Origin of the sequence: Mammaliicoccus sp. N-M50 (assembly GCF_022386995.1) — a bacterium.
GTDB lineage: Bacteria > Bacillota > Bacilli > Staphylococcales > Staphylococcaceae > Mammaliicoccus > Mammaliicoccus sciuri_A.
Genome location: NZ_JAJNJA010000001.1, coordinates 1 through 57,671 on the forward strand (window position 1 = coordinate 1; position 57,671 = coordinate 57,671).

A 57,671-nucleotide genomic window follows, 5' to 3' on the forward strand; every position below is an offset into this window, starting at 1 on the left:
AAGATTCTAACTCTGATACTGACAGTAACTCAGCTACTGATAGTAGTTCTGACTCTAACAATGACTCAGGTTCTAACACTGATAGTAGTTCTGATAGTCAATCCGATAAAGATTCTAACTCTGATACTGACAGTAACTCAGCTACTGATAGTAGTTCTGACTCTAACAATGACTCAGGTTCTAACACTGATAGTAGTTCTGATAGTCAATCTGACAAAGATTCTAATTCAGCTAATGACAGCAGCTCTGACTCAGACTCTAACTCAAATAGTGGTTCTGATTCTGCTACTGATAATTCTTCTGATTCAGACAGTAATAATTCAGGTTCTAACACTGATAGCCAATCTGATATAGATTCTAACTCTGCTAATGACAGTAGCTCTGACTCAGACTCTAACTCAAACAGTGGCTCTGACATGAACTCTGATTCTAACAATAACTCAGGTACTAATACAGACAGCGGCTCAGACTCTAATTCAAATAGCGGTTCTGATTCAGACGCTAATAATTCAGGTTCTAACACAGACAGCAGCTCAGACTCTAATTCAAATAGCGGTTCTGATTCAGCTACAGACAGCAGCTCTGATAGTAACTCAACTTCAGGTGACAATAGTACATCTAACTCAGACTCTAACTCTAATAGTGGATCTGACATGAACTCTGATTCAAACAACAACTCAGGTTCTAACACTGATAGTAGTTCTGATTCAGACGCTAATAATTCAGGTTCTAACACAGACAGCAGCTCTGACAGTCAATCTGATAAAGATTCTAATTCAGCTAATGACAGTAGCTCTGACTCAGACTCTAACTCAAACAGTGGCTCTGACATGAACTCTGATTCTAATAACGATTCTGGTTCTAACACTGATAGTAGTTCTGACAGTCAATCTGATAAAGATTCTAACTCTGCTAATGACAGTGGCTCTGACTCTAACTCAAATAGCGGATCTGATTCTGCTACTGATAGTTCTTCTGATTCAGACGCTAATAATTCAGGTTCTAATACAGACAGTAGCTTTGATAGTCAATCTGATAAAGATTCTAATTCAGCAAATGACAGTAGTTCTAACTCTAACTCAAATAGTGGATCTGATTCTGCTACTGATAATTCTTCTGATTCAGACACTAATAATTCAGGTTCTAATACAGACAGCAGTTCTGATTCTAACAATGATTCTGGTTCTAACACTGATAGCAGCTCTGATAGTAACTCAACTTCAGATGACAACAGTTCTTCTGATAGTGACAGTAATTCAGGCTCAACTTCAGATAGCAACACTGATAGCAGCTCTGACTCTAACAGTACTTCAAATTCTAGCTCTGATTCTGATTCAGACAAAGATACTGATGGAGATGGAATTGCTGACAAAGATGACACTGACATCGATGGTGATGGTGTAAGTAACGAAGATGAAAAACTTATTGGTACTGATCCAAACAACCCTGATACTGACGGTAACGGTGTAAGTGATGGTGACGAAGACCACGATAGTGATGGTGTTCCGAACAAAGATGAATCTGATCCTAAATCTGATACACCTACTGATAAAGACGGTGACGGTAAACCTGATATCTCAACTCCGAAGGATACTGATGGCGATGGCATCACAGATAAAGATGACAATGACACCGATGGTGACGGCGTAAGTAACGAAGACGAAAAACTTATTGGTACTGATCCAAACAACCCTGATACTGACGGTAATGGTGTAAGTGACGGTGACGAAGACCACGATAGCGACGGTATTCCAAATAAAGATGAGTCTGATCCATCTTCAGATCAACCAACTGACAAAGATGGTGATGGTAAACCTGATATTGAAACTCCGAAGGATACTGATGGCGATGGTACACCTGATAAAGATGACAAAGACATCGACGGCGATGGTGTAAGTAATGAAGATGAAAAACTGATTGGTACGGATCCAAACAACCCTGATACTGACGGTAATGGTGTGAGCGATGGTGACGAAGATCACGATAGCGATGGTATTCCTAATAAAGATGAGTCTGATCCATCTTCAGATCAACAAACTGACAAAGATGGTGACGGTAAACCTGATATCACAACTCCGAAGGATAATGGTTCTGAAATGAACTCAGGTTCTAACAATGATTCTGCTTCTAATACAGATAGCAGCTCTGATAGCCAATCTGATAAAGATTCTAACTCTGCTAATGATAGCAACTCTGACTCAGACTCTAACTCTAATAGTGGTTCTGATAGTAACTCAACTTCAGATGCTAACAACACATCTGATTCAGACTCTAACTCTAATAGTGGTTCTGACATGAACTCTGACTTAAACAACAACTCAGGTTCTAACACTGATAGCAGCTCTGACTCTAACTTAAATAGCGGATCTGATTCTGCTACTAATAGTTCTTCTGATTCAGACGCTAATAATTCTGGCTCTAACACTGATAGTAGCTCTGACTCTAACTCAAATAGCGGATCTGATTCTGCTACTGATAGTTCTTCCGATTCAGACGCTAATAACTCAGGTTCTAACACAGACAGCAGTTCTGATAGTCAATCTGACAAAGATTCTAATTCAGCTAATGACAGCAGTTCTGGCTCTAACTCAAATAGTGGTTCTGATTCTACTACTGATAGTTCTTCTGATTCAGACGCTAATAATTCAGGTTCTAATACAGACAGCAGCTCTGATAGTCAATCTGATAAAGATTCTAATTCAGCTAATGACAGCAGTTCTGACTCTAACTCAAATAGTGGATCTGATTCTGCTACTGATAATTCTTCTGATTCAGACACTAATAATTCAGGTTCTAATACAGACAGCAGTTCTGATTCTAACAATGATTCTGGTTCTAACACTGATAGTAGTTCTGATAGTCAATCTGATAAAGATTCTAATTCAGCTAATGACAGCAACTCAGACACTAACTCAAACAGTGGATCTGACAATAGCTCTGACTCTAACAATAACTCAGTTTCTAATACAGATAGCAGCTCTGATAGCCAATCTGATAAAGATTCTAACTCTGCTAATGACAGTAGCTCTGACTCTAATGCGAACAGTGGTTCTGATTCTGCTACAGATAGCAATTCAGCTACTGACAGTTCTTCTGATTCAGATTTGAACTCTAATAGCGGTTCTAATACAGATAGCAGTTCTGATAGTGACAGTAATTCGAACTCAACATCAGATAGCAACACTGATAGTAGTTCTGACTCTAACAGTACTTCAAATTCTGGCTCTGATTCTGATTCAGACAAAGATACTGACGGAGATGGTACACCTGACAAAGATGACAAAGACATCGATGGTGACGGCGTAAGTAACGAAGATGAAAAACTTATCGGTACTGATCCAAACAACCCTGATACTGATGGTAATGGTGTAAGTGATGGTGACGAAGACCACGATAGCGATGGTATTCCAAATAAAGATGAGTCTGATCCATCTTCAGATCAACCAACGGACAAAGATGGTGATGGTAAACCTGATATTGAAACTCCGAAGGATACTGACGGAGATGGCATCACAGATAAAGATGACACTGACATCGATGGTGATGGTGTAAGTAACGAAGATGAAAAACTTATCGGTACTGATCCAACTAATCCTGATACTGATCACGATGGTATTTCTGATGGTGATGAAGATCATGATGGTGATGGTATTCCGAACAAAGATGAATCTGATCCATATTCTGCTACACCAACGGATAAAGATGGCGATGGTAAACCTGATATTGAGACTCCAAAAGACACTGATGGGGATGGCATCCCAGATAAAGATGACACTGACATTGATGGCGATGGTGTAAACAATGAGGATGAAAAACTTATCGGCACTGATCCTACAAATCCTGACACTGACGGTAATGGTAAGAATGATGGAGAGGAAGACTTTGATAATGATGGCGTAACAAACCAAAATGAATCTGATCCTGAATCTAATAAACCAACAGATGAAAATGGTGACGGTAAACCTGATATTACTACACCAGATGATACTGATGGTGACGGCATACTGGATAAAGACGAAACTGATAAGGATGGCGATGGTATTAACGATGAAGATGAAATCCTTATTGGAACTGATCCGTTAGATCCAGATACTAATGGTGATGGCGTAAATGATGGAGACGAAGATCATGATGGTGACGGTATACCTAATAAAGATGAATCTGATCCGAATTCTGCTACACCAACTGATAAAGATGGTGATGGTAAACCGGATATCACTACTCCTCATGATACTGATAGTGATGGAATCCCTGATATTGATGATGAAGACATCGATGGTGACGGTGTTAACAATGAAGATGAAAAACTTATCGGTACTGACCCAACTAACCCAGACACTGACGGTAATGGTGTAAGTGATGGAGATGAGGATTATGATAGTGATGGTATACCAAACAAAGACGAATCTAATCCAAATAAAGATAAAGTAACTGATAAAGATGGTAATGGTAAACCTGATATCACGACTCCACAAGATACTGATGGTGACGGTATTCCTGATAAAGAAGATACTGACATCGATGGTGATGGTATCAATAATGAAGATGAAAAATTAATTGGTACTAATCCTAATAATCCAGACACTGATCATGATGGTATCCCTGATGGTGATGAAGACCATGATGGCGATGGTATTCCAAATAAAGATGAATCTAATCCAAATTCAGATAAAGCAACTGATAAAGATTATGATGGAAACCCAGATGTATCTACGCCAACTGATCCTAATAAAGATACTGACGGCGACGGTAAACCTGATAGAAATGATAATGACATCGATGGTGACGGCGTTAACAACGAAGATGAAAAACTTATCGGTACTGATCCATTAAATCCTGATACTGACGGTAATGGTGTGAATGATGGTGATGAGGATTACGATAATGATGGTTACTCAAACAAACACGAATCTAATCCTAAATCTGACAAACCAACTGATAAAGATGGTGATGGTAAACCTGACATCTCAACACCTACTGATACAGATGGAGATGGTATTATTGACTTAGATGATCCTGATATCGATGGTGATGGTATCAATGATTACGATGAGATAGAAATTGGTACTGATCCATTAAATCCAGATACTAATGGTAATGGTATCCCTGATGGTGACGAGGATTACGACGGTGATGGTATTCCTAATAAAGACGAATCTGATCCAAACTCATTTGATGTAACTGATAAAGATGGCGACGGTAAACCTGACATCTCAACTCCGAAGGATACTGATGGTGATGGCATCCCTGATAAAGATGACAATGATATTGATGGCGATGGCGTTAACAACGAAGATGAAAAACTTATTGGTACTGATCCAACTAAGCCTGACACTGACGGAAATGGTATCGATGATGGTGATGAGGATTACGATGGAGATGGTTACTCGAACAAAACTGAATCTAATCGTAAATCTGATAAACCAACGGATAGAGATGGTGACGGCAAACCTGATATCACGACTCCAGCTGATACTGATGGCGATGGTATTATCGACAAAGATGATACTGATGTTGATGGTGATGGTATCAACGACTACGATGAGATTGTAATTGGCACTGATCCATTAAATCCAGACACTAATGGTAATGGTATCAATGACGGTGACGAGGATTACGACGGTGATGGTATTCCAAATAAAGACGAATCTAATCCAAATTCATTTGATGTAACAGATAAAGACGGTGACGGTAAACCTGACATCTCAACTCCGAAGGATACTGACGGCGATGGTACACCTGATAAAGATGACAACGACATCGATGGTGATGGTGTAAGCAATAAAGATGAAGAATTGATTGGTACTGACCCAACTAAAGCCGATACTGATGGTAATAGTATTCCTGATGGTGACGAAGACCACGACAAAGATGGTATTCCAAACAAAGATGAATCTGATCCTAAATCTGATTCACCAACAGATAAAGACGGTGACGGTAAACCTGATATTACTACACCTAGTCAATCTGCATCGAATACACCTGGATATGATTCTAAAGACCAAAGTCCAACTCCAGTTAAACCTAGTTCTGAAACTAAAGTGCCACAAACTGCTGATAAAGAGTTACCACCTGGTACGAAGTTTGATGTTCCAGCTGACAAAGTTCCAAGTGGTTGGACTGTAGAAGTTGATCCTAATACTGGTGATTTAACAATCGTTCCACCGAAGGATGTAACGCCTGGTACTGAAGTTGATATTCCAGTTACAGTGACTTACCCTGATGGTTCTACTGAAGAACTTCCGGTTAAAGTTGTTGTTGAAAAATCAACTGACAAACCAGCTGATAAGTCTAACGCTGACGATAATTCACCTGGATATGATTCTAAAGATCAAGGTTCTACACCGGTTAAACCTGGTTCTGAAACTAAAGTGCCACAAACTGGTGATAAAGAATTACCACCTGGTACTGAAGTTGATATCCCAGTTACGGTGACTTACCCAGATGGTTCTACTGAAGAACTTCCTGTTAAAGTTGTCGTTGAAAAAGCTACTGATAAATCACATGCTGACGACAATACACCTGGATATGGTTCTAAAGATCAAGGTCCTACACCGGTTAAACCTGGTTCTGAAACTCATATTCCACAAACTGGTGATAAAGAGTTACCACCTGGTACGAAGTTCGACGTTCCAGCTGACAAAGTTCCAAGTGGATGGACTGTAGAAGTTGATCCTAACACTGGTGATTTAACAGTTGTTCCACCTAAGGATGTAACACATGGTACTGAAGTTGATATTCCAGTTACAGTGACTTACCCAGACGGTTCTACTGAAGAACTTCCGGTTAAAGTTATCGTTGAAAAATCAACTGACAAACCAGCTGATAAGTCTAACGCTGACGATAATTCACCTGGATATGATTCTAAAGATCAAGGTTCTACACCGGTTAAACCTGGTTCTGAAACTCATATTCCACAAACTGGTGATAAAGAGTTACCACCTGGTACGAAGTTCGACGTTCCAGCTGACAAAGTTCCAAGTGGTTGGACTGTAGAAGTTGACCCTAACACTGGTGACTTAACAATCGTTCCTCCGAAGGATGTTACACCTGGTACTGAAGTTGATATTCCAGTTACAGTGACTTACCCAGACGGTTCTACTAAAGAACTTCCGGTTAAAGTTGTTGTTGAAAAATCTACTGACAAACCAGCTGATAAGTCTAACGCTGACGATAATTCACCTGGATATGATTCTAAAGATCAAGGTCCTACTCCAGTTAAACCTGGTTCTGAAACTAAAGTTCCACAAACTGGTGATAAAGAGTTACCACCTGGTACGAAGTTTGATGTTCCAGCTGACAAAGTTCCAAGCGGTTGGACTGTAGAAGTTGATCCTAATACTGGTGATTTAACAATCGTTCCACCGAAAGATGTTACACCTGGTACTGAAGTTGATATTCTTGTTACAGTGACTTACCCAGACGGTTCTACTGAAGAACTTCCGGTTAAAGTTGTAGTTGAAAAAGCTACTGAAAATTCTCAAGCTGACGACAATTCACCTGGTTATGGTTCTAAAGACCAAGGTCCAACTCCAGTTAAACCTGGTACTGAAGTTAAGATACCTCAAACTGGTGATAAAGAGTTACCACCTGGTACGAAGTTCGACGTTCCAGCTGACAAAGTTCCAAGTGGTTGGACAGTGACTGTAGATCCTAACACTGGTGACTTAACAATCGTTCCACCGAAAGATGTTACACCTGGTACTGAAGTTGAAATTCCAGTAACTGTTACTTACCCAGATGGTTCTACTAAAGAACTTCCGGTTAAAGTTGTAGTTGAAAAAGCTACTGAAAATTCTCAAGCTGACGACAATTCACCTGGTTATGGTTCTAAAGACCAAGGTCCAACTCCAGTTAAACCTGGTACTGAAGTTAAGATACCTCAAACTGGTGATAAAGAATTACCACCTGGTACGAAGTTTGATGTTCCAGCTGACAAAGTTCCAAGTGGTTGGACAGTAACTGTTGATCCTAATACAGGTGACGTTACAGTTGTTCCACCTAAGGATGTAACACCTGGTACTATGGTTGATATACCAGTTACGGTTACTTACCCAGACGGTTCTACTGAAATCGTTCCTGTTAAAGTTGTAGTCGAAAAACCTGCTGACAAACCTGCTGGTAAGACTCAAGCTGATGACAATACACCTGGATATGGTTCTAAAGATCAAGGTCCAACTCCAGTTAAACCTGGTACATCTACTCATATCCCACAAACTGGCGATAAAGAGTTACCACCTGGTACGAAGTTTGAAGTACCTTCAGACAAAGTTCCAAGTGGATGGACTGTAACTGTAGATCCTAACACTGGTGACATTACAGTTGTTCCACCTAAGGATGTAACACCTGGTACAAAAGTTGATATTCCAGTAACTGTTACTTACCCTGATGGTTCTAAACAAACTGTAACTGTTGGTGTAGTAGTTGAAAAAGCTTCTGATAACACAGACGCTGGTTCTAACAATATGAATGGTATGGAAAGTGCTAAAGATAACATGATGAATAAAGATAACAAAGAACAAGCAAAAGTATTACCAGACACTGGTGAAACACCTGCTGAAAATGCTACTTTATTCGGAAGCTTATTCGCAGGACTTGGCTCATTATTCTTATTCGGTCGTCGTAAAAAAGAAGAAGAAGAACAATAAAATATAATGAGTAATGAGAGTCTGGAACATTAATGTTCCAGACTCTTCATTTTTAATTTTATTTTAAATAAAATGATTATTTTTATTTTTTTCTATACATATTTGAATTCAGATTAAAAAAGTTTTATATACATATATTGAAATTGAAAGGAATGAAAGAGCGTGAATGCTAAACAGCAAATTAAAAGTATTATAAATGAACATTCTGATTGTGAAAGATTGTTTATAAGTATTGGCCATCCTAAAGTTAAAGCCGTTGTTAAAAGCTTTAAATTATCGAACAGTAATCAAATGATTAAATTTGTCGAAACATATCGTAAGAAGAGTGGTAAAGCACCTAAATGGATTAAAATTGATATTGTGACATCTGTTGAAGACATTCCATTTGATGAATTAAAAGAAGACTTAGTTCATACAACTAGAAATCATATTGAGTATGGTTTTGCATTAGATTCCAATTGGCATCTAGCATTTTTACCAGAAGAAATAAATAGCAATGCTTTTATTAGACCTACAAATGAGAAAGGGATATTCATACTTTCTGAGAAAAATATCAATCATTATTTAAGAAAGTATAAGAAGAATTACAATTTATATTTACATAAAGATTATGAAGGCAAAGTAGTTAAGAGATTCTATACAAAGAGTTTCTTTATTGAAGGTGAACAGGTTATAAATTTAGAACAAGAAGGTTACAAGAAAGGGTTAAGGCCAGTAGATAATCTTCCAGTTGAAATTGATCGTATGATTCAAACGAATACAGATTATTTGATGAATCTTATACAAGATAATGGTAAGTATCATTATGGATTTTTCCCACACTTTAATATCAATATCAATGCTTATAACAATTTATGTCATAGTTCAACAACTTATGCATTTATCAAGTCATTATCATATTTGAAGAAGAATATAAGCATTTCTAAGAAACCGATAGATTACATTATCAATCATTATTTATATAAACACGACGGTGCAACATATGTATTTGATGATACAAACTATATTAATGAGATTAAATTAGGTCAGAACGCCGCATTTATACTAGCTGTATGTGGTTAAATACAATACGGTCGTTCGAATAAGAAGTATTTAAAAGCAGCTCAAAGTGTTGCGAAAGGCTTATTAAACATGATTGATGAGAACGGAGAAACAACACATGTGTTGAATTATCCAGATTTAACTGTTAAAGATTCATTTAGAGTCATTTATTATGAAGGTCAAGCAGCATTAGCGTTATTAAAATTATATCAACTTGATCAAAATGAAGAATGGTTAAATGCTGCCAAATTACTTTATGAAAAATTTATTCAAAAATCATATTGGAAACATCATGACTACTGGTTAAGTTATAGTGCAGAAGTATTGATTCAAATAGAACCAGCAGAAAAATATAATCAATTTGCTTTTCAAAATTTAGGAGAACATTTGAATAACGTACAAAACCGTCAATCTACAGATCCATTATTACTAGGCATGTTAATGGCTACATATAATATAGTAGAAAGTGCGAAACAACATGACCAATCTGAGTTGATTAAACAATATTTTGACGTTGATTTATTAGTTGATACGATTCATAGAAGAGCAGATTATATGAGAACAGGTTATTTTTATCCTGAAGTTGCAATGTATTTCCAAAATCCAGAGCGCATATTAGAGGCATTCTATATTAAACATGAAGGTTATCGTGTAGAGATAGATGATATCGAACATTACTTAACGAGTTATGTAGAGTATTTGAAAGTATTCAATCAATAAGAAAATCCTACCTTTTCCATCGAAATGGAGTAGGTAGGATTTTTATTGGATTTGTATGAAATTATTCGCTAATCTTACCATTTCTGTACATTGATTTAGCAATGTAACCAAACGGTACGTTAGATAATGTTGTGATGAGTTTTAAGAAGTATGTCGTAAAGAATATTTCAAATACAACATTGTTCGGTAAGTTACCATAGAACGCAATCAATACAAAGATTGCAGTATCGACTATTGAACTGACAACTGTACTTCCGTAAGCTCTTATATAGAAAGTTCTATCTGAAGAGAATTTCTTCTTAATTAATGTGAATAATAATACATCTAAATGTTGACCAATGATATACGCAATGATGGATCCAAGTGCAATTCTTGGTACAATATTAAAGATTGTTTCTAGCGCTTCTTGAGAGATATCTTCCTGTGCAGGAATAAATGTTAAAGAGCACTGTAATAATATAACCATGACGATTACTGAAGAAAATCCAAGCCAAACTGCTTTTCGTGCTTGTTTTCTACCATAGATATCGTTTAATATATCTGTTGCAAGATATATTGATGCGAACATAACATTTCCAAGTGTTGCACTAACTGAAAACAGTTCTACTGTTTTAATAACCTGTATATTTGCTATAATAGTACCTATAGCAACCCAAACGAACAGGCCAGTTTTTCCAAAAAATCGGTATAGAACGAGCATCAATATAAATGTAACGAAGAAAGTTCCAATACCTATTAATTCATTATACATAACTTTGTTCCTCCTAAATTTTGATATAGCGGGTGTTTAGAAACCGCGATAATCGAACTTATCTATTATACGGCTCAAAGTTATAAAAATCAATAAGCTTTATCGTAAACAATTTGTATGATGAATGTTATAATAACGGTCTAGTAAGGGAGTGACACTCATTTTAGCTCAAGAAGAGAAACAAGCAATTAAACAAATAGATCAATTGATGGAAACATACTGTAAAGGGTGTTTATTAAAGACACATTATAGGGAAACTAAAGGTAAACACCAAGCACATCAGTATTGTATATCGGAATGTTCTATCGGTATACGCATTAAACAATTAGGTAACAAGTTGCAATAAGGAGGATATTATGGAAATTGTTAGAGTTGAACCGACACCAAGCCCAAATACGATGAAAATCGTTTTATCATTTAAGAAAGAAGATAGGTCTTCAAATACTTATACTGAAGTGAATGATCATAATCCAGAATTCATTAACCGTATTCTTCAATTAGATGGTATTAAATCTGTATTCCATGTTATGGACTTTATCGCTGTAGATAAACGTCCAAAAGAAAACTGGGATACTTTACTTAAAGACGTTACAGCAGCCATCTCAGGTTCAGATCAAGAAGGGGACTTTGCTGAAAATCAAGTAAATGAACATTTCGGTGAAGTAAAAGCTGAAGTCTTAAAGTTTAAAGGTATACCTTATCAAATTAAATTAACAACACAAGAAGAAGAGAAACGTAAACAACTTCCTGAAATTTATATTGATAGTATGCTAAAAGCAACGAAAGACTCAGATAACGTTGTCTTTTTAAGAAAATGGGAAGATTTAGGTGTACGTTACGGCGAAGTAGAGGAAGTATTAGCAACCGTTCAAGAAGAAATATTAGCTTTGTACCCTAAAGAGAAATTAGAGGCTTTAGTTGAAGAAGCTTTAACAAGTGACATTACCATTCCTGAAAAGCAATTTGTACATGTTGATAAAGAAACGTTTGAACAAGAAGAGGATTGGAAAGTAAAATTAAGAATGTTAAATGACTTTCCAACACCAACAGAAGACGATTATCCATTGTTAGATGTAGCGTTAAATGATGAAAAGCCACAAGTACGCAGAATGGCAATCGTACTATTAGGTATGATCGAATCAAAAGAAACATTACCTTATTTATATAAAGGTATGAAAGATAAAGTTGTTTCTGTTAGAAGAACAGCTGGTGACTGTTTAAGTGATTTAGGTTTTAAAGAAGCATTACCAGTAATGATAGAAGCATTAGAAGACCCTCAGAAAATTGTAAGATGGCGTGCAGCTATGTTTATATTTGATGAAGGTGATGAAACTGCTTTAGAAGCATTGAAGAAAAGACAAGACGACCCAGCATTCGATGTTAAGTTGCAAGTACAAATGGCAATTGAAAGAATCGAAAATGGTGAAGAAGCATTAGGTTCTGTTTGGAAACAAATGGCTAATAGAAAGAAAGAGGGATAAAATATGAATGCATATGAACAATACATGAAAGAACTTGCTCAACCAATGAGAAGTGAATTAACAGGACAAGGCTTTGAAAGTTTAGAATCAGCAGAATCTGTTAAAGAATATATGGAAAACGCACAACCGAACGAAACAACATTTATCGTCGTAAACTCTGTATGTGGATGTGCAGCTGGTTTAGCACGTCCTGCAGCTGTTACAGTAGCTCAACAAAATGATAAAAAACCTTCTAGAATTGCTACAGTATTTGCTGGACAAGATAAAGAAGCAACTGAAACAATGAGAGAATATATCGCACAAGTACCATCAAGTCCATCAATGGCATTATTTAAAGGTAATGAGCTTAAATACTTTATGCCACGTGAACATATTGAAGGAAGAGATATCCAAGAAATCTGTTTGGATATTAAAGACGCTTTTGATGAATACTGTGACTAATATTCGTATCACAACTGCCGTTAAGACAAATGCATCTCTCTACAAACAAGTAGAAGATGCATTTTCTGTGTTATCTAAATTAGCATCCATTCAGAATGTTCAAATTATTAAGCGAAGAAAATTAACGATTAATCAATTGTTTCAACGAGATACGACACCATTAATTGTATTTGAAAGCAGTGGACCTAAACTTTATTTCACACCAGATACACCGATATATTTTCATTTAGATACAGTTAAAGTTAAATTACATATGATGAAACAACGTAAGATGCCTGTACTAATTGAAATGTTAGATGAAATAACAACAGATTTTACAAAATTTAATTTTATAGATGGCACGATGGGCTTTGGGCGAGATACGTATTTAATATTAAAGCATTATCAACAAGCACATGTATATGCAATAGAACAAAATCCACTTATCCATTATGTTATTTCTGAAGGCATGAAACGCTATTTAACAGAAGATGAATTAAGACGCATCCATTATATAAATGATGATTATCACAATTGGGTCGAACAACATCCAGAATTGGTCGACATCTTATATTTAGATCATATGTTTGAAGAGACACTTGATGAAGACGATAGAATGGGGGAACTTTCACGTAATATTGAAATACCTTCAGAAATCAAAAGTGTATCTCATTTCGAATATTTAATCGTAAAAGCACATTATAAAAGCGAGATTTTCAAAAAGTTTAATACAATACAATGTATAAGGAAAAGCACTAAAACACATTATGGATTGAGAATAAATCAAAATTATAAATTTGAGTGATGGTGTAACACTTAATCATTTGATAATACAAAAACTGGGACAAAAGATTGTCCCAGTTTTTGTATATTACCCCTTATTGATACTATTCTGTAATGCACATACTAATCATATAGCATAATAATAAGAAGAACCCTAAAGTAGCAAAAATTTCATTCATTGAAATAGCCTCCTTCGTTTTGTTAGCACTTTGTTAATTTATATCCATTATACCTAATAATCTGGAAATTTTCTATATTATATCAGTAGTAAATTACCGATAATTTCGTTAATATAGTAACAGGAGAATATGAAAAAGAGGTGCTCAAATGAATAACTTTGATAAAGCGTATCACGATTTATGCAAAAGGGTATTAGAAGAAGGCGAAAATAAGGACGATAGAACGGGTACGGGTACGATTTCTATATTTGGTCACCAAATGAGATTTGATTTATCTGAAGGTTTTCCGTTATTAACAACTAAAAAGGTTTCTTTTAAATTAATTGCAACTGAGCTTTTATGGTTTATTAAAGGCGATACAAATATAAGATATTTATTACAATATAAGAATAACATTTGGAACGAGTGGGCTTTCAAGAAATGGATTGAAAGCAATGACTATGATGGTCCTGATATGACAGACTTTGGTCGTCGTTCTTTAGTAGATGATGAATTTAATGAACAATATAAAGCACAACTTGCGATATTCAAAGATAAGATTCTGAATGATGATGATTTTATGATAAAATACGGTGACTTAGGCAATGTTTACGGTAAACAATGGAGAGATTGGAAAGATCAAGATGGTAAACGATTTGACCAACTTAAGACTTTAATTGAAAATATTAAACAAAATCCTAATTCAAGACGCCATATTATTTCTGCTTGGAACCCAACTGAAATAGATACGATGGCATTACCACCATGTCATACATTATTCCAATTTTATGTGAAAGACGGAAAATTAAGCTGTCAATTATATCAACGAAGTGCAGATATTTTCTTAGGTGTACCGTTTAATATTGCGAGTTATAGTTTATTAACACATTTAATTGCGAAAGAATGTGGATTAGAAGTAGGCGAGTTTGTCCATACGTTTGGTGATGCGCATATTTATAAGAATCATATAGATGCAATAAATGAACAACTTTCAAGAGATTCTTACGAAGCACCTAAACTTAATATCAACACAGATAAATCATTGTTTGATATTGAATACGAAGATTTAGAAATTGACGGTTATGAATCACATCCAAGTATTAAAGCACCTATTGCAGTTTAAAAAGGAGTAATTTAAATGAAATCAATTATAGTTTGTCATGATCAAAATCGCGTAATTGGCTTAGACAACAAGATGCCATGGCATTTACCAAATGACTTAAAAAGAGTTAAAGCATTGACGACTGGAAATACGATCGTGATGGGAAGAAAAACATTTGATTCTTTAGGTAAGCCATTACCGAATAGACGTAATGTTGTATTAACGACAAATCCATCTTTTGAACATGAAGGTGTCGATGTGATTCATTCTTTAGATGAAATCGATCAACTTGATGGACATATCTTTATCTTTGGCGGACAAGGTCTATACGAACAAATGATGGACCGCGTTGACGATATGTATGTAACAGTAATAGAAGATAAGTTTCAAGGTGATGCCTTTTTCCCTCCATACGACTTCAAAGATTGGACGGTTCTTTCATCTGAATCTGGCGAACTCGATGAAAAAAACACTTTACCACACACTTATATGCATTTGGAAAGGAAAAAATAGTATGTTAAGAACGACGAAAACAATCGGTTATATTATAGGTTATGCAGCACTTGTGTCTTCACAATTAAACAAAGTTAAGCATAAGAAGACATTGATTAATGATGTCCGTAAACAAGATGAAATGATCTTTTTATATGCAAAAAGATGGGCTTCACGCATTCTAGATTCAGCTGGTGTTACAACACACTTGTCTGGCAATACAGAATCATTTGATGAGCCTGTATTATACATTTCAAATCATGAAGGTAATTTTGATATTCCAGTATTAATTAATCATTTACCACAACCATTTGGATTTATTTCAAAGACTGAAGTTCAAAAAATTCCGTTTTTAAGTCCATGGATGGAAGAAATGAATTGTATATATTTAGATCGTTCAAATAGACGCGCAAGTTTACAAATGATAAAAGATGGTATTAACAAATTAAAAGAACAACATTCTTTATTAATTTTTCCTGAAGGTAGTAGAAGTAAAGGCGGAGAAATGCAAGAATTTAAAGCAGGTTCTTTTAAATTAGCTAAATCAGCTAAAGTTAAAATTGTACCTATTGCGATTTATGGGACATCTAAAATCATGGAAGCTCAAGATTCTAAAAAAATGGTCCCTGGTGATGTTTATGTACACATTCTAGATCCAATTGAGCCTTCTATTTTTGAAGATAAGACCATGCAAGAAGTAAGTCAATTTGTACAAGGAAAAATTAGTAATACTGTTCAATCATTAAAGGAGAATCATTATGTCAAAAATTAAAATAGTTGTTGATTCGACGACAGATTTATCAGCAGACTTTTTAGGAGAAAATAACATTACTGTCGTACCTCTAAATATACTAATCGATGGTGTAACGTACGTAGACCAAGAGGATATTAGCTCAACAGAATTTCTAGAAAAAATGAAAGACGCTAAAGAACTACCTAAAACAAGTCAGCCACCAATTGGTAAAATTGTTGAAACATATGACGCATTAGGAGCAGATGGTTCTGAAATTATTAGTATTCATATGACTTCTGAGTTATCAGGTACATTTAGCGCAGCTCAACAAGCAGCACAAATGACAGAAAGTAAAGTTACAGTTGTGGATAGTCAATTCATTTCATTAGCTTACGGGTTCCAAATTGAAGAAGTCGTGAAGATGATCAACGCAGGTAAAACTGTTGAAGAAATCGTCGAAGAAATTGAAGTGATTAAAAATAATTTAAGACTATTTGTGGTCATTGGTAATATCGACAACTTAATTAAAGGTGGTAGAATCGGTAAAGCGAAAGGCTTACTCGGTTCATTGATGAATATTAAACCAATTGGCGAATTGATTAACGGAAAAATCGAAATGATGCATAACGCAAGAACGCAAAATGCTATCGTTAAATATTTAATGAAAGAATTAGATGTCTTCTTAGAGAAGAAAGAACTTATTAAAATTGGTATTGCAGATGCGAATGCAGAACAATTGATGACGAAATTGATGAATACAATTAAAGAGAAGAAAAATTTCCACTTGTTTGATACTGCAGTAACGACACCAGTCGTTTCAACACATACTGGTGAAGGTGCTATTGGCGTGTTCTTCTATGGAAAATAAACATTGGATGAATCATAGAGCTTGGTTTTATGCTTTTATTATATTAATTATTCTAATACTTGGTGCTCTAGCTTATGTATGGTCTCAAATTTCAGACGGTACAAACCATCCAACCATAAATACAGAACAAACTAAGAAAGATTTCACCATTTCTTTTGATAATGCACAATTAGAATCGTTAATGAATGCTTCTATGAAAGATTATGATATTCAATCACGCATCACTAAGAAATCATTGTCATTTGATACTCGTACTAAAATTTTAGGCAAAAATATTGATATAACACTTCAAACGAAACCTAAAAAGTTAAATAACGATACAATCTATTTCAAAATTCAATCGATAGATATTGGTAAATTAAATATTTCAAATCCATTTATTCTATCTCAAATCAAAAAATATAGTGAACTTCCACCATATATTCATGTAAATCCTAAAGATGAATCCTTCAATTTATCTTTAAATCAGTTGGAGATTGATAATGTTGAGTCTATACAAATTCAAACATTAGATATTTCAGACAAAAAATGGTACTTTGATATTAAGTTAAAGTAACTTAACATCATTAAAGGAGGTACAACTATGGCATATGCAACGTTAGCTGGGGGATGTTTTTGGTGTTTAGTTAAACCTTTCAATGAATTCCCTGGTATTATTGAAGTGACTTCCGGATATAGTGGTGGTCATGTTGAAAATCCAACTTATGAAGAAGTTTGTACAAATCAAACTGGTCATGTTGAAGCTGTTCAAATTGAATACAATGAAGATGAAACAGACTTTGAAGCTATTTTAGATATATACTTTAAGACTTTTGATCCAACAGATAACAAAGGTCAGTTCTTTGATAGAGGCGAAAGTTACGAACCAGTTATTTTCTACCACGACAAAGAACAAGAAGAAATAGCGCATAACAAAATCAATCAATTAAATGAACAAAATATTTTTGATAAACCAGTCATTACGCCAGTTAAACCGTACAAGAACTTTTACCCTGCGGAAGAATATCATCAAGATTATTACTTGAAGAATCCCGCACATTATCAAGGGTATCAACAAGGTTCTGGACGTAAAGCATTTATAGAAAAGTATTGGGGGCGTTAAGATGCTTAAAAAAAGTAAAGATGAATTAAATGAAATGGAATATCTCGTAACACAACAAAATGGTACAGAACCACCTTTTCAAAATGAATATTGGAATCACTTTGAAAAAGGTATTTATGTAGATAAATTATCTGGTAAACCATTATTCACTTCAGAAGAAAAATTTGAATCTGATTGTGGTTGGCCAAGTTTTTCAAAAGCGTTAGATGATGAAGAAATTATCGAACTTGTTGATAAAACACATGGTATGATCAGAACTGAAGTACGCTCTGAAGATTCAGATAGTCATTTAGGTCATGTCTTTAATGACGGTCCTAAAGAATCTGGTGGCTTAAGATATTGTATTAATTCAGCTGCTGTACAATTTATTCCATATGATAAATTAGAAGATTTAGGGTATGGAGAATTAGTAAATCATTTTAAAAATTAGAGGAGTCGATTGTAATGTTTAAAAAATTATTTGGCGGTAACAAATCAAAAGATACAAATGTTGAAGTATTTGCACCAATTTCAGGTGAATATGTAGCAATTGAAGATATTCCAGATCCAGTATTTGCTCAAAAAATGATGGGTGAAGGATTCGGTATTAAACCAACAGAAGGTGTTGTAGTGGCGCCATTTGATGGAGAAGTTGTGAATGTATTCAAACCTTCAAATCACGCTGTAGGTATTAAAGCAGCTAACGGATTAGAAGTATTGGTACACGTAGGTTTAGAAACTGTTCAATTAGGTGGAGAAGGATTTGAAGCACTTGTTAATACTGGAGATACAGTAAAACAAGGCGATGAGTTATTAAAATTCGACATCGAAACAATCGAATCAAAAGTAAAATCAGTAATCAGCCCTGTTATTATTACAAACACAGATGACGCTGAAGAAATTAATATCGAAAAATTAGAAAGTCTAGTTAAAGGTGAAACTAAGGCTATTGATGTGAAAATGAAATAAATGAAACAATATTCTTTCTATCAATACGCACTAACAAAACGAAGTGAAAAAAGCGAAGTAGGTAAGTTGGCAGATTTAATCTTCCAAGACTTATCATTCCCTAAATTCACAAACGATTACCACACACTTTCAGATTACTTAGAAACAGAAGCCATGTTCACACAACCAATGAGCGTCTTCGATGACTTATTCGAATCATATGAAGAATGGTTGAAATTCTAAGATAAAACAAAACACCTCATTTTCAAGCGGAAATGAGGTGTTTTTTCATTTGTGGATTTGGTAATGATGAGGTGCTAATTACCACAATTTCGAATTGTGGTAATTAGAGACCGCTAACTTCCATTATTCTGAATTGTGGTTGTTAGAACGCGCTAACTTCCATTATTCTGAATTCTGGTAGTTAGAATGCTGTAACTTCCATTATTCTGAATTCTGGTAATTAGAACGCTGTAACTTCCATTATTCTGAATTCTGGTAATTAGAACGTTGTAACTATCATTATTCTGAATTGTGGTAGTTAGAATGCTGTAACTTCCATTATTTCGAATTCTGGTAATTAGAACGCTGTAACTTCCATTATTCTGAATTCTGGTAATTAGACGGGCCATTCTTACGGACATTTCTCGGAATTCTGTCCCTAACGACACCCGTTACACTCACGATATGAACATTTTTCCTTATTAATTCGTTCACTTTGCTGTTTCCCACACCAAAGTGTTTTTATTTATATGATTTAACTGTTAAAATAAATTATATTTGACAAGAAAGTTGTGAGTAAATGAAACCTTTTAAAAAGAAACAAAGTCGGCAAATAACGCTTCCTTTATATAAGTTATTCATTATATTATTTGTTACGGTCTTATTGACGGCTGTTGTATCGTTTGCTTCGTATAAATTCGGTTTATATTTTGGCAATGATCAACAAAAAGAGCTTAACAAGATTGAAGAGGCTTATAAACAAATTAATAACGACTATTACAAAGATGTTGATGACGACAAATTAACGCAAGGCGCTATTGATGGTATGATCAAATCTTTAGATGACCCTTATAGTGAATACATATCCGCTAAAGATACAACAAGCTATAACGAAGAAATTTCTGGTGATTTTGTTGGAATTGGTGCAGAAATGGAAATGCACGATGGCTACGTTAGAATTACGAGTCCTATGAAAGATTCTCCTGCTGAAAAAGCTGGCGTGAAATCTTTAGACGTTATTACGAAAGTTGACGATGAATCGATTAAAAATAAATCTTTAAATGAAATCGTCAAAAAAGTAAGAGGTAAAAAAGGTACTACTGTTACGTTAACAATTAAACGAGAAGGTAAAGAACCTTTCGATGTGAAAATTAAACGTGACAAAATCCATCTTACAAGTGTCGATTATACGAAGAAAAATGACACTGGCGTCATTGCAATTTCTAAGTTCCAAAATAAAACAACAAAAGAATTACAATCTGCATTGAAACAAGCTAAAAAAGACAAAGTGAAACATGTCGTTTTAGATTTAAGAAACAATCCAGGTGGTCTATTAGATGAAGTTGTGACAAGCGTTAACTTGTTTGTTGATAAAAATAAACCTGTTATATATCTAGAAACGAAAGGTGATAAACCACAAGCAGTTGAAACTGAAAACGACAAAATGTCTGGTATCGATGATATGGATTACACAGTTCTCGTTAATAAAGGATCTGCAAGTGCTGCAGAAATATTCGCTGGCGCATTACAAGATTATAAAATTGCAGACGTACTAGGAACAACGACTTTTGGTAAAGGCATCGGACAAGTTCATAAAGAATTTAGCGATTCTAGTATTTTAAAATATACAAACATGAGATGGTTAACACCTAATAAATCTTATATTCATAAAAAAGGTATTCAACCAGATAAAACCATTAAAGCACCTAAATATGAGGAAATTGAAATAATCGATCCAAGTAAGACATATCAAGAAGGCGATCAATCTAAAGAAATTAAGTCAATTAAGATTGGTTTGAACGCTTTAGGGTATAATATTAACAATGAAAATGACCAATTTGATGCCCAACTGACATCACAAGTTAAATCATTCCAAAGTGATCATGATTTAACTGCAAATGGTATTTTCACAGATGATACAACTAAGAAATTTATTGAACTTTTACGCAAGAAAATCCGCAGTGAAGATAAACAACTTGATGAAGCAATTCAATATATGCATAAGTAAATGGGGGAAACTAGTTTGAGAAAAGCAACAAGATCAGATATTCAACATATTAATCAATTAACAGAAATGGCTAAATCGATTATGGAGAACGATCAGAATCCTCAATGGGATCATCGTTATCCTTTAGAGAAGCATTTCTACGAAGATATAGATAACGGAGACTTATATCTATATGAAGAAAACAATGACATTGCAGGTTATATATGTGTCAATCAAGTACAAGCTGAATGGTATAAACAATTCGACTGGCCAGCTAATACTAACGGCGCATATGTCATTCATAGAATGGCTACAAATCCTGAATATAAAGGTATCGCAATGAAGATGATGCAATTTGCTATTGATATTGCTACTGAAGCAGGCACGCCTATTATCATAACGGATACATTTTCACTCAATAAACGTGCACAAAGACTTTTTGAAAAATTTGATTTTATTAAAATAGGTGAATATGAAACAGATGAGTTTCCATTTGATAAGAACGCACCATTTTATGCATATTATAAATTGATAGAGAACGAGGAGAAATAAACATGAAGAAGATAGCATTTACCGGTGGCGGTACGATAGGACATGTTGCAGTAAATTTAGCACTGATTCCTGAAGCACAAAAACGTGATATCGAAACAATATATATTGGTTCTAAAAACGGTATAGAAAAAGAAATGATTACTGACTCTGCCAAAGATACGAAATATATTGCGATTTCAAGCGGGAAGTTACGTCGATATTTATCTTTTGAGAATTTAAAAGACGTCTTTAAAGTATTAAAAGGTGTATTAGACGCTAGAAAAGTATTAAAGAAAGAAAAACCAGATTTAGTCTTTTCTAAAGGTGGATTTGTCAGTGTTCCAGTTATTATCGCTGCCAAATCATTAAAAATTCCATCAATTGTGCATGAATCAGATGTTACACCTGGTTTAGCAAATAAAATTTCAATGAAATTCGCTAATAAAATGTATACAACTTTTGAAGAAACTTTAAAATATGTACCTAAAGAAAAATCAGATTATATTGGTGCGATTATTAGAGAAGATTTAAGAGATGGATCTAAAGAAGAAGGTTATCAATTAACGGGCTTTAATGATCAATTACCTGTATTACTCGTAATGGGTGGTAGCTTAGGTTCTAAAGCTTTAAATAAAGCGATTCGAGATAACTTAGACTATTTAACAAAGAAATATCAAATTATTCATTTAACTGGTAAAGGTCATGTAGATCATAGTATTAAAAACGACAACTATGTCCAATATGAGTTTGTTTCAAATGAATTAATGCACTTCTATGCGATTACGGACACTGTTATCAGTAGAGCAGGCGCTAACGCTATATATGAATTTGCGACATTGAAGTTACCTATGTTATTAATTCCACTTGGTTTAGATCAATCTAGAGGAGACCAAATTGATAACGCTAAAATTTTCGAGAAAAATGGATATGCTAAAGTATTACAAGAAAAAGATGTCGACCAATCTAATCTGATCAGTCAACTTGATAAATTAGAAAACGAACGTGAAGCTATTATTGACAAAATGTCACATTTCAAAGAAAGTTATACTAAAGAAACACTATTTAACAAAATTGAATCAGACATAAAGTAAAGGGGGCAATCGAATGAGCCAAGCAAACCGTACTTTACTCATACTAATATTTAGTTTGATATTTGGAGTCATTGCATTTTTCCATGAATCAAGACTCGGTAAATGGATTGATAATGAAGTTTATAACTTTATATATTCAACTGAAAGCTTTATAACAACTTCTATAATGCTTGGTTTCACAAAACTAGGAGAAGTTTGGGCAATGATTGCCTTATCACTCATTGTGATTTGTTACTTAAAACTTAAAAAATATAACATTGAAACATTATTTTTTGCAGTTACGATGATTTTATCAGGTACATTAAATCCACTTCTTAAAAATATATTCGACAGAGAACGACCAACTTTACTTAGACTGATAGATATTTCTGGATTTAGTTTTCCGAGTGGACATGCAATGGGATCCACCGCATTTTTCGGATCACTAATATTCATTATATTTAGAGTGGCGAACAAATCTATTCGACCTTATTTGATGGGGTTATGTGTCATTTGTATCGCAATGATATCATCATCACGCGTATATTTAGGCGTACATTATCCAACTGATATCATTGCTGGTATAATTGGTGGCGTTATTTGCATAATGCTAACTCAAAGTATGTTACGAAAGAAATTATAGATAAGTATGGAACAGGATGAGCTGTTCCATACTTTTTTTGGAATTAGCTGCCGTTACGAACAAGTTTGGTCAGAAGTGTTCATAAGGCACCCGTTATGAACAAGTTTAGCCGAAAGTGTTCATAAGGATACCAGTAATTACAGTTCTTGCGAGTTTTGTAAATAGGGACTGCAAATAACGCTTCTATTCCTCTATTAAATCCAAACAAAAAAACAGCCACAGTGATTTGGACAGAATCACTGCGGCTGTTTTACTTTTATGGGCATAAAAGGGGGTTATAGAAAATGTTCAATCCATACTTAGAGGGGGAACTCTTTTATTTGATTGATAATCATTTTCAATTACTATTATAACCAATTGAGAATGAATGTCAATTAGTTATTTAAATTTTTTACTATTTTAAATGATAAAATAGTAATGCTCATATATAATGAACATGTTAAACTCGAAAATGTTATCTTTTACTAGAGGGGGAACTCTTTCATTGATAATCATTTTCAATTACTATTATAACTAACTGAGAATCATTGTCAATTAAAAATTGAAAACTTTTATAATTTTATTACGAGGTGGCAATATGAAAAAGATACTCATCATAGAAGATGAACAAAATTTAGCAAGATTTATAGAATTAGAACTTAAGCATGAGGACTATGAAGTTGAAATATGTAATGATGGTGAGAGTGGATTAAACCAAGCTCTAGCTGAAGATTACAATTGTATATTATTAGATCTCATGTTACCAAAAATGAATGGTCTTGAAGTATGTAGACGTGTTCGTCGTGAGAAAGATACGCCGATTATTATGATAACGGCTAAGGGCGATACATATGATAAAGTTATTGGTCTTGATTATGGCGCAGATGATTATATTGTTAAACCATTTGATATTGAAGAATTATTAGCGAGAATTCGCGTTATTATTAGAAGAAATGTCACAGTTGAACCAGTAAGTCATACAATTACTGTTAATGATTTAACAATTGATAAAAATGCTTTTTCTGTATCTATCCATGGTGAATCTGTTGATTTGACAAAAACTGAATACGAATTGTTATTATTATTGGCTGAAAATCAAAATTTCGTCTTACAAAGAGAACAGATTTTAAATCATGTATGGGGTTATGAGTCAGAAGTTGAAACAAATGTTGTGGATGTATATATTCGTTATTTACGTAACAAACTTAAACCATTCAAGAAAGAGAATATTATCGAAACTGTTAGAGGAGTGGGATACGTGATTAGATCATGAAACAACAATCATTAAAGACGAAATGGATGATGCTCACTACGACGATTACGTTTATTATATTTGCTTTATTCAGTATGTTTATCATTTATTTCATTAGTTTATATTTGAAAGACCAAGAAACAAGCACAGCAACAAGAAGTACGTACGACACCATTAATTTATTGAAGACGAAGACACTTGGTCAAATTACTTCAACTGATATTAATGCGACGATAACGGATAATCAAAAGCTTGTGCTATATGATAGATTTGGTAAACCAATTTTTGAAGAAACACATAATAACGATTTAGATTATACGCCTAAATTTGAACGTGTGAATCAACTTAAAGTTTATGAAACGAAACAAAATAATAAATCATATATTGTCGTTTATACACCTGTAAACACAAGTTATTTCAGTGGTTATGAAGCTGTTGTCCATCCACTAGCAAATTATGATGCCATTATTAAATTTATGATTATATTAGCAACTGTATTTGGATTAACGGCATTGTTCTTAATTGCATTAATCAGTTATGTATTCTCGTCACAAATCACGAAACCTATTACGATATTATCCGATAAAATGAAACAAATTCGTAGAGACGGTTTCCAAGAAAAGCTTGAAGTACCCACAAACTATGAAGAAACAGACGATATGATCCAAACCTTTAATAGAATGATGGAACAATTGGAAAGTTCTTTTGACCAACAGAAACAATTCGTCGAAGATGCTTCACATGAATTGAGAACACCGCTGCAAATTATACAGGGGCACTTAAACCTTATTCAAAGATGGGGTAAAAACAATCCAGAAGTATTAGAAGAATCTCTAGATATTTCTATAGAAGAAATGACACGCATTACGAAACTCGTCGAAGAACTTCTTTTATTATCAAAAGATGCTCGATCTAGTACAGGTGATGAGATTGATATAGTCGATATCAACTACGAAATAAATTCTAGAATTAAATCATTAAAGAAATTACATCCAGATTATACATTTAATTTCGAATCAAATTACAACGCTATTAGAATGAATATCAATCGATTTCATTTCGAACAAATGTTATTGATCTTTATTGATAACGCTATGAAATATGATAAGAAAAATAAAAATATTGAAATTGTGACGAATTTAAAAAACAGAAATATTACAATTGATATTATTGACCATGGTGTGGGCATACCTCAAAAAGATTTAGAATTCATATTTGACCGATTTTATAGAGTTGATAAATCGCGTTCTAGAAAAGAAGGCGGCAATGGACTCGGCCTTTCAATTGCTAAGAAATTAGTTAATTCTTATGATGGAATTGTGAAAGTTGAAAGTGTTGTGAATGAGTACACAAAAATATCAGTTGTATTCAAAGAATCTTTTATAAACAAATAAGTTCAATATTGTCAAATTAGCCTTTAACTCAATACTGTTAAGTGCTAAAATGGAAATGTAAACGGTTTATAATTTTCTTGGAGGGTGGAACATGAAGAATGATAATCATGTCGAAGCACCTGTAAGATTTGGAACTAACTTAGGGTTAATGTTAGAAATGTATGATAATTACGTTAATGATCCAGAGTCAGTACCGGAAGACTTGCAAGTGTTATTCGATGAATTAACAAGTAACAACACAGGCGCTGGCCTACAATCAAGTACTGGGGTGGACAACTCAAGTGTAAAACGTGTAATGCGTTTAATTGATAATATCAGACAGTATGGACATTTAACTGCAGATATTTATCCAGTGTACCGTCCAGAAAGAAAAAACGTACCAAAATTAACACATCAAGACTTTGGACTTTCAAAAGAAACTTTGGAAAAACTTCCAGCAGTTATCGTATCAGATCACTTTGATGGAGAATTTAACAATGCATATGAAGCAATAGAATATATGACTTCTTGTTACCAAGGTCCTATCGCTTTTGAGTACACGCATATTAATAATAATGAAGAACGCGTATGGTTGAAGAGATATATCGAATCAACACATACAATTGAAATTTCTAAAGAAGAAAAAATCGAACTATTAAAAAGTTTAGCTGAAGTAGAAGGCTTTGAAAAATATATCCATAAGAATTTCGTAGGTGCTAAACGCTTCTCAATCGAGGGTGTAGATAGTTTAGTACCAATGTTACAAAGAGTCTTAAAACGTACGAATGCTGCTAATATACCAAACATCCAAATTGGTATGGCGCATAGGGGTAGATTAAACGTTTTAACTCACGTATTAGAAAAGCCATATGAAATGATGATTTCAGAATTTATGCATAAGAACCCACTTATTTTCTTACCGAAAGATGGTTCTTTAGAAATCACAGCTGGTTGGACAGGCGATGTTAAATATCACTTAGGTGGTACGAAGACAACAAGTAAATACGGTATCGAACAATCGATTACTTTAGCAAACAACCCAAGTCACCTAGAAATCGTTTCTCCAGTCGTTCTTGGTAAAGCGAGAGCTAATCAAGATACAACAATTGATACTGGAAGACCAAGTCAAGATGTTAATAAATCACTTGCAGTCTTAATTCATGGTGATGCTGCATTCCCTGGACAAGGTATTAACTTTGAATCTATGAACTTAAGTAACTTAGATGGTTATACAACTGGTGGTTCATTACACATCATTACGAATAACAGAATTGGTTTCACTACTGAAGCAGAAGATGGACGCTCTACAACATACTCAACTGATGTTGCAAAAGGTTATGACTTACCAATTATCCATGTAAATGCAGATGATGTTGAAGCTACTGTTAAAGCAATTGAAATGGCAATGGACTTCAGAGAGAAATTCAATAAAGATTTCGTCATCGATTTAGTTGGTTATAGACGTTATGGACATAACGAAATGGACGAACCATCTATTACAAATCCAATGATGTATAAAGCGATTAAAGAACATCCATCTATTGAACATATTTATGGTAAAAAGCTTGTCGAAGAAGGCATTATTACAGAAGCTGAAATGAATGAAATTTTTGAAGATGTAACGAAACGCCTAAGAGCTGCTCATGACAAGATTGATAAAGATGCTGAAATGGATAATCCAGAAATGACTTTACCTGATAACATCAGTGAAGGACAAGATTATGAGTTAGCAAACGCTACTTATGAAGAATTAAAAGCGATCAATGATGCAATGTTTGATTATCCAGAAGATTTCACAGTCTTCAAGAAGTTAAACAAAGTATTAGATAGACGTCGTGAACCATTTGAAAAAGACGGTCTTGTAGACTGGGCACATGCTGAACAACTTGCATTTGCGACAATTTTACAAAATGGTACACCAATTCGATTAACTGGACAAGATTCAGAACGTGGAACATTCGCGCATAGACATGCTGTGTTACATGATGAGAAAGATGGTAAGTTATTTATTCCATTACATCACGTACCGAATGGTAAAGCATCATTCGATATTCATAACTCACCATTATCTGAAGCTGCAGTAGTTGGTTTTGAATATGGTTATAATGTTGATCATCCACAATCATTTAATATTTGGGAAGCGCAATACGGTGACTTTGCAAATATGGCACAAATGATATTCGATAACTTCTTATCTAACAGCAATGCTAAATGGGGAGAAAAGAGTGGTTTAGCTTTATTCTTACCACATAGTAATGAAGGACAAGGTCCTGAACATTCATCAGCAAGATTGGAAAGATTTTTACAATTAGCTGGCGAAAACAACATGACAATCGCTAACTTAACAAGTGCTTCTAACTATTATCACTTATTAAGAAGACATGCAAAATATCTTAACACAGATAAAATGAGACCATTAGTCTTAATGTCACCAAAAAGCTTATTAAGAAATAAAATTGTTTCTCGTCCAATTGAAGAATTCACTAAAGGACAATTTGAACCAATTTTAGTTGAACCATATAAGAAGACTAAAGTTAAGAAAGTTATTATTTCATCAGGAAAAATGTTTATTGACTTAAAAACTGAATTACAAAAAAATCCTAACGATGAACTTTGTCTAATTGCACTTGAACAACTTTATCCATTCCCTAAAGAAGAGATAAAGAACGTTCTTTCTGAATTCAGAAATCTAGAAACAGTTCGCTGGGTTCAAGAAGAAGCGAAAAACCAAGGTGCTTGGTCATTCGTTAGCTTAAAACTTCAAGACATTCTAGAAGATCGCAAAGTAGAGCTTGAATATCACGGTCGTAAAGTACGTTCTTCAACTGCAGAAGGCGACGGCGAAATATACAAACTTATACAAAGTAAAGTAATCCAAGAAGCTTTAAAACATAATTAGGGGGAAAAGAATCATGTCAGAGGTAAAAGTACCAGAATTAGCAGAATCAATTACAGAAGGAACAATTTCAGAATGGCTCAAATCAGTTGGTGACCAAGTTGAAAAGGGCGAAAATATCGTCGAATTTGAAACTGACAAAGTAAATGTTGAAGTCATTTCAGAAGTTGCAGGTGTTCTAACTGAAATCAAAGCTGAAGAAGGCGATACTGTTGAAGTAGGTTCAGTCATTGCTGTCGTTTCAGACGGAGAAGCACAACCAGCTTCAAACGATGCTAAACCTGAAAAGCAAGAAGAACCATCTAAAGAAGATGCAGGTAAACCAGAAGCTACAGAAGCTAAAGAAGAAACAGCATCTTCAAATGAAAGAATTCAAGCAACACCATCAGCACGTCGTTTAGCACGTGAAAAAGGTATCGACTTAAGCAAGGTTAAGACTCAAGCAGGAGACGTTATTCGTCCAGAAGACGTTGAAAGTGCAGCTAAACCTCAACCACAAGCTAAACCAGCTGAGAAAAGCCAACCAGCACAAGCTAAATCTAATGACAATCCTTCTAAACCTGTTGTTCGTGAGAAATTATCACGTAGACGTCAAACAATAGCTAAGAAATTATTAGAAGTATCTAATAATACAGCTATGTTAACAACATTTAATGAAGTTGATATGACTAACGTAATGGAATTACGTAAACGTAAGAAAGAAAAATTCCAAGAAGACCATAACGGTACACGTTTAGGATTCATGTCATTCTTCACTAAAGCAGCAGTAGCAGCATTGAAGAAATATCCTGATGTAAATGCTGAAATTGATGGTACTGATTTAGTACTTAAACAATTCTATGATATCGGTATTGCCGTTTCTACAGAAGAAGGTTTAGTAGTACCAATCGTTAAAGATTGTGACAAGAAAAACTTCGCTGAAATCGAACAAGATATCGTAGACTTAGCTGTTAAAGCTAAAGACAAAAAATTAGGCTTAGATGACATGATGGGTGGATCATTCACGATTACTAATGGTGGTGTATTTGGTTCATTAATGTCTACACCAATTATCAATGGTACACAAGCTGCTATTTTAGGTATGCACTCAATTGTTACAAGACCAATTGCAATTGATAAAGATCGTATGGAAAATAGACCGATGATGTACATCGCGTTAAGCTATGACCACAGAATTATTGATGGAAAACAAGCAGTAGGATTCTTAAAAACAATTAAAGACTTAATTGAAAATCCAGAAGATTTATTATTAGAATCTTAATATAGCATTATGGAAAAATACAACGACAGTAATTGTCGTTGTATTTTTTTCGTATTATGAATCATCTCAATTCTGAGATGTGGTTTTATTTTTATATGAAAATGGCTTACTATAAAGAAAGTATTGAATTGAAACAATAATTTTAAATGAGGGATAATATAGGTAAATCGATACATGAACGTTGGAAAGAAGACGCGTATTACTATGAAAAACGTGCTGCAGAAGATGAGAACTACGAAGAAACGAAAGCAAGAGTCGAAAAGAAAAAAGCTCAAATTATAGAATCATTGAAACACAATAAGGATAAAATTAAACAAATGGAAGAACAATTGAGTAAGAAAAACAGGTAAGAGGTTAGGAAATAAGGAATTAAGCAAAGTAGAAATTCAAATTAAGTACACCTCTATTAAAGTTCATATAAAGCCCTAGTGTTATTAACAAATTTAAGTGGTAAAATAATTATGAAATACTATCACATAAAATATAAATAGAGGTGGGCTTAATGTCAGTTGATTGGTCAATATTGTCAAATCCTATTGTTGTATCAGTAGTAGGGGGCTTCGTAGGTTGGTTGCTATCCCAATTTACAAATAAGAAAAGAATGGAACACGAGAAAGAAATAAATGACATGAAGTTAAAAGCAGATGTCGTCGTAAAGTCAAGAATGGAATGGATTAAAGAAGTTAGGGAATTAAGTTCAAGATTAATTAAAAATTATACTGAAATGTATAAAACTAACGGGGATGCAGAGTTCGTTTTTAAATCAGTTAAACAACTTGATGAAAGTAATCACGCTTTAATAGAGAAACATAAAACTGAAACTGATGAAAATAAAAGTGATTATCTATTAAAAAAAATTACTTCTAATACAGAGAAATTAGGTAATTTAGAGAATAAATACGCAACATTATCAAATGATTTACTTACATATGTTGGTCGATTTAGTGAAATAAAATTTCTTTTCAAATCTTATTTTTCAGAGGAAAATATAGACGGAAGTGCCAATGAACAAAATAGCGAATTAATAGATGCAATGGAAAATTGTATAGCATTGTTAACTAAATATTGCACAAAACCAGAAGAAGTAAATAAAAATGAACTGCAACAATCATTAGATAACTTTACATATAAACTCAGTAAATATTTAAAAGAAGAATGGGAAAAAGTTAAACGGATTGAATAATCCCCCAAATTTCCCCCGAGAACTTAAATAATTATAGATATTTATACATACTAAACTAAAACCAGGTTACTTATAAACCGCTTCACTACAACGTTTTAGCATGTATAAAGATAGTATATATATATTACCTAAACCCAGAAGATTTATTATTAGAATCTTAATATAAATAGGAGTCACCAATATCTCATGATATTGGTGGCTTTTATTGTATATAAAAGATAATATGGATTGAGGTTATTTGCACTTTGGGCCAGAACTGCTAATAACGGTACCAGTATTTACAAAACTCGTAAGAAGTGTAAATACTAGGGCTCTTATGAACACTTTCGACCAAACTTGTTCGTAACGACACCCATACAACACAAAAATATATTTTTCATTATTCTCAATTTGATTGATTTGTCATACTTTGAATTTATTTGATATAATTTATAGGAATTCATATATAGGAGAGATATTCATGAATGGACTACGAAGTGTTACATTATGGACTTTTGATATTAAAGAAACAGAGTCATTTTATAAAGATATTTTAGGGCTTAATACCTTGATGAACCATGAAAAGAATATCTTACATATCGGTGATGCAAATCTTGCACCTGGTACGAGACTGATTTTCAAGCAATATTCTGGTGACTCAGATCAATTAGATACGCATTTTCACGGGATAGCTTTACGTGTACCGACTGATTACGCATTATATGAATATAAACAACAATTTGATGATCATCAAGTTAAATATGAGTCTGTACAACAATTAAATGGTAAGCATCTATTTAAATTTTATGATAATAATGGACATGCGTTACATCTTATTTCTGATGAACAAAATTCTGGTGTACCTCTTGGAACTGCTTATGATGGTGGTCCAATTAGTCCCATTCATCAAATTCAAGGAATAGGGCCGGTCATGGTTAAATCACCCGAGACTCAAGCAACTGGCTCATTATTAAATAATATTTTTGAGTTGCAATTGTTTGCTGAATACAAGACAATAGATGATGAGTCAGCTATCGTATTTAAAGTCGGTGCTGGTGGAAATGGCGGAGAGTTACATTTGATTGATTATCCAGATGCGATTGAGTCATTGAATCCACCTATCGAAAGAGTAGCAATCTCCATTGATGATATCGATCATTTTGAAAAAATTGTTAATCACGTTAAAGGAATTGAAATGGAACATCATATTATTCAACATGAAGCCGGCTTAATTTCGTTATATGTGCGTGACTTAACTGGCATCATCATTACAATTACATATGACACAGTGAATTAAAGGAGCGGTTTATTTATGTTACATGAAACTTGGAAAGAAAATCACGTTATTAAACAAGTAGAAGTTACACATACAGATGCACAAAAATTTAAAGTATCTGATATGTTAACAGTAGGTAAAACATATGATGTCGTTAATGAAACAGAAGAATATTATCAAATCATTGATAATTCTGGTCATGTTGGCGGCTACTACAAAACATACTTTAAAGAAGTATAAATATACGATAAGAGTCTGATACATCTATATGTTCCGGACTCTTTTTTAAGTTTATAAAATGTACTAAAGGAGAACACAATGGCTAATTTTAATAAATATTTAAACAACGATGAAACAATATATGATGACGCTTTGTCTATGATAAAGCTTAATAAGAATATACTTTTAAAAGGACCGACTGGTTCAGGAAAAACGAAACTTGCTGAAACACTTGCGAGAGATTTAAACAAACCGATGCATTCTGTAAACTGTTCTGTAGATTTAGATGCCGAAAGTTTATTAGGTTTCAAAACAATTGAAACAAACGAACAAGGTCATCAACAAATCGTATTTATCGATGGACCTGTTATTAAAGCGATGAAGAATGGCGACATTTTATATATCGATGAAATCAATATGGCGAAACCAGAAACGTTACCTATTTTAAATGGTGTATTAGACTTTAGAAGAGCATTAACGAATCCATTTACTGGTGAAGTCGTACAAGCTAAAGAAGGATTTTCAGTTATTGCCGCAATCAATGTAGGCTATATCGGAACATTACCAATGAACGAAGCATTAAAAAACAGATTCGTTGTCTTGGATATTGATTATATAGATGGCGAAACATTAAAAATGATTATTAAAGAACAAAGTGCATTACAAGATGATGAAATCATCGATTCAATCGTTCAATTTAATAAGGATTTACGCATTATGTCGAGCCAAGGTCAAATTTCAGAAGAGTCAGCGAGTATAAGAGCATTGATTGACTTAGCTGATTTAGCAACTGTCATTCCAGTAAGACGTGCAATTAAACGCGCTATTATAGACAAAATAGACGACGAAAGAGAACAACAAGCTATACAAAATGCAATTGAATTAATTTTCGAGTAAGGAGAATATCATGAGTGATCGTTTTATATTATTTAATGACGAACAAATCGATGCACAACAAATAATGATGTTAACTGATTTAGCTAAATTATTACTTGAAGATCCAAACGTTAAAGTTTCTTTCCAAAAATTCCAACACTATGATCCTATCAACAATACATGTAATGTTAGTTTCACTTGGTTACATCGACCTGAACACATTATAAATGCAGGGTTAAAATCCGACATCATGTTAGATACTTTAGGATTTAAACATACAGATCCAGCTATATATAAAGAAGTATTAGATGAGTCATTTGATCATATGAGCTTTTTTAAACAATTATTTATGCTTATTGAAGAATACCGTCTTTCAAATTTGATTATGTCTAAACGTCCAGTCACTAAAAAGTTGTTTAAGCATAGATTGAACGTCAAAATCAAACAAAATAATAGTCAAATTCATGTTTATCAAACGAAGACAACTTATACAGACTTATTATTTTTAGCAATAGAACATGCTATTTTAAATGAAAATTTCATCAACAATATTTCAATAAATGATGATTTTGATGATGCACTCGTACAAGTGTTTAATCGATTAACGCAAATATTCAACTTGCAATCATCAGAAGACAGTTATGATTTAGCTGTAAGTATTATGATTTTAGTAGATTATTTATTAAAAGAAGATATGCTTAACCAGTATTATCATATTCCAGAGCGTATTTATCGTTCTTATGAAGAAGAGTGGACTTTAGAAGATTTAAAACGTCAAGATGCGGCTAACACTGATCAAAGTCATGAACAAGATCATGATCCAGACGACATTGAATCTGCAGATGCTGAAACAAAGACGAACGATAGTCAAACTGACAGCAAATCTTATTTAGAAATGGAACTTCACGAAGGTGAAAATAGCGACATTTTGACAGATAATGATAGAGAAGGTGACGCTGGCGATGATATGACGGATATGATGGAGAAAAAAGGTAAGGGCTCTAACAATACTTTAGATGATGAAGAGGGCGGCGCACAAGGTCTTAATCAGCAATATCAACTTAAAGGTATTAACCAAAATGTTTCTCTTACTTTCAATCGACCAGATATTTTACCAACACATATGGAAGCATATAAAGAAGCTGTCGATAGTGTTCAGTTTGAAATAAAAGATTTAACAAGCATAATCCAAAAATCTATGAATCATCAATATAGTGATATAAGAGAAAACTTAACTAAAGGTCGCTTACAAAAAAATCTTCTAAATTGGTTTATCGATGATCAATATAAACTATTCTTCAAAAAAGACGCATTTAGCAGAAAATTAGATGCAACATTCACATTATTAGTTGATGCGTCAGCAAGTATGCACGACAAAATGGAAGAAACTAAAAAAGGTGTCGTCCTATTCCATGAAACACTTAAAAATTTAGATATAAAACATGAAATTCTTGGTTTTAGTGAAGATGCTTTTGAAGCTGATAAATTGAATCAACCTAATACTATTGAAGAACTTATCTTATATAATGAATCAACACTTAAACAGAATGATGCAAGAATTATGACGTTAGAACCTCAAGATGATAATAGAGATGGTGTCGCTTTAAGAGTTGCAACTCAACATTTACTTCAAAGATCTGAGTCTCAAAAATTCTTAATTGTATTTTCTGATGGTGAACCTTCAGCATTTGATTATGCAGAAGATGGCATTATAGATACACATGAAGCTGTAATAGAAGCCGATAAACAAGGGATTTATGTCTTTAATGTATTCCTTAATCAAGACGTGATTGATGAAGCAACGAAAAAGACTGTTCATAACATCTATGGTAAACAAAGTTTATTTGTAGAAGGTGTTGAAAATTTACCATACCAGTTGGCACCGTTATTGAAAAAATTACTGTTGCAATCTATATAATTAACAAACTTAAATAATAACATTCTTTTTTAAATTTTCAGAAATTTCATATAGACGAAAACTAACTCCAATGATAGAATATTAATTATTGTAAGACGTAAAAGGAGTAAAATATATGAACAAGAATATTTTTGTAGTAGGGTTTATGTTATTTGCGATATTCTTTGGTGCCGGGAACTTAATTTTTCCTCCAGCATTAGGATTATCGAGCGGTCATTTCTTCTGGCCAGCAATATTTGGTTTTGTCATTACGGGAATCGGTTTGCCACTTATTGGTGTAATCGCAGGTTCAATTGAGGAAAAAGGATACAGAGTTTCATTAAGTAAAATTCATCCAGTCTTTGCAATTGTATTATTAGTTGCAATTTCTTTAACAATAGGACCATTATTCGCAATACCACGTACAGCAGCAACATCTTTCGAAATGGGTATTACACCAATTTTTGATACAAATAGTTCAATGGCTTTATTTATTTTCTCACTGATTTACTTTATCATTGTCTTTTACTTAAGTTTCAACTCAAGTAAAATGGTCGATAAAGTCGGTGCGATTTTAACACCATTACTATTAATTTCAATTACAGCATTAATTATTAAAGCATTCTTCTCATTAGGTGGAGAAGCACCTGTTGCAGGTGATACTGCAGTATATAGTAGTGCTGGAACAAGCTTTGGTAAAGGTTTCGTTGAAGGTTACTTAACAATGGATGCTATCGCAGCTATTGCTTTCTCACTAATTGTTATTACAGCAATTAAGAGTAAAGGTGTAACGAGAGAAACAGGATTATTCAAACAAACAATTTATGCAGGTGTTATTGCAGCACTTGCACTTGGATTTATTTACATCTCATTAGGTTGGATCGGAAATCACATGAACGTTTCAGCTGAGACACTTAAAGAATTAAACGATAACGGTCAAAATATCGGTACTTATCTCTTAACAACAGCCGCTCAATTAGCATTCGGTGAGTTTGGTAAATATTTAATCGGTATTATCGTTGCATTAGCTTGTTTAACAACAGCTACAGGTTTAATCGTATCAGTGAGTGAATTCTTCCACGAGATTATACCTAAAATTTCTTACAAATGGTTTGTAACAATCTTTACATTAGTTAGTTTCATCCTTTCAAACCAAGGTTTAACTACAGTAATTAAAGGTTCACTACCAGTATTATTAGTGTTATATCCAATCGCAATTACAGCTGTATTATTAATTGTTCTTGCTAAGTATGTTGGTACACCACCAATCGCACAGCAATTATCAGTAGCACTTGTAACAATTATTTCATTAATATCAGTTGTAAACCAAATGGGTTGGGCTAAAATTGGATTTATTCAACAATTACCATTATCAACTTACCAAATGGAATGGATTCCATTTGCAATCGTTGGATTCATTATTGGATTTATAATTGGTAAAGTTAAGAATCAAGCACCAATCACATATTCGTAAGTTGTATAAGAATCTTCAAAATTATTTTGAAGATTCTTATTTTTTATGTCATCATATTGATAACAAGATAAAAAGGGGTTGGTTTTCATGATTTTAAATGCATTTATAAACAAAGATGAAACATGGTTATTATGGGCAATTCTAGTAGGTATTGCAGCGCTAAGTATCTTTTTAGAACAAAGGTATCAATTTGCAGCAAAACTAACAGGCGCTATCATTGCATTAATTGGTGCGATGATATTATCCAATCTCAATATCATTCCGATTGAATCGCCAGTTTATGATCAAGTATGGGAATATGTTATTCCGTTAGCAATTCCTTTACTTTTATTTAGATCAAACATATTTAAAATCTGGAAAGAAAGTAGAAGACTTTTATTTATATTCCTAATCAGTTCAGTAGGTACTGTAGTAGGTGTTGCAGTAGGATTTTTATTACTTCACCAATTTATACCTGAACTAGATAAAATAGGTGCTATGATGACTGGTAGTTACATAGGTGGTGGTGTAAATTTTGCAGCACTTAGCACGAAATTCCAAACACCAGGAGAATTAGTTTCCGCAACAGTTGTAGCCGATAATAGTGTAATGGCTTTCTATTTTATTGTATTGATTACACTTCCAAATATGAAATTTGTTAAAAAATATTTTAAAAGACTTTATACGTCAAATGATGATACGAACAGTAATCAAGCAGAAGCATATTGGAAACGAAACGAAATAAGTTTAAAAGATATTGCTTATTCGATTTCAATAGCATTTGCGTTAGTTGCGATAAGTTTTAAAATTTCAGAACTCGTTAATGAATACATTCCTAAAAACAATCACTTTATGGAAATATTAGTGAGTATTATAGGTGACCAATTTTTATTGTTAACAACATTAACACTTGTTACAGTAGCTATGTTTAGTAAATTCTTTGAGAATTTAAACGCTTCTGATGAACTCGGTACATTTTTAATATATATTTTCTTTGTCGTAATAGGTGTACCAGCATCTATACCAATCATTATCAAAACAGCACCATTATTATTTATTTTCGTTGCCGTTATTTTGATTTTCAATTTATCTATAACACTGTTCTTCGGAAAATTGTTCAAATTCAATATTGAGGAAATGATACTCGCTAGTAATGCAAATGCCGGAGGACCAACAACAGCAGCTGCTTTAGCAATATCTAAAGGTTGGCAAGGATTAGTCGGACCTATTTTAATCATAGGTACTTTAGGTTATGTAATCGGAAATTACGTCGGAACATTAATGGGGTATTTCTTAGGCCAATTTATGTAAGTGGGTTGTTGGATGAGTAGGCGGTGTAGGAGGTGTGAGTTTGTTGGGTATAACTCAGATTTATAACCAAGTCATGGCTTTATTCAGTACTTAAGCCATGACTTGAGCCATCTCTTGGCTTTATTCAGTACTTAAGCCATGACTTGAGCCATCTCTTGGCTTTATTCGGTACTTAAGCCATGACTTGGACCATCTCTTGGCTTTATTCAGTACTTAAGCCATGACTTCGCTCATCTCTTGGCTTTATTCGGTACTTAAGCCACGACTTGGTCCATCTCTTGGCTTTATTCCATACTTAAGCCAAGACATAGGCAATCTATTCACTTAAATAAGCCTTCACAATGCACACCTCGAATACTCTCATACTCACATCCACAAATCTACACACAAAAATCCCACCAACAAATGCGAAGTTTGTTGGTGGGTCTATTATTTATGATTTAAATGTGTTTCTCAATTGCTGCTGTTCGTCTTTGAGTTGTAATAATTTTGTTTTTAAGTCTTGTTCTAAGCTTTGTAATTCTTGTTCTGCTTGCTGACGTTTGCGCGTGCCGTCTTCTTGTATGCGTAATGTTTCTTGAATTGTATCTACTATATTAGTTTGAGTCGTCTTCAATGTTTCGATATCAACGATGCCTCGTTCATTTTCTTCAGCTGTTCTAATCGCATTCTGTTTCAACATTTCAGAGTTCTTCAGCAATAATTCATTAGTTGTATCTGTTACTTTTTTCTGAGCTTCTGAAGCACCTTGTTGTCTTAAAAGTGTTAACGCGATTGCCATTTGATTTTTCCATAATGGGATACTCGTTAAAATTGAACTTTGAATTTTTTCTGCTAAAGTTTGATTAATATTTTGTATCATTCTGATTTGTGGGGCAGATTGTAATGTGATTTGTCTAGAAAGTTGTAAGTCATAAATTCTTTTTTCTAGTCTATTAATATATTGTTGTAAATCTGCCAGTTCCTGCACATCCATTTGGTTATTAGATGCTTTAACTTTTTGTTCTAATTCTACAAGATTATGTTGCTTCAACTCGTCGCGTTTCTTTTCTGCTGCGGCGATATAAATATTTAATGCATCAAAGTAAGCTTTATTTTCTTCATATAATTGATCTAATAAGCCAACATCTTTCATCAGCATATTTTGTGATTTCTGCAATTCTACAGATATACGATCGACTTGTGCACCAACAGATTGATATTTACTAAACATTTCATTTACAGAACGTTCAGCTCTTCTAAAAATACGTTTCAATCTAGATTGATTTTGTTTTTGTAATTCATCTGGATTTACTTCTTTTAATTTATTCATTAAGTTTCTTAATGAATTACCAATAGGTCCTACATCTTTAGATTGTACTTGTGTCAGCATTTGATGTGAGAACTGTGATAATTTATTTTGTGCTTGTTGACCATAGAGTAGAAGACCATCATTATCTAATGGCTTAATCTGCTTAGCAATTTCGTCAATTCTTCGTTGATCTTCATCTGAGAATGTCTTTTCGTATGTTGATGTCACATCAGAAGGGGTTTGCTGTTCTGTAACTTCTGAAGTTTGTGGTGTTAACGCTTCTGATGAATCTTTAAATGGGTCATCAATAAGGTCGTCAAATAAGTTCTTATTCGTTTCAGTCATTGTTACGCTCCATTTCATATTCATATTTTTTATGAGTTTTTGTTAAATTCACTTTTTCTTTCGTTGATTCTGGAATGCCTTTTCTATAGCTATTTCTTTGTTTAGCAATATCAGCAAGTTCCATTTCAATATCTAATTGATGATAACTCGATTCATTTAACTCTTTTAAATCGGCAACGAGTGTTCGTTTATTTTCATCAATCGTGAGCTTTGTTTGTTTAAGTTTAGCTTTTTCTTCTTTAGATTTATTTGGCATACGTTGTAATAGCGTGTAATTATCAATTAAATTCACAGTATTATCTAGGTGAGAGTAGAAGAAGCTTTCTACTTTATAAAATTTCTCTGGTGACTGTTTAACTGTGTTATAAATTGTACGTGCCAATTTAGCAACTTCGTTTAAGTTCTTGAATTCTTTATACGATCTAATACGCATATAGTTTTTATAAAGTCTTTTCAATTTGGGCTGCGCTTCGTTTAATTGTTTTCTAATAAAATGGAATTCTCGACGTGTTAAACCCATTTCTTTTAAATAACGTCGTGAACTATACCATTGGATTGGTAAAAAGCTAATAACGTAAGTGCCTGCAAATACAGCCATATCTATAAGAAAATTTAAATCTAGTTGAAAAACACTAAATAAAAAAGCAATAAATGATATAGGTACTGCTAATAACGCACCTAATACATATGATAAATTATATTTCATTGTCATCTTCCTAATTTATAACGTTTTGAAATGCTTAGTTTTTTCATCTAAAGTGGTATCTTCGATTGTATAATTTTCTACAACTGAAGCTGGTGCTACTCCCTGGATAACACCATTAATAAATTGTTCTAATTGATCTTCTTCACCACTTGCGTATATTTCTACATAATCGCTGACATTTTCAACGGTACCAACTATTTTATGTTTCTTAGCGAGTTGAGCAGTGAAAAATCGAAACCCAACACCTTGTACACGTCCAAAAACTTTAATATGTTTTCCGTTCATATTTATCACCTCATATCTTTATTATAAAGGGTTCAGTGTAAAAAAACTAATAATTAGAAACAAATCCACAAGCTATTTTCTTGATTTAATATTCAATAAGATTTAAATTAACTCTAGGGCAATTTTCTAAATAGGGGAGATTTTAAGATGTATAAAATCGTAACAATCCGAACAGATTATGAGGGATGGTGGCTGTTTGACGATTGGAAAGACTATATCATTAAAGAAATTGAATGTCAGGACTATGAAGAAATGGTTAGACAATATCATAATCTACTTAATCAATATCAAACGAAGTTTACGAATGAACTCGTAGGTAAACATAATATACATGCATTCTATAATAATTGTGATCTTTCGTATTGCGAAGACTGCGAAGAAGATATGCAAATATTTTATAGTATTCTTATATTAAATGACAATTCAATTTATACGCCATTACCAAAATAATAAATTCTGAAAATATCTTAAATGGTATTGCATTTGAATATTCTGTGACGTATAATAAGAAATAGCAATATCGTTATTCCATATTGCAAATAACATTATTAATTAATTGTGTTTTTTGTAATATGCGAATATCGCATATTGAATTTTAGTCTTGGAGGTTTCACAATTATGAAACAAGGTACAGTTAAATGGTTTAACGCAGAAAAAGGATTTGGCTTCATCGAAATTGAAGGAGAAAATGACGTATTCGTACATTTCTCAGCAATTAACCAAGAAGGTTACAAATCTTTAGAAGAAGGTCAAGCAGTAGAATTCGAAGTAGTTGAAGGCGACCGTGGCCCACAAGCTGCAAACGTTGTAAAACTATAATATATATGAATTTGAACGACTAAAAAGAAACCCTAACATCGTTAGGGTTTCTTTTTGCGTTATCATATTGTTATTATTTAATAATAAATTTTCATGATTTCAGCTTATTATTTTACGTCGTTCATAATTAATTGTTTTAATGTTTGTCGCTTAATAACTTCTCTCGCTTTTCCATCTTTAACAAATAGAACTGAAGGTTTAAGCATTTGATTATAATTTGAACTCATAGAGTAGTGATAAGCGCCTGTAGATAATACAGCTATATAATCACCGATTTTTGTAGATTTAGGTAGTTTCATATCTCTACCGATTAAATCACCTGATTCACATAACTTACCAGCAATTGTAACGTCATGTGTGTCTTCATCATTTCTATTCACTAACAATGCTTCATATTGTGCATCATAAAGTGCCGTTCTAATATGATCACTCATACCACCATCAATTGATACATACGTATTAACATTAGGAATCTCTTTAATTGTTCCTACTTGATACAACGTAACACCCGCTTCACCAACAATTGAACGTCCTGGCTCAATAGAAATCTCTGGAATAGCCATATCATATTTTTGACTATTTTCTTTGATCGCATCTGTAATCAATTTAATACCATCTTCAATAGGGTAACTCTTATCCGCTTCAGTATATTTAATACTAAAACCGCCACCTAAATTTAATATATCAATCTCAATATCATGTTCTTTTAACCATTCAAATACAATTTGGATTGTGTTGATTGTACCATCAGCTTCAAAAATTTGTGATCCAATATGGAAGTGAATTCCTTTAAAATCAATTTTATCTGATGCTTGCAAAGCACGAACACCTTCAAGTGCAGTACCATGTTTAATAGACAAACCAAATTTACTATCTTCTTGACCAGTTTGTATAAATTCATGCGTATGTGCTTCAACACCAGGATTCACTCTTAATACAGCTTTAATAGGCTTAGAAGCTAATCTATTAATACGTGTGATTTCATCTAATGAATCAATGACGAAATATTCAACGCCACTTTCAATCGCATATTCAATTTCTTCATTCGTCTTATTGTTACCATGAAAATGAATTTTACTTGGGTCAAATCCACTTGCTAAAGCTGTATATAATTCACCTTCAGATACAACATCTAGCCCCATATCTTCTTCTGCCATCAATTTAAACAATTGAATACTACTAAATGCTTTAGAAGCATAAGAGATATTATATGATAAGCCACTTTCTTTAAATGCTTCATGGAATCTTCTACATTGTGTTCTAATTTGTTCCTCATCATAAACGATAGTAGGGGTACCAAAACTTGCAGCTATCGTTTGTAATGATACATTGCCCATTGTAAGAACACCTTGGTCATTATATTTAACTGTCATTATCTAATCTCCTTTATTAATGAATGATGGTTTAATGCACTGATTTGCTCAGAATTTGCACCAACACCTTTAAATGTAAATTCATCAATCCTTATATCGTTACTATACATCACGACTTGATCACCACTTTGGATTGTATCATCTACTTCAACGAACATGTGACTCATCATCAACCCTCTAATTGGATAGCGTTGTTGATTAATAAGTGCATCATGTTTCGCTCTTGTCTTAAGTATACCGTCTCCATAGCCAATATCAACTACAGCAATGTTACAATCTTTATCAGCTGTATATTGGAAACTATAACCACAAGTTTCTCCTTTTTTAATAGGGCGAACTTGTATCACATTAGCTGTGACTGTAAAGTTTTGTTCAGTAAGTGTAGTAGGGAGGGTACTATAAGGTCTTGACCCATAAAGTATAATACCAAGACGCGCATGTGTATGTTGATTAAACAATCCGTCTTCTCTTACATAACTTGCACTATTTTGTGCGTGAATAAATTTGAAGGCATAACCATGGTCTAATATAAATGATAAGCAATCAATCCAAGCTTGTCTTTCTGTTTCATATTCATCGCCACCAAATTCATCTGCATATCCAAAATGTGTCCAAATACCTTCGATAATCGCTTGCTCTGCAATAGGTAAGTTTTCATTATGTTTAAGTACTTGCAACATTTCATCTTGATCTTTCAAACCAGAACGGTGTAGTAGATTTTCAAGTTCTAAATGTAATTTAACGCCTGCTAAATCTTCTAAATGTTTATGATAGAACGTCAATGAAGGTAACGTCATCGCAATGTTATGTGCCTTTAATGTTTCAAATTCGATAGAAGGATTCATCAAAAAGATATTTACTTGTTTATCTATTTCACGAATTCTTACCGCTTCATGAAGTGATGTTGTACTGAATGTTTGAATACCTGCCTGAATAAAGGATTTAACTGCGAATTCTAATCCAAAATGATAAGCATCGTTTTTCACGACAGCCATAACTTTGTTATCTTTAATAACGTTTTTAGCATTTTTTATAAAATTTTGTTCATCAATCGTAATACGTGCTACCATTATTTGTCCGCTCCTTGATTTAATAGTGCTGTATAGTAATCAGCGACACTGATCAATACTTCTTCATCGAAATTGAGTCTATTTGTATGTAGACCATAAATATAATCTTTTTCAACATTGCGTGTTCCAAAAAAGACAAAATAGCTTGGTGCTAATTGACGATAGAAACTAAAGTCTTCGCCAAATAAATAAGGCTTTTCAAGTTCATGTAATGTTAAGTCGAGGCTCATTAAAGCTTCTTTAACGCCATCATATAATTGTGCATCATTTGTAGTAGGTGGATATCCTTCTGCAAAATCAACTGTACATGTAACACCAAATAACAATTCAACACTTTCTGCGATTTTTTGCATTTGATTTTTAACAATTTCAAGATCATTCGTATCATATGTACGAATTGTACCTTCTAAGTAACCATTCTCTGGCACGGTATTAATGGCTTCTCCAACATTAAATTGTCCAACATGAACAATATTGCGATTTAAACCATTTAAATGAAATTGTTGAATTTGTGTAACTTGAGATAGCACATGCATCATCGCTTCTGATGCTGCTTTACCATCTTCTTTACTGGCAACATGACTTGAGCTTCCTTTTAAGTAAAATCGATACTCTGTTGCACTAGCTGTAATTTCATCATTTTTAAAAGCTACTGTACCGACATCTTCAAATGGCATAATATGAACGCCATAAATTTTCTCGATGTTATATTTATCAAACACGTTTGATTGGATTAATTGATTCGCACCAGCTTCAGTTTCTTCTGAAGGTTGGAATATAAATACGACATTATGCGGTAATTCACCTTTATCATATAAAGCTTTACAACGTTGTGTAAAAAGCATTAACGCTGTCGTATGACCATCATGTCCACATGCATGCATTACTTGATCAACCGTACTTTTATAAGGTACATCGTTTACTTCTTGAATAGGTAAGGCATCGATATCCGCTCGATACGCAATAGTATGATTCGAATTGCCTTCCAAATAACCAATGACACCCGTTTGAATAGGGCGTTCGTATGGAATATTTAATTGTTTTAAGAAGTCTTCAATATACGCAGTTGTCTCATATTCTTGCATACTTAACTCTGGGTGTTGATGTAAGTATCTTCTTGTATTTTTCACAAATTCTAATTCAGACATTTAACTCAGTCCTTTGTATTATGTATAGAAAGAGGGAGCGGGATAGAAATTTCATTTAAGGAAAATGATATCGCAGTCCCGCCCCGACTAAAATGATATTATTGATTTAAATTACGTAAAGCAGATACAATTTCTTTTTTACCGTCTTGAACATCTGCTGATTGTTTAATAACTTTAGCAGGTGTACCAGCTACTACTGCACCAGCTGGAACATCTTTAGTTACGATAGCGCCAGCTGCAACGATTGCACCTTTACCGACTCTAACGCCTTCAAGAATTACAGCATTTGCACCGATTAATACGTCATCTTCAATCACAACAGGTGATGCACTTGGTGGTTCGATCACACCCGCTAATACTGATCCAGCACCAACGTGTACATTTTTACCAGTTGTTGCACGTCCACCTAAAGTAGCGTTCATATCTACCATTGTACCTTCACCAACAACAGCACCGATATTGATTGTTGCACCCATCATTACAACAGCACCGTCTTCAATAACTGCATGTTCTCTAATGAAAGCACCTGGTTCGATTCTTGCATTTGTATTTGTTAAGTCTTTTAATGGAATTGCTGAATTGCGACGATCATGTTCAATTTCTAAATCTGTAATAGCTGATTGATTTGCTTCATAAAAGCTCTTCCAATCTTTAGCATCACAGAAAATTGTTTTAGATGTTTCAGAACCAAATACTTTAAATGACTCTGGGAATTCAACATTTTCAAATGTGCCGTTTACATAAACCTTTAAAGGCGTTACTTTCTCTGCCTCACTAATATATTGTATAATTTCTTCTGCCGTAAAATCTTTAACCATGTTAAATTCTCTCCTCATTTAAATTATTGTATGTGTAATATCCGTTTTCTTTATTAACTAGAACATCTGCTACATTAATTGCGCCATTAGCGAAGATATCTTTAGACTGCGCACGATGTGTGATTTCAATCGTTTCGTCATGGCCAGCAAATAATACTTGATGTTCTCCAACAATTGTACCACCACGTTGTGAACTAATGCCAATTTCTGCAGGTTCACGTTTAGTAGTTGATTCATGTCTGTCATAAACTGGTACAGATTGTGCTCTTTTTTCTTTAATCGCATCATATAGTTGAACGAGTGTACCACTTGGTGCATCGACTTTCTTATTATGATGCTTTTCTAACATTTCAATATCAAAGTCTTCCAATAATGGTACTGCATATTGAATAATTTCTTTGAGTATATGCACGCCATAGCTCATATTTGCGCTGAAAAATACAGGCATGTTCTGAGATTTTTCTTTTAACTTTTCTATGATTTGTTCTTTTTCACCAGTCGTTGCGATAACTAAAGGTAATGTGAAGTCTTCTTCTAATAAAGGCAATAATAATTCAGGATTTGAAAAGTCAATCGCCACATCCGCTTCTGGTGCTTCAGAAATAGATTCGAAAGCAGGGTAGGGATATGATTTCGTTGAATCCTTCACGACAACACCAACAATTTCGTTATCTCTTTCTTCTGCTAATCTTGCGACGCGTTCATTCATTGCGCCATATCCGATTAATAATATCTTCATTGTTTTACACCATCTTTAAACTTAGTAAATGCTTCACTTAAAACGTTTCTTTCTTGTTCTTCCAATGTAACAAGCGGTAATCTTACTTCATAACGACCGAAACCTAATTCAGACGTTAATAACTTAATCGGCACTGGATTAACATCTACACTTAAGTGATCAAGTAATTCGGTAATATCACGATTTAAAGTGTTTGCTTGTTCTAATTGATCATTAACGACATAATCATATAATTGTTGTGTTTCTTGTGGTATAGCATTTGCTACTACTGAAATTAATCCCGCTCCGCCTAATTGATAATAATCCAACATATTGTCATCATTACCACTATATAATGCAAAGTCACTTGGTAAATGTTGTTTTAAAGTTTTTGCATATTCTAAATCTCCAGTCGCATCTTTTAAAGCTACGATGTATGGATTTTCACTTAGTTTAAGCACCGTTTCAATATCTATCGTCATATTTGTTCTTGATGGGACATTATAAAGTACAACAGGTAATGCAACTTCATCCGCAATTTTTGTAAAATGCGCGATTAATCCACGTTGACTCGTCTTGTTGTAATAAGGTGTGATTAACATAATCGCATCAGCACCTAATTCTTTAGCTTTTATGGAAGCATCGATAGAAGCTTGCGTATTGTTTGTACCTGTACCTGCAATAACTGGAACACGGCCATTTACTTTTTTAATCCCACATTCTAATAATGTATTTCTTTCTTCTGTTGTAAGGGTAGGGTTCTCTGCTGTTGTTCCGTTAATAATAATACTTTTAACACCATTATCTATTAAAAATTCTATATGATTTTCAAAGGCTTCGTAGTCTACATCCTCATTTGTAAATGGTGTTGTAAGGGCAACGCCCACACCGTTAAAAATATGTGACATACTGAACACTCCTCGTTATTTTTTATTTAATTCTAAAACTTGTTCTAGCACTTGAACGGCATTTAAACTTGCACCTTTTAATAAATTATCTGAAGTACACCAGATGTGGAATGTATTGTCTAAAGAATCATCTTTACGAATTCTTCCAACGAATACTTCATCTTTACCAGTAGAAAGAATCGCTAATGGATATTCATTATTTTCTACGTTATCTACTAAGACAACACGGTCATCTTCATTAAATAAGTTACGAATATCTTCAACAGTCACTTCTTTATCTAAAGTTACGTTTATATGCACACTGTGGCTGTCTTGAACAGGTACACGCACACAAGTTGCTGTTACATTTAAAGAAGGTTGATCTAAGATTTTTCTAGTTTCGTCGATCATTTTTTGTTCTTCTTTTGTATAACCATCTTCTAAAAATACATCTATATGTGGTAACACATTATTATAAATTGGGTGAGGGTAGTTCTTTGGTTCTTCTCCTTTTTCACCATTAGCTAAATCTTCACGACCAGCTAAACCAGATCCTGATACAGCTTGATATGTTGTATAAGCAACACGTTTCAATCCGAATTGATCTAATAAAGGTTTTAAAGGTACAACTGATTGAATTGTTGAACAGTTAGGGTTTGCAATAATTTTTCGATTTAATTTAGGTACATTCACTTCCGGAACGATTAAATCAATATCTTCATGCATACGCCATTGACTTGAATTATCGATTACAATTGCACCATGTTTTTCAAATAGTGGGGCGAATTTCTCGCTTGTACCGCCACCAGCACTCATAATAACGTAATCGAAATTGCCATCTGTTTTCTCTTCTGTCAATGCTTCAACAGTATAAGTTTTTCCTTGGAATTCGATTTGTTTACCTGCTGATCTAGGTGATGAAAATAATACAAGTTCATCAAATGGTACATTTCTTCTATCTAATACTTCTAATACTTTTTCTCCTACTAAACCTGTTGCGCCTACAACTGCTAATTTTGTCATTTTGTTCACTCCATCATTCATTATATATTAAATGCTTCACTTAAAGTTCGAACGGCAGTTTCTCCTAATTCACGATCAACAACATAAGAAATACTAATTTCAGAAGTTGTTGTTTGATAGAAGTTGATGTCATGACTAATTAAAGTACGGAATGCTTTTGAAGCTATTCCTGACATATCTCTCATGCCAGTTCCGATTACTGAAAGTTTAGCGTAGTTATCTCTCATTTTGTAACGTAAGTGAGGGTATTCCTCAGTAAGTTGTTCAATGATTTGTTCGATTTGATATACGTCTGAATCTTTAATCGTAAACGAAAGCTGTAATCCTTGTTGATTTTCAATTTGAGATATCATATCAACATTCATTGATTGTTCTTCTAATGAATCAAATAATTTCTGTAATAATGCAAAATTTTGCATCGGATAAGTTAAAGTAACATGAATCATATGTGTATCAAGTGCGACTCCTGTAACTGCTTTTTTCTCTAATATCTCTGTTTGTGGCATAATCCATGTTCCTTTCACGTTTGATAATGTTCTACCAAGATATAATGGTATGTTATAATTTTTTGCAATTTCGACACTTCTAGATTCTAATACGCCAGCACCTAAAGCACTCATTTCCATCATTTCTTCATATGAAACTTCATTGAGTAACTTTGCTTCTTTATAAATTCTAGGGTCTGTTCCATATACACCATCAACATCTGTATATATTTCACAAGATGTATCTATACTTGCTGCAATGGCTACTGCAGTTGTATCAGAACCGCCGCGTCCTAAAGTTGTAATTTCCAGATGATCATTTACACCTTGAAATCCTGCAACGACAAGAATGTCATTTGTTTCAAAAGCTTCTTCAAAACGTAGTGCATCAATTTCTGCAATTTTACTTTTCAGATGATGACCAATCGTCTTAATACCAGCTTGATAACCTGTCATTGCTTTCGTTTGAACACCAATATCATTCAATACCATTGATAAGTATGAAATGGTTTGTTGTTCACCCGTCGTTAAAAGCATCGCTAAATGCTCATCTTTAGGTTGCGTCGTAAGTGAGCTAATATTTTCTAGTAAAGAATCTGTTGTCTTACCCATAGCACTTACAACCACTACTAATTGTTCTCCATTATCAACACGTGATTTCAACATATGTGCGATATTTTTAATTTTGTCAAAATCACCAACGGACGTACCGCCAAATTTTAAAACACTCTGACTCAAAATAATTCCTCCTATAAATCGGAGACGAACGCTGTAATATAAATAAAAAAACAAGTTCGGCATTCGAACTTGTTTTAATTTATATATACAAGTGATGCACTCCATTATTCTTAAGATAATGACAGACAACTAGCTCTTAACCTAAATGTCCAACACCATATTTCTGCAAAAATATAATGTTTCGGCATCGCACCCTTTCACTCCTTTAAGATTGCAGTCCAATAGGGGGAGTTACTAATGATTGATGCGCCTCATCAAAAACATATTCAATTGGTATGCATTCATTATACATACAAAGAATATTGATGTAAAGAGAGAAAACTGATAATTTCAAAAAGTTCTTACTATTTGGATGATCCTTTTAGAATATTAATATTCATTCATATTCATTTTAGATGAGTGTGGAGGAGATGGAGGGAGTTTTTAGGAATGGGGGAGGTTTGAACGAAATGGGGAGGTTTGAACGAAATGGGTGGTGTATTTATAAAAAAGTGGAGATGTATTTATCTTGTTTGGGCTGTCTTGATAAATAGAGAGGCTGGATTTATCTTGTTCGGCATGTCTTGATAAATAGAGAGGCTGGATTTATCTTGTTTGGCATGTCTTGATAAATAGAAGGGCTGTATTTATCTTGTTTGGTCAGTCTTGATAAATAGAGGGGGTGTATTTATCTTGTTTGGTCAGTCTTGATAAATAGAGAGGCAGTATTTATCTTGTTTGGCATGTCTTGATAAATAGAGGATATCTATGTTGCTTGTTTGCTCTGTCTTGCAACATTGAACTCTCGAACATTGCTAGTCGGCGCTCACTAGCAACATTGAACACCTGAGCATTGCTAGTCGGCGCTCACTTGCAACATTGAACGCCTGAACATTGCTAGTCGGCCCTCACTTGCAACATTGAACACCTGAACATTGCTAGTCGACGCTCACTTGCAACATTGAACGCCTGAACATTGCTAGTCGACGCTCACTTGCAATATTGAACTCTCGAAAACCCACATTACCTCATTTTCCCCAAAAACAAAAAAACTGAGACATGTCCTCATGTCTCAGTTCCATATATGCTAATTAGTTATAAACACCTTGATCTCTCAAGTACTCTTCATAACTGATTTCTTTAGAAATTGCGCCGTCTTCTTTGATTTCAATTACGCGGTTAGCGATTGTATTGATAAATTCAAAGTCATATGAAGTAAAGATTAATGATCCTTTGAAATTCTTCAATCCATCATTGACTGCAGTGATACTTTCTAAGTCTAAGTGGTTTGTTGGTTCATCTAGTAATAATACGTTAGAGTTTGATAACATCATTTTACTTAACATACATCTTACTTTTTCTCCACCTGAAAGGACACTTGCTTTTTTCTTAACTTCTTCACCACTAAATAACATACGTCCAAGGAATCCTCTTAAGAATGTTTCTGTTTGTTCTTCTGGTGGTGCATACTGTCTTAACCAGTCAACTAAGTTCATTTCTATACCTTCGAAATAATCTGAGTTATCTTTTGGTAAGTATGATTGTGTAGTTGTAACACCCCATTTAACTGTTCCTTCATCTGGTTCAATTTCACCAGCTAAAATACGAAGTAGGGTAGTTTTAGCAATCTCACTTTCTCCGATTAATACAGCTTTATCATTTGGGTTCATTGTAAATGAAACGTTATTTAATACTTTTTGACCGTCAATTGTTTTTGAAACACCTTGAACTTGTAATAAGTCGTTACCGATTTCTCTTTCAATCGTGAAATTAACAAATGGATAACGTCTTGATGATGGTTGAATATCATCGAGTTCAATTTTTTCAAGCATTTTCTTACGGCTTGTTGCTTGTTTAGATTTAGAAGCATTCGCACTAAATCTTGCGATAAAGTCTTGTAATTCTTTAATACGTTCTTCTTTTTTCTTGTTTTGATCTTGAGCCATTTGAGTAGCAAGTTGACTTGATTGATACCAGAAGTCATAGTTTCCGACAAATAGTTTGATTTTGCCGTAGTCTAAGTCTGCTATATGTGTACATACATTGTTTAAGAAATGTCTATCATGTGATACGACGATAACTGTATTCTCAAAATTAATTAAGAAATCTTCTAACCAAGCAATCGCTTTAATATCTAAACCGTTTGTAGGCTCATCGAGTAATAGAACATCTGGCTCACCGAATAAACTTTGAGCAAGAAGTACTTTTACTTTTTGGTTGTTTTCTAATTCAGACATCATTTTGTCATGTAATTCGTCTTTAATACCTAAACCTGAAAGTAATACAGATGCATCCGCTTCTGCATTCCATCCGTTCATTTCAGCAAACTCACCTTCAAGTTCTGCTGCACGCATACCATCTTCATCTGAGAAATCTGGTTTCATATAAATTTCGTTTTTCTCAGTCATAACTTGCCATAATTTTTCATGACCTTTTAATACAACATCAATCACTTTTTCATCTTCGTGCGCAAAGTGATCCTGTTTTAATACTGCTAGACGTTCATCTTTACCAAGTGAAACGTGACCTGATTGAGAATCTAATTCGCCTGATAATACTTTTAAGAACGTTGATTTCCCAGCTCCATTAGCACCGATAAGTCCGTAACAGTTACCTGGTGTGAACTTAATATTTACATCTTCAAAAAGCTTACGATCACCGAAACGTAAACTTACATTCGTAACTTGTAACATTAAATGACTCCTTTTCATTAATACTTCTACCGATGAATTATATCATAAATAAAACAAAAATGGGCAAGAGTTTGAACAGTCGTTACACGAAGCAAAATGCATGTTATAATGAATAAACGAAAAACATATGAATGGAGAATGACATGGCACACGAAAAAGATACGCTTGTAGGTCGCATAGACTTTTTAAAAGTGGATAGATTGGAAGGTTCAACTTATCATTTACTTGGACCAAATAGCGAACCTATTAAAATGAATGCTTCAGAAGTCGAAGATGACGATCAATTAGAAATCGGTGAAGATTATAGTTTCTTTGTATATCCAAGCCGATCTGGAGAATTATTTGCTACACAAAACATGCCAACGATTACAAAAGACCGTTATGATTGGGTAAAAGTATTGAGAGTAGACCGTGATGGTGCTGCAGTTGATGTAGGATTACCTAGAGAAGTACTCATTCCATGGGAAGATCTACCTAAAGTTAAAGAACTATGGCCACAAAATGGTGACATGATATTCTGTACGCTTAGAATAGATAGTAATAGTCAAATGTTTGCGAGACTAGCAACAGAAACAATCGTCGATACGATGTACAAATCAGCTGAAGAATCTTTATTACATCAACATGTAACAGCAAGACCATATCGCTTATTAAGAGTAGGTACTTTCCTATTATCTGAAGAAGGTTATAAAATATTTGTACACGAATCAGAACGTAAACATGAACCAAGACTAGGCGAAGAAATGGACGTTAGAATCATCGGCGTAAAAGAAAACGGTGAATTAAATGGTTCATTCTTACCATTGGCACATGAAAGGCTTGATGAAGATGGTCAAGTAATATTTGATTTGCTTGTAGAATATGACGGAGAATTACCATTCTGGGATAAATCAAACCCTGAAGCGATTAAAGAAGTCTTTAATATGAGTAAAGCTAGTTTCAAACGTGCTATCGGTAGATTATATAAACAAAAATTGATCACAATCGAGACTGGTAAAATTACCATCACTAAAAAAGGTTGGGCTCAAGTTAAAAAAGAAGACTAATTATAAAACCAAACTGACACTTCTAAATGAAGTTAAGTTTGGTTTTTTAGCGCGTTTATATTCCATTTAATTACAATATTGACATAATTTAAAAAGCGTTGTAAATTATAAATGTAACAATATCGAACATTAATAAACAATTAAATATTTGGATCGTGACTATTCAATTAGGCGAAAACCACAATTCTTGAGGTGCATCAATCACCTCTAAGTCTTGTGGTATTTTTTATTTCAAATGATTGGAGGTATTGCTGCCTATGATAATCAAACAAGTCCTTAACAATAATGTTGCTATTGCCATCACTGAAAATGGTGAAGAAGTTATCGCTATGGGGAAAGGGATTGTGTTCTCAAAAAAGAAAGGTGATTTCTTATCTCATCAAACACCCGAGAAAATCTTTAGACTCGATAATCAAGAAGTGAGATTTCATTTACAATCTTTAATTAATGATGTACCCGTACCTATTATTACGACATGTTGTGAAATCATAAATGATGTTCAACATAAATTTGATTTTACGTTTCAAGATTATATTTATGTCACGTTAACACACCATTTACATCACGCTGTTAATATTCATCAAAACAATCAAAAGATACAGACATTTTCTATTGATGTTAAAAGCATTCATCCTCGTGCATTTGAATCTAGTTTATACGCATTGACGATTATTAAACGAAATTTAAATATTTCTTTCCCAGCATATGAAGCAAATAATCTAGCATTACACTTTATCAATGCTGAGCAGCCTGAGGGTATCGAAAATCAAACGGCTTATAAGAATAAAAATATTCAACTGAACGATTTAATCAATTGCTTAAATCAAATAGGTATCACTCGGAATAAGTCCAATGAATATTATTATGATAGATTCATCCAGCACTTAAAGTATTTAACAGAACACATTCTTGATTATTCTGAAGACTTATCTCAACAAGTTGATATATCATTCCAACAGCATTTAAAAACACACTATCCAAATTCTTATTTGTACGCAAAAGACTTATATCATGCCATATCAAGAAAGTTCAATATTGTTATTAATCAACATCACTTGTTCTATTTTCAATTGCATATAGAACGCATATTATCATCACAAAAAGGAGGCACAACAAGAGATGAGTAGAGAAGAAAATATGATGGTAGGTTTCACTATTGTTGCGATAGCTGGGGATGCAAGAAGAGAAGTTATGGCGGCTATGGAAAAAGCTAAAAATGGACTATTCGAAGAAGCGCGTAGTCATATTGAAAGTGCAAATACATATATAACGGAAGCACATAAAGAACAAACCCAATGTTTAGCTCAAGAAGCAAGTGGTGAATCATCTGAATTAAGTTTTATTATGGTACACGGTCAAGATCACTTAATGACAACGATGGCACTACGTGATTCTGTAAATTACATCATTGATATTTATGAACAACTTCAAACTTTAAAACAAAATGGGTGATACATGTGAATAAGATAATTAAATTTATTGAAAAGATGAAACCATTTTTTGAAAAAGTGGCTTCTAATCCATACTTAACAGCAATTAGAGATGGCTTCGTTGCATTAATGCCAGTTATTTTATTTTCATCATTATTTATTTTAGTTGCTTACGTACCGAACGTGTGGGGATTCCATTGGCCTAAAAATATCGAAACAACCATTATGAAAGTTTATCAATTCACGATGGGTATGTTAGCACTTTATATGGCAGGAACCGTTACGAAATCATTAACTGACAATAAAAACTTAAAATTACCTAAAACGAACCAAATCAATGTCATTTCAACATTCGTAGCTGCTGAATCTTCATTACTAATTGTAGCGATGAACCCCGTTAAAGACGGGATAACCATTGATATGCTTGGTACTAAAGGACTTATCGCATCATTTATCGTGGCATTTGTAATACCAAATATTTATAAATTCTTTATAGGTCGAAATATCACAATCAAAATGCCACCTCAAGTACCAGGTAATATCGCACAAGCGTTTAAAGATATGATCCCGTTTGCCGCTTCTGTCGGTTTATTCTGGATTATCGATATCGTGATTCGTCATATTGCTAATGGTAACTTAGCAGAATTGGCAACAATTCTACTGTCACCACTATTTACTGCTGCAAATGGTTACTTAGGGTTTGCGATTATATTCGGATTTATTGCATTCTTCTGGTTTATAGGTGTACATGGACCATCTGTAGTAGGTCCTGCTGTTATTGCGATTATGTATAACAACCAAGTTGAAAACTTAAGATTATTTAGAGAAGGTCAACATGCACATATTGCATTAACACAAAGTACGCAAGACTTTGTAGCACTGATTGGAGGTACTGGTGCCACATTCTTAGTTCCATATATATTTATATTCTTGTGTAAGTCTAAAGAACTAAAAGCTGTTGGTAAAGCATCATTTATTCCTACAACGTTTGCTGTAAATGAACCTTTACTATTTGGTGCACCAATTATTTTAAATCCAGTATTCATGATACCGTTTATTGTTACACCAATTCTTAATTCATGGGTATTGAAATTCTTCGTAGAGAATTTAGGCATGAATGGTTTCATGCACTTCTTACCGTGGCCGACACCAGGACCTATAGGTATTTATATGGCATCTAACTTCGCGCCATTATCATTATTATTAATTGCCGTTATCATGATACTCGACTTTGTGATTTGGATGCCATTTATTAAAGCATATGATCGCATTAAAGTGAGTGAAGAACGCGGTACGATTGAAAGTCAAAATATTGTACAGCCTCAATCAAACGTAGAGTCAAACGAAAATAGTCAGGTAGAAACTACTGATACTAAAGTTCAATATGACATTAAGGATCACGTCAATGTATTAGTCGTATGTGCTGGTGGTGGTACAAGTGGTATACTCGCTAATTCGTTAAACAAAGCTGCTAAAGAACAAAACATTCATTTAAATGCTACTGCGAGAGCATATGGTCAAGATATGGATTTAATTAAAGATATGAACATTGTTATATTAGCCCCTCAAATGGATTCAATGAAAAACGAAATGAAGAAATATACTGACCAACATAATGCTCTTCTTATGACAACAACAGGTAAAGAATATATTGCACTTACAAGAGATGGAGAAGCGGCAATAGAGAAGATATACAAACTACTATCAGAAGAAAAATAAACTAAAGGAGTATAAGCATGTTAGAATTACCAAAAACTTTTGTACTAGGCGCTGCAACTGCAGCATATCAAGTAGAAGGGTCAAGCAAAGTAGATGGAAAGGGACGTGTGCTTTGGGATGAATTTTTAGAAAGACAAGGACGATTTAGCCCAGATCCAGCAAGCGATTTTTACAATAGATATGAAGAAGATATTAAATTAGCTTCAGAACATGGTATTAAAGCGTTAAGAATTTCTATTGCTTGGTCTCGCATATTTCCAAAAGGATATGGGGATGTTAATCAAAAAGGGGTAACATATTATAAAAATGTATTTGCGACGTGTCGAAAATATAATATTGAACCATATGTGACATTACATCATTTTGATACGCCTGAAGAACTATTCAAACAAGGGGATTGGTTATGTAAGAAGAACATCACGCATTTTGTGAACTATGCAGCATATTGCTTTGAGACATTTAAA

Annotated in this window: 52 protein-coding genes and 1 riboswitch (1 of these 53 running past the window's edge); of the genes, 39 read left to right on the forward strand and 13 right to left on the reverse strand. The window is 33.7% G+C overall.

Features of this window, described 5'->3' with window-relative positions; genetic code table 11:
* From LQ622_RS00005 to LQ622_RS00020, 3 genes are all read left to right on the forward strand, one after another.
* Nucleotides 1-8,648 (forward strand): Rib/alpha-like domain-containing protein (locus LQ622_RS00005; protein ID WP_481817257.1); only part of this gene is annotated, 8,648 nt, incomplete at its 5' end.
* A gap of 162 nt (nt 8,649-8,810) precedes the next feature.
* Entirely contained in the window at nt 8,811-9,710 is a 900-nt protein-coding gene (locus LQ622_RS00015; protein ID WP_239774481.1) for a hypothetical protein, read from the forward strand.
* A gap of 69 nt (nt 9,711-9,779) precedes the next feature.
* Nucleotides 9,780-10,409: a hypothetical protein gene (locus LQ622_RS00020; RefSeq protein WP_239774492.1), complete on the forward strand. Its 630-nt coding sequence runs from the start codon at nt 9,780-9,782 to the stop codon at nt 10,407-10,409.
* Nucleotides 10,410-10,470: 61 nt separating this feature from the next.
* Here the strand turns inward: LQ622_RS00020 and LQ622_RS00025 are convergent, their stop codons facing one another.
* On the reverse strand, nt 10,471-11,160 hold the full coding sequence (locus LQ622_RS00025; protein WP_204255441.1) for a queuosine precursor transporter: 690 nt from the start codon (nt 11,158-11,160) through the stop codon (nt 10,471-10,473).
* Nucleotides 11,161-11,311: 151 nt separating this feature from the next.
* Here LQ622_RS00025 and LQ622_RS00030 point away from each other — a divergent pair, with 151 nt between their 5' ends.
* The 29 genes from LQ622_RS00030 to LQ622_RS00170 all read left to right on the forward strand — a co-directional run bounded on the left by LQ622_RS00030 (nt 11,312) and on the right by LQ622_RS00170 (nt 38,634).
* Complete coding sequence (locus LQ622_RS00030) at nt 11,312-11,506, forward strand: zinc-finger domain-containing protein (RefSeq protein ID WP_049318859.1); 195 nt, start codon at nt 11,312-11,314, stop codon at nt 11,504-11,506.
* A 10-nt stretch (nt 11,507-11,516) separates the two neighbouring features.
* Nucleotides 11,517-12,641: a virulence factor gene (locus tag LQ622_RS00035; RefSeq protein WP_204188609.1), complete on the forward strand. Its 1,125-nt coding sequence runs from the start codon at nt 11,517-11,519 to the stop codon at nt 12,639-12,641.
* 3 nt (nt 12,642-12,644) lie between these two features.
* Nucleotides 12,645-13,082: a BrxA/BrxB family bacilliredoxin gene (locus LQ622_RS00040; RefSeq protein ID WP_025906276.1), complete on the forward strand. Its 438-nt coding sequence runs from the start codon at nt 12,645-12,647 to the stop codon at nt 13,080-13,082.
* Nucleotides 13,066-13,866 (forward strand): class I SAM-dependent methyltransferase, encoded by an 801-nt coding sequence (locus LQ622_RS00045; protein WP_239761935.1) that lies wholly within the window; start codon nt 13,066-13,068, stop codon nt 13,864-13,866. The genes LQ622_RS00040 and LQ622_RS00045 overlap by 17 nt, the downstream gene beginning before the upstream one ends.
* Nucleotides 13,867-14,171: 305 nt before the next feature.
* Nucleotides 14,172-15,125 carry a thymidylate synthase gene (locus LQ622_RS00050; protein WP_239774494.1) on the forward strand — a complete coding sequence of 318 codons (954 nt, stop codon included), beginning with the start codon at nt 14,172-14,174 and terminating at the stop codon, nt 15,123-15,125.
* A gap of 15 nt (nt 15,126-15,140) precedes the next feature.
* Entirely contained in the window at nt 15,141-15,617 is a 477-nt protein-coding gene (locus LQ622_RS00055) for a dihydrofolate reductase (RefSeq protein WP_037590516.1), read from the forward strand.
* 1 nt (nt 15,618) lies between these two features.
* A complete protein-coding gene (locus LQ622_RS00060) occupies nt 15,619-16,368 on the forward strand; it encodes a lysophospholipid acyltransferase family protein (RefSeq protein ID WP_037590515.1) in 750 nt (249 codons plus the stop codon).
* On the forward strand, nt 16,355-17,197 hold the full coding sequence (locus LQ622_RS00065) for a DegV family protein (protein ID WP_239774496.1): 843 nt from the start codon (nt 16,355-16,357) through the stop codon (nt 17,195-17,197). The genes LQ622_RS00060 and LQ622_RS00065 overlap by 14 nt, the downstream gene beginning before the upstream one ends.
* Complete coding sequence (locus LQ622_RS00070; RefSeq protein WP_239774507.1) at nt 17,187-17,753, forward strand: DUF2140 family protein; 567 nt, start codon at nt 17,187-17,189, stop codon at nt 17,751-17,753. Before LQ622_RS00065 ends, LQ622_RS00070 begins: the two co-directional genes overlap by 11 nt.
* Nucleotides 17,754-17,780: 27 nt before the next feature.
* On the forward strand, nt 17,781-18,299 hold the full coding sequence (gene msrA / locus LQ622_RS00075) for a peptide-methionine (S)-S-oxide reductase MsrA (protein WP_037560246.1): 519 nt from the start codon (nt 17,781-17,783) through the stop codon (nt 18,297-18,299).
* A gap of 1 nt (nt 18,300) precedes the next feature.
* The gene (gene msrB / locus LQ622_RS00080; protein WP_025906285.1) at nt 18,301-18,729 is read left to right on the forward strand and encodes a peptide-methionine (R)-S-oxide reductase MsrB; all 429 of its coding nucleotides are present in this window, start codon (nt 18,301-18,303) and stop codon (nt 18,727-18,729) included.
* 14 nt (nt 18,730-18,743) lie between these two features.
* Nucleotides 18,744-19,247 (forward strand): PTS sugar transporter subunit IIA, encoded by a 504-nt coding sequence (locus tag LQ622_RS00085; protein WP_025906286.1) that lies wholly within the window; start codon nt 18,744-18,746, stop codon nt 19,245-19,247.
* Nucleotides 19,248-19,469: a YozE family protein gene (locus tag LQ622_RS00090; RefSeq protein ID WP_025906287.1), complete on the forward strand. Its 222-nt coding sequence runs from the start codon at nt 19,248-19,250 to the stop codon at nt 19,467-19,469. It abuts the gene before it with no gap.
* Nucleotides 19,470-20,028: 559 nt separating this feature from the next.
* Nucleotides 20,029-21,456 (forward strand): S41 family peptidase, encoded by a 1,428-nt coding sequence (locus LQ622_RS00095; protein ID WP_037590509.1) that lies wholly within the window; start codon nt 20,029-20,031, stop codon nt 21,454-21,456.
* Nucleotides 21,457-21,987: a GNAT family N-acetyltransferase gene (locus LQ622_RS00100; RefSeq protein ID WP_191835564.1), complete on the forward strand. Its 531-nt coding sequence runs from the start codon at nt 21,457-21,459 to the stop codon at nt 21,985-21,987.
* Nucleotides 21,988-21,989: 2 nt separating this feature from the next.
* The gene (locus tag LQ622_RS00105; protein ID WP_204170193.1) at nt 21,990-23,057 is read left to right on the forward strand and encodes an undecaprenyldiphospho-muramoylpentapeptide beta-N-acetylglucosaminyltransferase; all 1,068 of its coding nucleotides are present in this window, start codon (nt 21,990-21,992) and stop codon (nt 23,055-23,057) included.
* A 13-nt stretch (nt 23,058-23,070) separates the two neighbouring features.
* A complete protein-coding gene (locus LQ622_RS00110) occupies nt 23,071-23,679 on the forward strand; it encodes a phosphatase PAP2 family protein (RefSeq protein ID WP_037590506.1) in 609 nt (202 codons plus the stop codon).
* A 577-nt stretch (nt 23,680-24,256) separates the two neighbouring features.
* Entirely contained in the window at nt 24,257-24,931 is a 675-nt protein-coding gene (locus tag LQ622_RS00115; RefSeq protein ID WP_037590505.1) for a response regulator transcription factor, read from the forward strand.
* The gene (locus tag LQ622_RS00120; protein ID WP_037590504.1) at nt 24,928-26,304 is read left to right on the forward strand and encodes a HAMP domain-containing sensor histidine kinase; all 1,377 of its coding nucleotides are present in this window, start codon (nt 24,928-24,930) and stop codon (nt 26,302-26,304) included. Before LQ622_RS00115 ends, LQ622_RS00120 begins: the two co-directional genes overlap by 4 nt.
* A gap of 91 nt (nt 26,305-26,395) precedes the next feature.
* Nucleotides 26,396-29,182: a 2-oxoglutarate dehydrogenase E1 component gene (locus tag LQ622_RS00125; protein WP_204170195.1), complete on the forward strand. Its 2,787-nt coding sequence runs from the start codon at nt 26,396-26,398 to the stop codon at nt 29,180-29,182.
* A 13-nt stretch (nt 29,183-29,195) separates the two neighbouring features.
* Nucleotides 29,196-30,440, forward strand: a complete 1,245-nt coding sequence (odhB, locus tag LQ622_RS00130) for a 2-oxoglutarate dehydrogenase complex dihydrolipoyllysine-residue succinyltransferase (protein ID WP_239774508.1) — start codon at nt 29,196-29,198, stop codon at nt 30,438-30,440.
* Between the two features lie 146 nt (nt 30,441-30,586).
* Nucleotides 30,587-30,790 (forward strand): hypothetical protein, encoded by a 204-nt coding sequence (locus tag LQ622_RS00135; RefSeq protein WP_239761934.1) that lies wholly within the window; start codon nt 30,587-30,589, stop codon nt 30,788-30,790.
* 152 nt (nt 30,791-30,942) lie between these two features.
* Nucleotides 30,943-31,623 carry a hypothetical protein gene (locus LQ622_RS00140; protein ID WP_239761933.1) on the forward strand — a complete coding sequence of 227 codons (681 nt, stop codon included), beginning with the start codon at nt 30,943-30,945 and terminating at the stop codon, nt 31,621-31,623.
* A gap of 460 nt (nt 31,624-32,083) precedes the next feature.
* Entirely contained in the window at nt 32,084-32,899 is an 816-nt protein-coding gene (locus LQ622_RS00145; RefSeq protein WP_126477657.1) for a VOC family protein, read from the forward strand.
* 15 nt (nt 32,900-32,914) lie between these two features.
* Nucleotides 32,915-33,118 (forward strand): DUF6501 family protein, encoded by a 204-nt coding sequence (locus LQ622_RS00150; protein WP_025905040.1) that lies wholly within the window; start codon nt 32,915-32,917, stop codon nt 33,116-33,118.
* Nucleotides 33,119-33,196: 78 nt separating this feature from the next.
* Nucleotides 33,197-33,994: an ATP-binding protein gene (locus tag LQ622_RS00155; protein ID WP_191835557.1), complete on the forward strand. Its 798-nt coding sequence runs from the start codon at nt 33,197-33,199 to the stop codon at nt 33,992-33,994.
* A 10-nt stretch (nt 33,995-34,004) separates the two neighbouring features.
* The gene (locus LQ622_RS00160; protein ID WP_239747970.1) at nt 34,005-35,891 is read left to right on the forward strand and encodes a vWA domain-containing protein; all 1,887 of its coding nucleotides are present in this window, start codon (nt 34,005-34,007) and stop codon (nt 35,889-35,891) included.
* 115 nt (nt 35,892-36,006) lie between these two features.
* Entirely contained in the window at nt 36,007-37,344 is a 1,338-nt protein-coding gene (gene brnQ, locus LQ622_RS00165) for a branched-chain amino acid transport system II carrier protein (RefSeq protein ID WP_239761932.1), read from the forward strand.
* Between the two features lie 87 nt (nt 37,345-37,431).
* Nucleotides 37,432-38,634, forward strand: a complete 1,203-nt coding sequence (locus tag LQ622_RS00170) for a DUF819 family protein (protein WP_196308388.1) — start codon at nt 37,432-37,434, stop codon at nt 38,632-38,634.
* Between the two features lie 433 nt (nt 38,635-39,067).
* Here LQ622_RS00170 and LQ622_RS00175 read toward each other — a convergent pair whose 3' ends face one another.
* From LQ622_RS00175 to LQ622_RS00185, 3 genes are read right to left on the reverse strand one after another with little or no spacing between them, the layout of a single operon-like run.
* The gene (locus LQ622_RS00175) at nt 39,068-40,270 is read right to left on the reverse strand and encodes a toxic anion resistance protein (protein WP_239761931.1); all 1,203 of its coding nucleotides are present in this window, start codon (nt 40,268-40,270) and stop codon (nt 39,068-39,070) included.
* Nucleotides 40,263-40,976 carry a 5-bromo-4-chloroindolyl phosphate hydrolysis family protein gene (locus tag LQ622_RS00180; protein WP_037588039.1) on the reverse strand — a complete coding sequence of 238 codons (714 nt, stop codon included), beginning with the start codon at nt 40,974-40,976 and terminating at the stop codon, nt 40,263-40,265. Before LQ622_RS00180 ends, LQ622_RS00175 begins: the two co-directional genes overlap by 8 nt.
* 15 nt (nt 40,977-40,991) lie before the next feature.
* Complete coding sequence (locus LQ622_RS00185) at nt 40,992-41,261, reverse strand: acylphosphatase (RefSeq protein ID WP_037588038.1); 270 nt, start codon at nt 41,259-41,261, stop codon at nt 40,992-40,994.
* 147 nt (nt 41,262-41,408) lie between these two features.
* Here LQ622_RS00185 and LQ622_RS00190 point away from each other — a divergent pair, with 147 nt between their 5' ends.
* Complete coding sequence (locus tag LQ622_RS00190; protein WP_239761930.1) at nt 41,409-41,711, forward strand: DUF1033 family protein; 303 nt, start codon at nt 41,409-41,411, stop codon at nt 41,709-41,711.
* Between the two features lie 168 nt (nt 41,712-41,879).
* On the forward strand, nt 41,880-42,080 hold the full coding sequence (gene cspA, locus LQ622_RS00195; RefSeq protein ID WP_016912585.1) for a cold shock protein CspA: 201 nt from the start codon (nt 41,880-41,882) through the stop codon (nt 42,078-42,080).
* Nucleotides 42,081-42,187: 107 nt separating this feature from the next.
* Here cspA and lysA read toward each other — a convergent pair whose 3' ends face one another.
* From lysA to LQ622_RS00240, 9 genes are all read right to left on the reverse strand, one after another.
* Nucleotides 42,188-43,453: a diaminopimelate decarboxylase gene (gene lysA, locus LQ622_RS00200; RefSeq protein ID WP_049318892.1), complete on the reverse strand. Its 1,266-nt coding sequence runs from the start codon at nt 43,451-43,453 to the stop codon at nt 42,188-42,190.
* Entirely contained in the window at nt 43,453-44,523 is a 1,071-nt protein-coding gene (alr, locus tag LQ622_RS00205) for an alanine racemase (protein ID WP_126477857.1), read from the reverse strand. The genes lysA and alr overlap by 1 nt, the downstream gene beginning before the upstream one ends.
* A complete protein-coding gene (locus LQ622_RS00210; RefSeq protein WP_239761928.1) occupies nt 44,523-45,671 on the reverse strand; it encodes a M20 metallopeptidase family protein in 1,149 nt (382 codons plus the stop codon). Before LQ622_RS00210 ends, alr begins: the two co-directional genes overlap by 1 nt.
* A 98-nt stretch (nt 45,672-45,769) precedes the next feature.
* Nucleotides 45,770-46,489 carry a 2,3,4,5-tetrahydropyridine-2,6-dicarboxylate N-acetyltransferase gene (gene dapD, locus LQ622_RS00215; RefSeq protein WP_037588029.1) on the reverse strand — a complete coding sequence of 240 codons (720 nt, stop codon included), beginning with the start codon at nt 46,487-46,489 and terminating at the stop codon, nt 45,770-45,772.
* Nucleotide 46,490: 1 nt separating this feature from the next.
* Nucleotides 46,491-47,228 (reverse strand): 4-hydroxy-tetrahydrodipicolinate reductase, encoded by a 738-nt coding sequence (dapB, locus tag LQ622_RS00220; RefSeq protein WP_037588027.1) that lies wholly within the window; start codon nt 47,226-47,228, stop codon nt 46,491-46,493.
* Nucleotides 47,225-48,115 (reverse strand): 4-hydroxy-tetrahydrodipicolinate synthase, encoded by an 891-nt coding sequence (dapA, locus tag LQ622_RS00225; RefSeq protein WP_239761927.1) that lies wholly within the window; start codon nt 48,113-48,115, stop codon nt 47,225-47,227. Before dapA ends, dapB begins: the two co-directional genes overlap by 4 nt.
* Nucleotides 48,116-48,130: 15 nt before the next feature.
* Nucleotides 48,131-49,117 carry an aspartate-semialdehyde dehydrogenase gene (locus LQ622_RS00230; protein WP_239761926.1) on the reverse strand — a complete coding sequence of 329 codons (987 nt, stop codon included), beginning with the start codon at nt 49,115-49,117 and terminating at the stop codon, nt 48,131-48,133.
* A 20-nt stretch (nt 49,118-49,137) separates the two neighbouring features.
* Complete coding sequence (locus LQ622_RS00235) at nt 49,138-50,340, reverse strand: aspartate kinase (RefSeq protein ID WP_126477862.1); 1,203 nt, start codon at nt 50,338-50,340, stop codon at nt 49,138-49,140.
* A gap of 86 nt (nt 50,341-50,426) precedes the next feature.
* Nucleotides 50,427-50,603, reverse strand: a riboswitch (Lysine riboswitch).
* Between the two features lie 807 nt (nt 50,604-51,410).
* Nucleotides 51,411-53,012: an ABC-F family ATP-binding cassette domain-containing protein gene (locus LQ622_RS00240; RefSeq protein ID WP_037588021.1), complete on the reverse strand. Its 1,602-nt coding sequence runs from the start codon at nt 53,010-53,012 to the stop codon at nt 51,411-51,413.
* A gap of 143 nt (nt 53,013-53,155) precedes the next feature.
* On the opposite strand from LQ622_RS00240, the gene LQ622_RS00245 reads away from it, so the two are divergent.
* The 5 genes from LQ622_RS00245 to lacG form a co-directional block, all read left to right on the forward strand.
* On the forward strand, nt 53,156-54,058 hold the full coding sequence (locus LQ622_RS00245; protein ID WP_126477863.1) for a CvfB family protein: 903 nt from the start codon (nt 53,156-53,158) through the stop codon (nt 54,056-54,058).
* A 257-nt stretch (nt 54,059-54,315) separates the two neighbouring features.
* Nucleotides 54,316-55,185, forward strand: coding sequence for a CAT RNA binding domain-containing protein (locus tag LQ622_RS00250; RefSeq protein ID WP_126477864.1), 870 nt, complete (start codon nt 54,316-54,318; stop codon nt 55,183-55,185).
* Nucleotides 55,178-55,510, forward strand: coding sequence for a PTS lactose/cellobiose transporter subunit IIA (locus tag LQ622_RS00255; RefSeq protein ID WP_037588016.1), 333 nt, complete (start codon nt 55,178-55,180; stop codon nt 55,508-55,510). Before LQ622_RS00250 ends, LQ622_RS00255 begins: the two co-directional genes overlap by 8 nt.
* A gap of 5 nt (nt 55,511-55,515) precedes the next feature.
* Nucleotides 55,516-57,207, forward strand: a complete 1,692-nt coding sequence (locus LQ622_RS00260) for a lactose/cellobiose PTS transporter subunit IIB (protein WP_239774511.1) — start codon at nt 55,516-55,518, stop codon at nt 57,205-57,207.
* 17 nt (nt 57,208-57,224) lie between these two features.
* A protein-coding gene (gene lacG, locus LQ622_RS00265) for a 6-phospho-beta-galactosidase (RefSeq protein ID WP_239761924.1) crosses the window boundary here: on the forward strand, nt 57,225-57,671 show its beginning. Its footprint extends 969 nt past the window's final position; 447 of the gene's 1,416 nt are visible here — the first part of the coding sequence; it begins with the start codon at nt 57,225-57,227; the stop codon falls past the right edge of the window.

Bases quoted from the DNA above. Each gene is read 5' to 3' on its own strand.
- LQ622_RS00060 (WP_037590515.1), top strand. From the start codon at position 15,619: ATGTTAAGAACGACGAAAACAATCGGTTATATTATAGGTTATGCAGCA.
- dapB (WP_037588027.1), bottom strand. From the start codon at position 47,228: ATGAAGATATTATTAATCGGATATGGCGCAATGAATGAACGCGTCGCA.
- LQ622_RS00230 (WP_239761926.1), bottom strand. From the start codon at position 49,117: ATGACAAAATTAGCAGTTGTAGGCGCAACAGGTTTAGTAGGAGAAAAA.
- LQ622_RS00175 (WP_239761931.1), bottom strand. From the start codon at position 40,270: ATGACTGAAACGAATAAGAACTTATTTGACGACCTTATTGATGACCCA.
- LQ622_RS00035 (WP_204188609.1), top strand. From the start codon at position 11,517: ATGGAAATTGTTAGAGTTGAACCGACACCAAGCCCAAATACGATGAAA.
- dapD (WP_037588029.1), bottom strand. From the start codon at position 46,489: ATGGTTAAAGATTTTACGGCAGAAGAAATTATACAATATATTAGTGAG.
- LQ622_RS00125 (WP_204170195.1), top strand. From the start codon at position 26,396: ATGAAGAATGATAATCATGTCGAAGCACCTGTAAGATTTGGAACTAAC.
- lysA (WP_049318892.1), bottom strand. From the start codon at position 43,453: ATGACAGTTAAATATAATGACCAAGGTGTTCTTACAATGGGCAATGTA.
- dapA (WP_239761927.1), bottom strand. From the start codon at position 48,115: ATGTCACATATTTTTAACGGTGTGGGCGTTGCCCTTACAACACCATTT.
- msrB (WP_025906285.1), top strand. From the start codon at position 18,301: ATGCTTAAAAAAAGTAAAGATGAATTAAATGAAATGGAATATCTCGTA.
- LQ622_RS00140 (WP_239761933.1), top strand. From the start codon at position 30,943: ATGTCAGTTGATTGGTCAATATTGTCAAATCCTATTGTTGTATCAGTA.
- LQ622_RS00110 (WP_037590506.1), top strand. From the start codon at position 23,071: ATGAGCCAAGCAAACCGTACTTTACTCATACTAATATTTAGTTTGATA.
- LQ622_RS00240 (WP_037588021.1), bottom strand. From the start codon at position 53,012: ATGTTACAAGTTACGAATGTAAGTTTACGTTTCGGTGATCGTAAGCTT.
- LQ622_RS00160 (WP_239747970.1), top strand. From the start codon at position 34,005: ATGAGTGATCGTTTTATATTATTTAATGACGAACAAATCGATGCACAA.
- LQ622_RS00105 (WP_204170193.1), top strand. From the start codon at position 21,990: ATGAAGAAGATAGCATTTACCGGTGGCGGTACGATAGGACATGTTGCA.
- LQ622_RS00135 (WP_239761934.1), top strand. From the start codon at position 30,587: ATGAGGGATAATATAGGTAAATCGATACATGAACGTTGGAAAGAAGAC.
- LQ622_RS00045 (WP_239761935.1), top strand. From the start codon at position 13,066: ATGAATACTGTGACTAATATTCGTATCACAACTGCCGTTAAGACAAAT.
- LQ622_RS00255 (WP_037588016.1), top strand. From the start codon at position 55,178: ATGAGTAGAGAAGAAAATATGATGGTAGGTTTCACTATTGTTGCGATA.
- LQ622_RS00155 (WP_191835557.1), top strand. From the start codon at position 33,197: ATGGCTAATTTTAATAAATATTTAAACAACGATGAAACAATATATGAT.
- brnQ (WP_239761932.1), top strand. From the start codon at position 36,007: ATGAACAAGAATATTTTTGTAGTAGGGTTTATGTTATTTGCGATATTC.
- msrA (WP_037560246.1), top strand. From the start codon at position 17,781: ATGGCATATGCAACGTTAGCTGGGGGATGTTTTTGGTGTTTAGTTAAA.
- LQ622_RS00190 (WP_239761930.1), top strand. From the start codon at position 41,409: ATGTATAAAATCGTAACAATCCGAACAGATTATGAGGGATGGTGGCTG.
- LQ622_RS00150 (WP_025905040.1), top strand. From the start codon at position 32,915: ATGTTACATGAAACTTGGAAAGAAAATCACGTTATTAAACAAGTAGAA.
- LQ622_RS00055 (WP_037590516.1), top strand. From the start codon at position 15,141: ATGAAATCAATTATAGTTTGTCATGATCAAAATCGCGTAATTGGCTTA.
- odhB (WP_239774508.1), top strand. From the start codon at position 29,196: ATGTCAGAGGTAAAAGTACCAGAATTAGCAGAATCAATTACAGAAGGA.
- LQ622_RS00170 (WP_196308388.1), top strand. From the start codon at position 37,432: ATGATTTTAAATGCATTTATAAACAAAGATGAAACATGGTTATTATGG.
- alr (WP_126477857.1), bottom strand. From the start codon at position 44,523: ATGGTAGCACGTATTACGATTGATGAACAAAATTTTATAAAAAATGCT.
- LQ622_RS00210 (WP_239761928.1), bottom strand. From the start codon at position 45,671: ATGTCTGAATTAGAATTTGTGAAAAATACAAGAAGATACTTACATCAA.
- LQ622_RS00040 (WP_025906276.1), top strand. From the start codon at position 12,645: ATGAATGCATATGAACAATACATGAAAGAACTTGCTCAACCAATGAGA.
- LQ622_RS00145 (WP_126477657.1), top strand. From the start codon at position 32,084: ATGAATGGACTACGAAGTGTTACATTATGGACTTTTGATATTAAAGAA.
- LQ622_RS00090 (WP_025906287.1), top strand. From the start codon at position 19,248: ATGAAACAATATTCTTTCTATCAATACGCACTAACAAAACGAAGTGAA.
- LQ622_RS00100 (WP_191835564.1), top strand. From the start codon at position 21,457: ATGGGGGAAACTAGTTTGAGAAAAGCAACAAGATCAGATATTCAACAT.
- LQ622_RS00115 (WP_037590505.1), top strand. From the start codon at position 24,257: ATGAAAAAGATACTCATCATAGAAGATGAACAAAATTTAGCAAGATTT.
- cspA (WP_016912585.1), top strand. From the start codon at position 41,880: ATGAAACAAGGTACAGTTAAATGGTTTAACGCAGAAAAAGGATTTGGC.
- LQ622_RS00245 (WP_126477863.1), top strand. From the start codon at position 53,156: ATGGCACACGAAAAAGATACGCTTGTAGGTCGCATAGACTTTTTAAAA.
- LQ622_RS00185 (WP_037588038.1), bottom strand. From the start codon at position 41,261: ATGAACGGAAAACATATTAAAGTTTTTGGACGTGTACAAGGTGTTGGG.
- LQ622_RS00180 (WP_037588039.1), bottom strand. From the start codon at position 40,976: ATGAAATATAATTTATCATATGTATTAGGTGCGTTATTAGCAGTACCT.
- LQ622_RS00095 (WP_037590509.1), top strand. From the start codon at position 20,029: ATGAAACCTTTTAAAAAGAAACAAAGTCGGCAAATAACGCTTCCTTTA.
- LQ622_RS00050 (WP_239774494.1), top strand. From the start codon at position 14,172: ATGAATAACTTTGATAAAGCGTATCACGATTTATGCAAAAGGGTATTA.
- LQ622_RS00085 (WP_025906286.1), top strand. From the start codon at position 18,744: ATGTTTAAAAAATTATTTGGCGGTAACAAATCAAAAGATACAAATGTT.
- LQ622_RS00065 (WP_239774496.1), top strand. From the start codon at position 16,355: ATGTCAAAAATTAAAATAGTTGTTGATTCGACGACAGATTTATCAGCA.
- LQ622_RS00250 (WP_126477864.1), top strand. From the start codon at position 54,316: ATGATAATCAAACAAGTCCTTAACAATAATGTTGCTATTGCCATCACT.
- LQ622_RS00025 (WP_204255441.1), bottom strand. From the start codon at position 11,160: ATGTATAATGAATTAATAGGTATTGGAACTTTCTTCGTTACATTTATA.
- LQ622_RS00020 (WP_239774492.1), top strand. From the start codon at position 9,780: ATGATTGATGAGAACGGAGAAACAACACATGTGTTGAATTATCCAGAT.
- LQ622_RS00120 (WP_037590504.1), top strand. From the start codon at position 24,928: ATGAAACAACAATCATTAAAGACGAAATGGATGATGCTCACTACGACG.
- LQ622_RS00070 (WP_239774507.1), top strand. From the start codon at position 17,187: ATGGAAAATAAACATTGGATGAATCATAGAGCTTGGTTTTATGCTTTT.